Origin of the sequence: uncultured Lactobacillus sp. (assembly GCF_945290125.1) — a bacterium.
GTDB classification, from domain to species: Bacteria; Bacillota; Bacilli; order Lactobacillales; family Lactobacillaceae; genus Lactobacillus; species Lactobacillus rizhaonensis.
On the sequence record NZ_CALYQV010000001.1, the window covers coordinates 1 to 57,671 of the forward strand.

The window sequence follows — 57,671 nt, forward strand, 5'->3', positions numbered from 1 at the left end:
AAAAACAGTTTAAAAAGATGTACTTCTTCATAGAAGTACATCTTTTTTTGCCTAAGTTTGTTTTTTGCGAGCGTTTAATGTAAGATAATTTAGTATGTAACGATGCAATTTAACTTGACATTGGAGGTATTTAATTAATGTCTGTAAAATGGAATAAAACCGATAAAACTACCGGTGAACTTACTTTTGATATTCCCCAAGCTGATGTAAAGCGTGGGCTAGATCAGGCCTTTAAAAGGGTAAAGGGCAGCCTGCGTGTTCCCGGCTTTAGAAAGGGACATGTTTCTCGTGTGATCTTTGATCAATATTACGGTGAGGAATCTTTATATGAAAATGCATTAAACATTGTGCTGCCAAATGCTTATTCTGCAGCGATTAAAGAAGCTGGTATTGCTGCTGTAGGTCAACCCCAAATTTTGCCGGTTTCAATGGGAAAAGGCCAAGATTGGCAAATGAAAGCTACTGTGACTGTTGAGCCAGAAGTAAAATTGGGTGAATACAAGGGAGTTGAAGTTCCAAAACAAAACACTCGTGTATATGCTAAAGATGTTGATGCTAAATTAAAAGAAGAGCGTGAAAAGAACGCTGAATTAGTATTGAAGAAGAGCGCAGCTGCTAACGGAGATACTGTTACTATTGATTATAAGGGTACGATTGATGGTAAGGCATTTGAAGGCGGCTCAGCAGATGATTATTCACTTAGTTTAGGCTCAAATACTTTTATACCAGGTTTTGAAGATCAATTGGTTGGTCATAAAGCCGGTGAAGAAGTTGATGTTGTTGTCACATTTCCTGAAGATTATGGTGCAAAAGACTTGGCTGGTAAAGAAGCTCATTTTGCTACCAAGATTCATGAAGTTAAATCTAAGCAATTGCCTAAGCTAGATGACGAATTTGCTAAAGATGTGGATGATTCAGTTGATACTCTTGATGATTTAAAGGAAAAAATCAAGAAGGACTTAAAGTCTCAAAAAGAAGAGGCTGCAAGAGACGAAATTGAGCAAGCTGCTATTGAAGGCGCAGTTGCCAATGCTACTATTGATAAGATTCCAGATGCTATGATTCGAGAAGATATCGATACGCAAATGAATCAGTATTTAGGCAATATGCAGCGCCAAGGCATCAGCCCTGAAACATATTACAAGATAACTAATACGACAGAAGCACAATTGCGTTCACAATTTGCTAAGGATGCTGAAGAAAGGGTTAAAACTAACCTTGTCCTTGAAGCTATTGTCAAGAAAGAAGATATTAAAGCTTCACAAGAAGAAATTGACAAGGAAATTAAGGACTTGGCAGCCGAATACAACATGGATGAAAAAACTGTGCGCAATACTTTGACCGATGATATGCTTTCACATGATATCAATGTTCGTAAGGCTATTAAAATTGTGGCTGACAGCGCAAAGCAAGTTGCAAAATCCAAAACAAAAAAAGATGAAAAAAAGTCTGACGGAAAATAGGATTTTAATTTATCTAAGTAAAAAGGTGGTGTCAAACTGCCTTTTTATTTTTCTCCGAGCAAATAATTCATATACACAGCGCAATTTATGCTAATCTATGACTTGTAGATATTAGGGAGGATAAGAATGGCATCACAATTTACTGATCAAGAGGAAATTAGATGTTCCTTTTGTGACAAAACACAAGATCAAGTTAAAAAGATGATTGCGGGTAATGGGGTTTATATTTGTAATGAATGTGTTGATCTGTCTAAAAGAATAATTGATGATGAATTGAAATCTGATTCTTTAAAAAAAGCACAAGATTTACCTAAACCAATGGAAATCAAAAAGCAGCTTGACCAATATGTTATTGGCCAAGAACGTGCCAAAAAGATTCTTTCAGTAGCTGTTTATAACCATTACAAACGGATTACTCAAATGGATGTTGACTCTTCAACAGAATTACAAAAATCGAATATCGCTTTAATAGGGCCAACCGGTTCCGGCAAAACTTATTTGGCACAAACTTTGGCGCGGATTTTAGACGTGCCTTTTGCGATTGCTGATGCAACCACTTTAACTGAAGCCGGTTATGTCGGTGAAGATGTCGAGAATATTTTGCTTAACCTATTGCAAAATGCAGATTACGATATTGAACGTGCAGAAAGAGGAATCGTTTATATTGATGAAATTGATAAGATTTCCAAAAAATCTGAGAATGTTTCAATTACAAGAGATGTTTCAGGTGAAGGCGTTCAACAGTCATTACTGAAGATTTTGGAAGGAACTGTTGCTTCTGTTCCTCCTCATGGCGGGCGTAAGCATCCTCAACAAGAATTAATTCCGATAAATACTACTAATATTTTATTTATTGTTGGTGGAGCTTTTGATGGTATTGAGCAAATCGTAAAAAGTCGTCTGGGCAAAAAAATAATCGGTTTCAGTGCTGAAAAAGAACTAAACAAAGTTCAGGATGATTCCTGGATGAAACACCTGACAACTGGAGATCTAGTCAAATTTGGTTTGATTCCAGAATTTATTGGACGAATTCCGATTATCGCGACCCTTGATAAACTTGACAGAAACGATCTTGTAAGAATTTTAACCGAACCAAAGAATGCTTTAGTAAAACAATATAAAAAATTGCTGTCACTTGATCAAGTTAATTTGGACTTTACACCAAGTGCTTTGAACGCTATTGCAGATTTGGCAATTGAACGCAATATGGGCGCCCGTGGTTTAAGAACCATTATAGAAAATGCGATGATGGGTATTATGTATCAAACACCCAGTGAACCTGATATTGCGAGCGTTAAAGTTACAAAAGAAGTGATAAAAGACAATGCCGATCCGGTAGTAACTCGCCGTTCAAATGATGAACAAGATGACGGAGAAGAAATTAAGGCGGCCAATGATCATTAAAAATAGCTCGTATGCGATTAGTGCCGTACGTGAAGATCAGTATCCAGCAGATAATTTGCCTGAAATTGCGCTTTCCGGTCGTTCAAATGTAGGTAAATCCAGCTTAATAAATACACTACTGAGTCGTAAAAACTTGGCAAGAACTTCTGCACAGCCAGGAAAGACACAAACACTTAATTTTTATCTGATAAACCAAGAATTTTATTTAGTTGATGTACCCGGCTATGGCTATGCTAAAGTTTCGCAAAAAAAGCGACAGCAGTTTGGAACTATGATTCAGGATTACCTTGAAACGCGAGCAAACTTGCAAGGGTTAATTATCTTAATTGACTCACGACATGAACCTACCAAAAATGATGTGGTCATGTATAATTATGCACTTTATCTCAATTTACCCATTTTGATAATCTGTACCAAAATTGATAAAGTAAAGAAAAATCAGCAAAATCAAGTTATTAATACTTTAAAGCAAAAGATTAACTTAAATTATGACAATGTAAGTGTAATTACTTTTAGTTCTGTCCAAAAGTTGCATGTAAAAGAAGTATGGCAATGGATAGAAGAAAATTTGTGAATTTGTAAGAAAAAATGGTTCTCGTAGCAGAACCATTTTTATTTATTACTATCTTCTACTTTCTGATGGTTTTTAGCTATTTTCTTCTTTTTATCTTCAGGAATAGTAGCGAATTTATCAAATAATTTTTCTAATTCATCTTGTTTTTTAAAAGTTAAACCCCTAATAATGTTCCTTTCTGTTTTTATTATATTAAAAATAGAATTAACAAGCTAGAAAAATATGCGTTAATCAACTTGAAATAATTAAATTTATGTAAAATAATCCATAATGAATTAGTTCTTTATCTTTTACTTGATCTGTTTTGTTAAGCAAAAGCAAATTTCAATTTACAAATTGTATGTTAAAATATGATAGCGAATTTGGGGGAGTGATTTTTTGGCAACTCAGTTAATTGAAAACAAATTAAAACTTTTGCCGGCTAAACCAGGCTGTTACTTAATGAAAGACATTAACGGTAAGGTAATATATGTCGGTAAGTCGAAAAATCTTAAAAGCCGAGTACGTTCATATTTTAAGAGTACCCAAGTTGGCAGACGAGCAGAACTGGTTGAAAATATTCGCGATTATGACATTATCACTGTTTCAACCGATAAAGAGGCCTTTCTGCTTGAAGTAACATTAATTAAAAAATACCAACCGTATTATAATGTGCAGTTAAAGCAGGGTACTGGCTATCCCTATATTGAGATTACTAACGAGCGGGATCCCCAGACCAAATTAACTAGTATAATTAGAAAAGACGGAGGCTATTATTTCGGACCGTATCCAAATGTCTACGCTGCACAGGCAACTCTTAAGTTTATTCAAAAAGTTTTCCCTTTAAGGCGCTGTCATGGTAAACAGGGCAGGCCTTGCCTGTACTATCATATAGGACAATGTTTAGGTGCATGTTTTAAAACAGTACCAAAGTCTGTTTATGAAGCACAAATAAAAAAGATCAAAAGCTTTTTAAACGGAGATATTGGCTGGGTTAAAAAAGATCTTAATCAAAAAATGGCTGTTGCATCTAAAAATCTTGAATTTGAGCGTGCTGCCGAAATTCGTGATCAACTTAATTACATTGAAGAAACAGTTGAAAAGCAGAAAATTATTTCTCATGATAATACTCAACGTGATATTTTCAATTTCTACGTTGATAAATCATGGATAGCTATTCAAATTTTCTTTTTAAGGCAGGCAAAATTGCTTAGAAGTGAAACCAGAATGTATCCTTTGACCGATACTAATGATCCCGAAGATACATTTTCCTCATTTATTGTTCAATTTTACGGGCAAAGAAACAGAATAGTGCCTAAGGAAGTTTTAGTACCTGCTAAGATTGATAATGAAGCTCTAAGTGAAGTTTTGCATGTACCGGTTAGGACGCCTAAGAGAGGACAGAAACGGTCTTTATTAAATATGGCCAAGGACAATGCCAAACTTAAATTAGACGAAAAGTTTCGTCTTTTAGAGCTGGGCAATAGGAAAACTAAAGGAGCACAAAAAGAAATTTTCGATTCTTTAGGGTTGCCATATGGACATGTGATTGAAAGCTTTGACCATTCGCATATTCAGGGAGCCGATCCCGTTTCTGCTTTAGTTGTCTTTAAAGACGGTGAACCAGATAAAAATTCCTATCGTAAATATAAACTAAAGGGTGAAGTAGAACACCAAAATGGTGGTGATGAAGTGCGCAATACTCGTGAAGTGGTGCGCAGAAGATACAGCAGACTACTTAAAGAACACAAACCCATGCCAGATTTGATTTTGATGGATGGCGGTCAGATCCAAGTAGATGCCTGTGAGGATATTTTACGCAATGAATTAAACCTTAATATTCCTGTTGCCGGTATGGTAAAGGATAACAAGCACAGGACTAATCATTTACTTTATGGTGATCCTATTAACGGCATACCATTAAAATTAATTCCTTTAGATCCTAAATCTCAAGGTTTTTATTTAATGACCAGAATTCAAGATGAAGTACACAGATTTGCGATCACCTTTCACAGAAGAACACATGCTAAAAATGCTTTGTCCAGTAAATTAGATGCGATCAAAGGAATAGGTCCAAAAAGTAGAAATAAGCTTTTAAGACAATTTGGATCTCTAAAGAAGATTAAGGAAGCTTCAATTGACGAGTTGCGTTCTGCTGGTTTAACTCTGCCCCAGGCGCAAACAGTTAAGCTAACCTTATAACAAGTGATATTAAACATAATAGTGTGGTATAGTAATGTAGTTAAGAAAGACGGAAGGAGATTCTATATGCCTACATTTGTCGATCAAACTAAGATTGAAGTCCAAGCTGGTAAAGGCGGAGACGGCATGGTCGCTTTTCGCCATGAAAAATATGTCCCGAATGGTGGCCCTGCCGGCGGCGATGGTGGCCGGGGTGGAAGCATTATTTTTGTTGCCGATAGTGGCCTTAGAACCTTAATGGATTTTCGCTATCGCCGTAAGTTTAAAGCAGAAAATGGTGAAAATGGTCGTATTAAGTCCCAATACGGACGCGGAGCTAAGGACTTATATTTAAAAGTGCCAATTGGAACGACTGTTTATGATTTCAACACTAATGAAGAAATTGGTGATTTAACTAAGAATAAACAAGAATTAGTTGTTGCTCGCGGTGGCCGTGGCGGTCGTGGCAACATTCACTTTGCAACGAGTGTCAATACTGCGCCCGAAATTGCAGAAAATGGAGAGCCGGGAGAAGATCGTGTTTTACGCCTGGAATTGAAAGTTTTGGCTGATGTTGGACTGGTGGGCTTTCCCTCAGTTGGTAAGTCAACATTATTATCAGTCGTAACTAAGGCTAAGCCCAAGATTGCAGCATATGCTTTTACTACCTTAACACCGAATTTGGGCATGGTAATTTTACCTGACGGCCGTGATTTTTCAATGGCTGATTTACCCGGCTTAATTGCAGGAGCCAGTCAGGGAGTCGGGCTCGGTTTACAGTTTTTGCGTCATATTGAGAGAACAAAAGTGATTTTGCACTTAGTGAGCATGGATCCTAACAATGAGCGAGATGCAATCAAAGACTACCAGACTGTTAGGCAAGAACTACTTGAATATGATCAAAGTCTAAAAAATAGGCGCGAAATTATTGTAGCTACTCAGATGGATCTTCCGGGTTCTGGTGAAAAATTGCAGCAATTTAAACACGACTTAGCAGATAAGCAAATTAAAAAACCTATATATGCAGTTTCCAGTGTGACACATCAAGGCGTTGATCAGTTAATGCAGGATACAGCATCCCTAATTGAGCAGGTAGAAAAAGAGCAGCAGAAGCAAGAACCACAATCTCAGCAAGTTGTAAAAGAATATAAGTATCAAACGCAGCAAAAGAACACTTTTACAGTCACAAAACTGGAAGACCATGTTTTTGAAATTAAAGGTGAGAGTCTGGAAAGATTAGTAGCTCGAACCAATCTCGATTACCAGGATGGTGTCATGAGATTAGCTAGAAAGCTTAAAAATCTAGGAGTAGATGACGCTCTGCGTAAAAAAGGAGCCGTTGACGGCGATGATGTAATCATTGGCTCATTCAATTTTGAATTTGTCCAATAAAAAATAGAAAAGTTTTGAAAAATATGGCAAAAAATCGATACATTACAGGATATTCTGGACTTAGGGCTTTAGCGGTAATCGGTGTAATACTTTATCACCTTGACCCTAATACTTTTGCAGGTGGCTATCTTGGCGTACCGATTTTTTTCGTACTATCAGGATATTTAGTTACGTGTCAGATGCTTAAGTCATATGAAGAAAGTGGCTTTTACGATACTAAAAAATTTTACTTGAGCCGATTAAAAAAGATTTATCCACCATTGATTGCGGTATTATGGCTGTCTGCGGCATATATAATTCTTTTTCAGCGCAACTTATTGGTCAAGTTGAGTCAAATAGTTGTGACTAATTTACTCAATATTTATAATTTTTGGCAAATTTTAAACGGACAAAGTTATTTTGAACGTTTTGCAGCTAATGAATCACCTTTTGTTCATTTATGGACAATGTCCATTAACGGTCAGTTTTACATATTATGGCCGCTAGTTATTTTTTTATTAGTGAAGTACGGTAAAAAGAGAAAAAACATTTTTAAAATTATTTTGTTTTTCACTTTACTTTCTGCACTTGAAATGACGGTATTGTATAACACTGGTGCCGACATCAATCGCATATATTATGGCACCGACACTAGATTTTTTTCTTTGGGTTTAGGTGCAGCTTTGGCTGTTATTTGGCCCATGGATAAATTAAAAACTACTATAAAGCATAATGATACAATCATTCTGGACACGATCGGGATGATTTGTTTCGCTGGCATAGTAACTTTTCTTTTTAACCCGTTAATGGATGCTGAAAAGCCCTTTACCTATTTTGGGGGAATGCTGTTATATACGTTTCTTGTAACCATACTAGTCGGTATAGTTGCTCATCCAGCAAGTCGCTGGAACAAGTGGTTAACTAATCCAATTTTTAATTGGATTGGATCTCGAAGCTATGAAATTTATCTTTACCAATTTCCCGTAATGATATTCTTTGAAGATAAAGTTTTTGACATGGCTGATCATGTGCAACTTTACCATCTAATTGAGCTTGTTCTAATAATTTTTTTAAGCGAAGCTGCATATAGGCTGGTAGAAAAGCCTTGCGGAAAAATTTCATGGCAAAAAGTTAAAAAAAGCTGGCAACAAATTTGTGATAAAAACACCAAAAATTATCTTATTAAGGCAAAAGTGGTCCTGGCAGGTTTGATTTTTCTAACAGGAAGTACTGCAATTTTAATTTCACCGGTTATTAAAGCACAGAACTTTAATCAAAGTCCATTAGCATGCAGAATTAGAGCTAATCGCAAACAGCAAAAAAGAGATAATGATGAATTAATAGCAAAATACCAAAAAATCAATCCTAAAAAGCAAAAAAAAGCTAAACTATTAAAAGAAGCTGAACGAGCTGCCCAAAAGCATCCCGTTAATAAGTCTTTTATCAAATTTGGTATTTCACAAACAGAGTTACAGTTGGCAAGAAAAGTAGAATTAACTGCTATTGGTGATTCTGTTATGGCGGGTTCAAGCGCAGATTTGAACCGTCTGCTACCTAAAGCTGTGATTGATGCCGCAATTTCCCGCCAGCTAAATGTTTCGTTTGGCTTATTAAAACAATACCAAAATAAAAAAGTTTTAGGTAAAAATGTCTTAATCGGCTTAGGAACCAATGGGCCTTTCAAAATGTCCGACATAGATGATTTAATGAAACAACTGGGAAATAAAAGACAAGTATTTTGGATTAATACCTATGTACCGGCTAAACCGTGGCAAAATGAGGTTAACGATTTATTAGCCAAAGCTGCCAAAAAATATCATAATTTTGTAGTAATTGATTGGCACGCTTATGCAGAAAAACATCCTAACTGGTTTTATGAAGATAAAACTCACCCTACACCATTAGGATCGAAGCATTATAGTGTATTAATAGTAAAAAAAATAGTTGAAAATGCTAAGTATTAGATAGGAATAAGATGGAGTTACAATTTTTAGGAACTGGAGCAGGACAACCCTCGAAAAAACGTAATGTATCAAGTATTGCTTTAAAGATGCTCGATGAGATTAATGAGATTTGGTTATTCGATGTTGGAGAAGCAACGCAGCATCAGATACTGCGTACTAATATTAGGTTGCGTAAAGTAACCAAAATATTTATTTCCCACAATCATGGTGATCATATCTTTGGTTTACCAGGTTTACTGGCAACGAGATCTTTTCAAGGTGATGTGGGACCAATTACTATTTATGGTCCTGCTGGCTTAGAACAATTCGTGCGGACGGCTTTAAAAATTTCTCGTACCAAAATTAGTTATCCGATCAAATTTGTCGTTTTGGACGAAGGTGGATTAATCTATCAAGGAAAAGGTTTTAGAGTTTATACAGAAAAATTAGCCCACCGAATACCTAGTTTTGGCTTTCGTGTAGTTGAAGATGATAAACCGGGAGAACTTTTAATGGATAAATTAGCGCAATATAATGTACCTAATGGTCCATTACTTGGTAAACTAAAAAATGGGGAAGAAATAGCTCTAGAAAATGGTACTATATTAGATGGTAAGAATTTTTTGGGACCTGATAAAAAAGGCAGAATAGTTACTATTATCTATGATACGCGCTCGACTCCCGCAATAGCCCAGTTGGCACAAAATGCGGATGTTTTGGTACATGAATCAACCTTTGCGGGTAATGAAACTAATTTAGCTCATTCATACTATCATTCCACAGCCGTTGAAGCCGCAAAGATTGCACGCGATAATAATGTTAAATATTTATATTTAAATCATATTTCTGCCAGGTATTTGGGCGCTAAGGCTAAAAAATTGGAAAATCAGGCACAAAAAGTTTTTTCAAACACTAAATTAGCTAACGATTTTGATCGGATTGTAATTCCTATGAAAGGGGAAAAAAATGAGTGATTCTCTTAGAAATAAAGTAGTGGTAATTACTGGCGCTTCCAGTGGAATAGGTCACTCTATTGCGCTCGAAAGTGCTGGTAGAGGTGCAACGGTTATTCTGATTGCCAGAAATAAAGCTAAACTAAAAAAAGTGGCTTCTGAAGCCCATGAATTGTCGGGAGCTGCTTCTTATACAATAGCAACGGACATGAGTCAAAGTGACCAAATTGACGCTGCTTTTACTGAAATTATTAAATTAACTAAGCATATTGATTATTTAGTCAATTGTGCTGGTTTTGGCAAATTTGAAAACTTTGTGGAATCAGATCGGCGCGAAGTCACTGCGATGTTTCAAGTTAACGTTTTAGGATTAATGTATTTTAGTCGTTTAGTGGGCCGCCTAATGATGGAACAAAAATCAGGTCAAATCATCAATATTGGTTCAATTGCCGGCAAAATTCCTACTGTGAAATCTGCAGCCTACAGCGCCTCAAAAGCTGCGGTTATTCAGTTCTCTAATGTATTACGTTTGGAGCTAAAACCATTTGGTGTTAAAGTGATGACGGTTAATCCTGGCCCTGTTTACACCAATTTCTTCAATATTGCAGATACCAGCGGCCATTATGCCGACAACGTGCAAAAATTTATGCTGGATCCCGATGATGTTGCTTGGCAAGTAGTTCATTTCTTCGGCAGTAATAAACGGGAACTGAATTTACCTGTCAGTCTGGCTGTTTTGGCGAAATTATATAACTTATTTCCGAAGATTGGTGACAAGCTGTCCCTTAAGTTTGCTTCCAGAAAGTAGTGCGGATTATGAAAAGTAAAACTAGTCAGATTAAACTTATTTTTACATTAATTTTAACGTTATTGGCAGTGGTATTCGTTGTTCTGAATACTAACAATGTGGCTATTAATTTTGGTTTGTTCAAACTTAAATTACCTTTGATCATTATTTTAGTAATAATGATCATAATTGGAGTTTTGATTGGTTACTTCTGGGGCTCCTATGGTCATAATCAAGACAAGAATAACTAATATAGCTTGATTTATTTGGGATACAATAGTATCATTAACAAACGTGAAGTATTTTGGGCGCTTAAAAGCAGCCTAAAATCGTAATTCTACAAAAAAGGAGATCAGTTCAATGGCAGTTCCTAAAAGACATACTTCTAAGCAAAAGAAACGTTCACGTCGTGGTCATATTAAGTTAACTGTGCCAGCAATGCACTATGATGCAACTACTGGTGAATATCGTTTAAGCCACCGCGTTTCACCTAAAGGTTATTACAAGGGTCGTCAAGTTGTTAGTCAAGCTAACTCAAATGACAATCAATAATTAAGAGGCACCAAGAAGCGGTGTCTTTTTTTATGCAAAAAGATACTGATTTTTATTTGCATGGTTTGATTAGAAAGATTAAAAAGACGAAATGAAATTAGTAATTTTACACTCCAGCGATATCCATGGCTTTATTATGCCTACTGACTATCAAAACCAGAATGATTATTCAGCTCCTTTCGGACTTAGCCGACTAAAAAGCATAATAGAAGAACAAAAAAGAAAATATGGTCCTGAAAACGTGATAGTTACTGATGCAGGCGACAGTCTTCAGGGTTCACCTTTAGCAGCTTATGTTCACGAGAGCAAAAATAACTCTGCATTAAAAAAGTTTGCAGAGTGTTATAACCTAATTAACTATGACGTGCGCTGTTTGGGTAATCATGATTTTAATTTTGGCTTGAATTATTTAAAACAGTATCTCTCATATAGCAGAGCGCCATTTGTAAACAGTAATATTTTGGCTAGAAAAACTGGTCGACCAGCTTTTGGTCAAGATTATATCATTATAAATAAAAATGGTATAAAAGTAGGAATTATTGGAATTGCTACGCAGAGAATACCATTTTGGGAACCGGCAGAACATGTTGCAAACTTAGAATTTAGGTCTGCTTTTGCACAGGTTAAGCATTTAATACCTTTCTTAAGGCCAAAAGTCGCTGTTTTAGCTGTTCTTTATCATGGTGGCTTCGAGGCTGATATTGAATCAGGAAGTAAAACTGAACCAGCTACTGGAGAAAATGAAGGCTATCGCCTTTTACAAGAAATTCCGGAAATAGATGTAATGTTAACTGGGCATCAGCACCGCAAAATGAACGCAGTGATAAATAAAACTGCGATTGTCCAGCCGGGTTATCGTGGAGAAGCCATTGGCAAAATAGTGCTGGAGATTGACAAACAAAGTAAGAAGATTAAAGCTATGTCAGCTGAGTTAATTGATGCAAGTAACTATAAGCCTGCTGCCGAAATTAATTCAGTCAGCCTAACTTTAGACAAAAAGTCGCAAAAATGGTTTGATCAGCCAATTGCTCATTTAGATAATCCTGCACATATAGCTAATGCTAAGCAGGCAAGAATTGAGGGCTCCTCTTTTATTAATTTGTTGCAAAATATGCAGCTTTATTTTACCCACGCTGATATTTCAGCAACTGCATTAATGAGTGAAACTGCCAAGGGCTTTGGCAAAAATGTTTCAATGCGCGATATCTTGTTAAATTATCCTTTTGCTAATCAGTTATGTGTTGTTAAAGTAACCGGTAAAGAATTACGCCATATTATTGAATACTCACTTAAATTTTTAACTAAAGACCAAAAAGGCAATGTTAGCTTTGCACCTCAATATCGTGGTCAACTTTTTAATTTTGATTTGTTTTACCCGCTTGTTTATGAAGCTGATATCAAAAAGCCAGAAGGTGAACGTTTGACAAAGTTTGAATTACACGGACGAGCAATTTTAGCAAACAAAACATATCGTTTGGCTGTTAATAACTATCGTGCTATGGGTGGAGGATTTTATCCAGAATACAGTATTAGAAAGATTGAGCAAATTGGTGATAAAGATTATATAGAAATGCTTCAGGAATACTTAACCAAAGGTCGACCTAAGAGCGAAGTAACACATAACTATTATTTTAAATAAAGAAAAAAGTCATTAGCGGGTAAGCTAATGACTTTTTGTTTACTTAAGTTTTGAATATTTGCTCTTGTCTTTATGAGAATGTGCTGTAATTGTAGGAATAATTGCTGCAAATAGCAAGCCGAAGATCAAGCCTACAATAGCAGCCTCGCCAAAATTAAAAACATGTTGGGTTAACGGAGCTGCAATAAAGCCTACAATTAGCATGTAAACAACGCTCCAGCAAATAGTTACAATATATCGACCCATAGCGTTTCCTTCTTTCATACCCTTGAATTCTAACAAATATTATGCAGGTTTTCAATCCAAAAGATAGCTTTTTGGTATACTAAATTATATGGAGGGTGACCCGAAAAATGAAATACGCTGCATTACAGAATCTTAGCTCTTTTACACTTTTAGAAAGTCCAGTAAAAATTTTTGACTTGGTTACTACTGCCAAAAAGTTAGGCTATGAAGCTATCGGATTGACCGACGTGAATGTTACATACGGTCTGGTTAACTTTTTTGAGGTAGCCCAAAAAGTCGGTATTAAACCTCTCTTAGGGATGCAATTAAGATTAAACGGCTTAATTGACAGTGCTCACCAATATGATTTAATAGCACTGGCAAAATCTGATGAGGGTTACCGTAACATTTTGCGTTTATCAAGTAGAATTAACCTTTTAACAGATAATGGCAATAAGCAAAAAATTTTGACTTTAGCAGATTTGACTAAGGATTTGAATGAACTGATTTTGATAATACCTGCAAATTCTCACAGTGAGCTGTTGAACCTGCAGTTACAAAATGAAAATTTAGGTACAGATTTTTTGCGTCAATTAATCAGTTTAGTACCTAAGTCTAGTTCTCTTTATATTGGTGTTTATGGTAACGAAAAGCAAAAAAAATACATTCAATATGTTAAGACTTTGTCAAAACAATTTGAAATACCATTAGTTAGCGTTGAAGATACTTGCTATTTAAAACCGCGTGATCAATTTTTACGAAAAACTTTACAGGCCATTAAAAAAGGAGAAGTGTTACAAGATACTGCAGAATTAGCAAAACAGTCAGGCTCACATTATTTACCATCCGTTCAGGAATTAAGTGAGCGGTACCATGAATTAGGCTTGGATGACGCTTTAAGTAATACTGGAAAGATAGCCTCCTTATGTAATGCTAAAGTTATTTTTCAAACGCCTGTTTTACCTAAATATAAACAAAAAAAATATACAAGTTCAAAGGATTACCTAAGGTATTTAGCCGAAAATGGCTTAAAGAGTCGTTTTAAGCAGCGCCAAGTTCCTGCAAGTTATCAAAAGCAGCTCAATTATGAGTTGCAGGTGATCGATCAAATGGGTTTTAACGACTATTTTTTGATTGTTTGGGATGTTGTAAACTATTGTCATCGAAGTGATATTGTAATGGGTCCTGGACGAGGATCGGCATGTGGTTCTTTAGTTTCATATGCACTGTACATCACCGAGGTTGATCCGCTTGAATATCATTTGCTTTTTGAGCGTTTTCTTAATCCAGCTCGCCACGAAATGCCTGATATTGATTTAGATATTCCAGACAATCGCCGTGACGATGTCATTAAGTACATGTTTACTAAATATGGTATGGATCACGCGGCTCAAATTCTTACTTTTGGTACATTAGCGGCCAAACAAGTTTTGCGTGATACCGGACGGGTTTTTGGCTTGCAGGAAATACAATTGAGTGAATGGTCGAAAAGTGTGCCTTTTGTCAAAGGTAAAATTAGTCTTGCTCAAGCCTATAAGGAATCTAAAAAAATGCAAATATTGGTAAATGCTAGTGATACCAACAAATTGCTTTTTGAAACTGCCAGTGGCTTAGAAGGGTTACCACGACACTATTCAATTCATGCTGCTGGTTTAGTTGTCAGTGATAATTCTATTGCTGCCATTGCAGGCTTACAGGCGGGCCAACTAGGGATACCGTTAACGCAGCAAACTAAGAAATACGTTGAAGCTCTGGGCTTATTAAAGATCGATTTTTTAGGGTTGAGAAATTTGACTATCCTTGGTGATACAGCAAAAATGATTCGTGAACAAGGTAAAAAAATCGCTTTTAATCAGATTCCTTTGAATGATCCGGCAACTTTAAATATTTTTCAAAAAGGCGAAACAGAACTTGTTTTTCAATTTGAATCTGCTGGGATTCGTAATGTGCTTCGTGAACTGCACCCAGATAATTTTGAAGACCTGGTAGCAGTCAATGCACTTTATCGTCCAGGTCCAATGCAGAATATTAACACTTTTATTGCTCGTAAAAGGGGTAAACAAAAAGTCACTTATCCTGATCCCAGTTTAAAAACAATCTTGGCTCCAACATATGGAATTTTAGTCTACCAGGAGCAGGTTATGCAGACTGCTCAGGTTTTGGCAGGCTTCTCTTTAGGCGAAGCAGATATTTTACGCAGGGCAATGTCAAAAAAGGACCAAAAAGTTATTGAGCAGGAAAAATCTAAATTTATCTCTGGTGCTGTAAAAAAGGGTCATAGTATTCAAGTTGCCACTCGGGTATATGACTATATTGAGCAATTTGCTAATTATGGCTTTAACCGTTCACACGCTGTGGCATATACTATGATTGCTTTTTGGCTGGCTTATTTGCAGGTTCATTATCCCGCCGAGTTCTATGCGGCTATGCTTAATTCCAATATCGGAAATCAAAATAAAGCAAGTGAATATATAATGCGAGCACAAGAAGACGGCGTTAAAATTTTGCCATCTGATATTAATAAAAGCTCTTTATGGTATCAGGTAATTGATGGTCAGATTTTAGTTGGTCTCAGAGCAATTAAAGGTGTCAGAATTGATTTTCTTAAAGAAATAATTGCTAAACGCCAGATAAAACCTTTTACTTCTTTAGCAGGCTTTTTACGGCAAATTGATATTAAATTTATTAGTGCCAATAGTATTACAAATGTCATTGAAACCCTTATCAAAGCAGGCTGTTTTGACCGGATAAACAAAAATCGTAACGAATTATTGCAAAACTGCCCTGAAACTATTGAAAACGTTAAATTGACAGGAGATAATTTAGCTTTATCAGAAGGGTTGGGAGGCATACCTGTCAAAGATGTCCCTGAACCAAGCAAACAGGAAAAAGCAGTCATGGAGGTAGAGTCTTTGGGCTTTTCCACGTTAACATCACCGTTAATAACAGTAGAAAAATACGCGCAAAAGTTTAATGCAAAAGCACTAAGTGAATTTCAAATTCATGAAAGCGGCATAGCTGTAGGAAAATTAATGTCATTAAAGTTAGTCAGAACTAAAAAGGGTCAAACCATGGCTTTTGGCAATTTTGCCGATACGACTAGTAAGCAGGATATTGTAATTTTTCCTGGTGTTTATGATAAAATTCAATCGAATTTAAAGGAGGGTAATATTTATTTATTGGGCATTAGAGTTCAGAATAATCGTTTCGATTCGAGTAAAAAACAATATATTTTAACAAATTTAAAGGTTGTTAATTTACAAGACTAGAGTTTTTGGTTAAGCGTTAACAAATAAGTATTGTTAACGCTAACATCAAAAAAGACCGTCAAATCAAGAATTTTAATCCTTTTTTGTGAGATTTTTTCGTGAAAGAATGTTAAAATTTAGTGGATGTGAGAAATTACACAATAAATCTTGATGAGGTGAATTCATGAAGCGAATTGGAATTTTAACGAGCGGTGGCGACGCTCCTGGCATGAATGCGGCTGTTAGGGCAGTAACTAAAACCGCTATTCATCATGGACTTGGTGTTGTTGGTATTCGTTATGGTTTTGCCGGGCTTGTAGCTGGTGACTTTGTAACATTAACTGCTGAAAATATTGATCACATGATTAATGCAGGTGGTACTTTTCTCTACAGTGCCCGTTACCCGGAATTTGCACAAAAAGAAGTGCAAGAAAAGGGAGTAGAGCAATTAAAAAAGCATGACATAGATACTGTAATTGTAATTGGCGGTGATGGTTCATATCATGGTGCGCTGGCATTAACCCGTTTGGGAATTAATTCTATTGGTTTACCAGGTACCATTGATAATGATATTCCTTACACTGAGTATACAATTGGTCTTGATACCGCCTGCAATACTGCCATGCAGGCCATCGACAGAATTCGTGATACTGCCAGCAGTCATCACCGTGTTTTTGTTGTGAATGTGATGGGACGTGATTGTGGTGACATTGCTATGCGCGTTGGTTTAGCTAGTGGCGCAGATGCTATCGTCGTTCCTGAACGGCAATTTGATATTAAAGCAATTGCGGACAGATTAAAACGTGGTTTCAAAGACGGCAAAGACAATGGTATTATCATCTTGGCTGAAGGTGTCATGAATGCTGCTGATTTTAGAACTGAACTTTTAAAATACGGCGATTTCGATTGCAGAGCCAATATTATTGGTCATATGCAGCGTGGCGGATCACCTACAGTTTTGGATAGAATAAATGCTACAAAAATGGGCAATTATGCTGTTAAGTTACTTCTTGATGGTAAAGGCGGTTTAGCTGTCGGCATGGAGAATGGCCAACTGGAAACCCACGATATTCTGGATTTATTTGATGAAAAACATGCCAGCGAAGAGTCGTTAATTGATATTAATGAAGAAATGACTAAATAATTAGTCGATTTTGGGGAGATTTTTAAATAATGAAGAAAACTAAAATTGTTAGCACCTTAGGGCCAGCTTCAAATGATATTGAAACTATTACAGCTTTGGCTAAGTCAGGCGTAAATGTATTTCGTTTCAACTTTTCACATGGTGATCATGCTGAGCATCTGTCACGGATGAAAATGGTTCGTCAAGTCGAAAAAGAAACTGGCTTAGTACTTGGTATCGCATTGGATACTAAAGGTGCTGAGATTAGAACCACTGATCAAGAAGGTGGCAAGTTTACCATTAATACTGGAGACCAAATTCGTGTATCAATGGACGATTCCAAACCGGGTAACAAGGACATGATCCATGTTACTTACGAAGGTCTTTATGGTGATACCCACGTTGGTGGTCATGTTTTAATTGATGATGGTTTAGTTGATTTATTAATTGAAGCACAAAATACCGGTGTAATCGGTTCTAAGAAGGGTGTTAATGCACCTGGAGTTGAAATTCGCCTGCCAGGAATTACCGAAAAAGATGCTGATGACATCAAATTTGGTTTAGCTCATGGCATTAACTTTATTTTTGCTTCGTTTGCACGTAAGGCACAGGATATCCTTGATATCCGTAAGTTGTGTGAAGATGCAGGTTGTGATTATGTTAAGATTTATCCTAAGATTGAATCACAAGAAGGTATCGATAATGCTGATGAAATCTTGCAAGTTTCAGATGGTTTAATGGTTGCTCGTGGTGACATGGGGGTTGAAATTCCATTTATTGATGTGCCATTTGTTCAAAAAGATTTAATCAAGAGAGCAAATGCACTTGGTAAGCCAGTTATTACTGCTACCCAAATGCTTGACTCAATGCAAGAAAATCCTCGTCCAACTCGTGCCGAAGTTTCAGACGTAGCTAACGCTGTACTTGACGGTACTGATGCAACTATGCTTTCTGGTGAATCCGCCAACGGTTTGTACCCAGTTAAGGCTGTTTCTGCAATGGCTGAAATTGATGAAAGAACTGAACAAGAACTTCTTAAACGTAACACTTTGGCTCTGCAAAGATTTGAAGAATACAAGGGTTCAAACGTTACTGAAGCTATTGGTGAGTCTGTTGTGCGGACAGCTCAAGAATTAGGTGTTAAGACCATTATTACGGCAACTAATTCAGGCTATACTGCCAGAATGATTTCTAAATATCGTCCAAACGCTAATATATTGGCCTTAACTTTTGACGAAAAGATTCAACACTCACTTGGCATTTCTTGGGGTGTTCAACCTTTGCTTACTGACAAACCAGCTTCTACTGATGATATGTTTGAAGTAGCAGCTAATGTTGCCAAAGAACAAGGCTATGTTAAAGATGGTGATTTAGTAATCATTGTTGCTGGTGTTCCTGTTGGTGACTCTGGTACAACCAACTTAATGAAACTACAAATCATTGGTAGCAAATTGGCTCAAGGGCTGGGTGTTGGTAACGGCTCAGTTGTTGGTAAAACAGTTGTTGTTAATAGTGCTGAAGAAGCTATCAGCAAGGTTAAAGAGGGCGACATCATGGTTGCCAGAACTACTGATCCTGATTACATGCCAGCTATTAAGAAGGCTTCAGGTTTAGTTGTTGAAGCTTCTGGATTGACTTCACACGCTGCAGTTGTCGGTTTATCATTAGGAATTCCGGTTGTTGTCGGTGTTACTGGTGCTACTGAAAAGATTGGCAGTGGTATTACTATTACTGTTGATGCTCGTCGTGGTGCTATTTACCAAGGTGAAGTTTCAAATCTTTAATTAAAGTAAAACGTGAAAATAGCCAGTAACCAGTACTGGCTATTTTTGTTTGCTTTTAATCTAGGTAAATTAAATGAAAATCATTAGTTAATTTGGTTTGACTGATATCAATTTAATCCATTAAAATGATATACTTGTTATCAGATCCAATATCTAGACTTAGGAGATTAATCATGCTAGGCACTATTGCAACTGGAAAAATAATAGATCAAAATGAAAATTCTTTTTTTGTTCAAATCGAAGGTTTGACTTACGAATTGAAAAGAAAGGAAATTACTCAGGAAGAGAAGCCAAAATTGGGAGATCAAATCAAAGGATTTCTGTATGATAATAAACAGCATAATCGCGAAATGACTCAGTTTCTACCCTTTGCTCAAGAAGATCAATATGCTTGGAGCAAAGTGACTGAAGTCAAGTATAACTTAGGTGTTTTTGTAGATATTGGTTTGCCAGATAAAGATATAGTGATTTCCTTGGATGATCTCCCTTATGACAAAGAACGCTGGCCTGAAGTTGGTGATCAACTGCTAGTTCATCTTGAAACTGATGAAAAAGATCGTATTTGGGCAAAAATGGCGGATGAAAATATTTTTGAACAACTTTCAGCTCATTTTCCAGACGGTATGAATAATAAAGATGTTTTTGGGACTGTTTATTCAGCCCGTGAAGTAGGAGCATTTGTAATTACTAAAGAATATTATTTGGGTTTTGTTCATCCGTCACAAATGGCTCGGCCACTACGTTTAGGTGAACAGTTTAAGGGTAGAGTTATTGGTGTTAGTCAGTATGGCCGCCTAAATTTGAGCAGTCTGCCGCGATCATTTGAAGAAATAGATGATGATGCGCAGATGATTTTGATGAGTTTGCGCAGAAAAAAAGATAAAACATTACCTTTTTATGATAAATCTGATGCAGAGGATATAAAAAGCTATTTTGGCATCTCAAAATCTGCTTTTAAACGAGCATTAGGACACTTGTTGAAGGGAAAATACATAGTGGAAGATAAAACTACTGGAACAATTTCATTAGTTAACGACCCCGAAGAAGACAAAAATGAATAATTTAACAGAACAAGTTGAGGACTATTTAAGATATAGTCAAATTGAGCGAGGACTAGGTGCTAATACAATTACTGCTTACAAGCAGGATTTAAGCTCTTTCATTAATTTTTTGCAAAAGGAAAATTTAAGTTCTTGGCCGACTAAAGCAATTGATATTGATGCTTTTTTGGCCGAGCAACGCGATCAAAAGAAAGCAACAAGTTCTATTAGTCGTTTAATTTCAAGTCTGCGGAAATTTTACCAGTGGCTGGTAAGACAAAATATTCAAAAATTGAATCCTATGCTTGAAATAGACTCACCCAAAAAACGTCGACCTTTACCAGTTGCTTTAACCACAGTTGAAGTTACTGACTTACTTAAGCAACCTGATATAAAAAAGAAACTGGGTTTACGAGACCGTGCTTTACTTGAAACGTTGTACGCAACGGGCATAAGGGTGAGCGAATTAATAAACCTTAAATTTACCGACTTGCATGAAGAATTGAAATTAGTCAAAGTTTTTGGTAAAGGCTCAAAAGAACGATTGATTCCTATTAGTAAAGTTGCTTTGTCCTGGATTGATAGTTACAAAGAAAAAGTACGTGATCCGCTGATATTAAAAGTGGGAAAAAATACGGATTTTATTTTTCTTAACAGCCGCGGAAGTTCTCTAACTCGACAAGCTGTTTGGCAAATTATCAAGCACTACTGCAAGCTGGCAGGTATTCAGAAAAATGTTACCCCTCATACTTTAAGACATACATTCGCAACTCACTTACTTGAAAATGGGGCTGATTTGCGTGTGGTTCAAGAAATTTTAGGGCATTCGGATATTAGTACTACACAAATTTATACCAATTTGTCCCAAAAACATATCATACATGTTTACGAGAAAACTCATCCTCGAATTTAAGGTGATTAAATGTTAATTGAATGTAAAAATGATACGGAAAAAGTAGCAATGGGCTTATTATCCTATTTACCAGACTTTAAAAATCTCGCAAATCTTAAGGATGAAATTCAATTAAATAAAAATAGTGCTGAATTTTGTCTATACCTTTATCGGTCTAAGGACCCTAATTTTATTGGTGTAATTGGCACGCAAGCGAATAAACAATTTGTTGTTATTCGTTACATTTCATTTGCTCCTGATTTTCGCAAAGCTAAATATGAGGCTAAGGCAGTGCAAGAACTGGCTCAAAGTAATCCCCAAAAAAGAATTACGGCAGTTCCAGAATATATTGATCTGATTAAATATTTAAAAAAGGACTCAAAAATATGAGTGCTAATCTTACTTTGGAATTACCCAATTTTGAGGGCCCTTTAGATTTATTGCTGCACTTAATTAAAGTACAGAAAATTGATATTTATGATATTCCGATAGCCAAAATTACCAGCCAATATTTAGCTTATTTACATCAAATGCAAAGTCTTAATTTAAAAATTGCCGGTGAATACTTTGTCATGTCATCATTGTTATTACGCATAAAATCACAGTCTCTACTTCCGCGTAATGATTTCACAGAAAATGATGAGGAACAGGAAGATCCTAGAGATGAACTTGTACAGCAGCTTATTACTTATTCAATATTCAAAAAAATCTCAGTTTACTTTAAAAAGCGCAACGAAAAGGTTCCAATTACGGCTGCTAAAGAGGAAAGTGTGCCACTTAGTAAAAAAATTCAGCCGTTACCTCTGGGACAAATTACTTCCACTGAATTAGCCAATACATTTATTTTAGTGCTACAAAGAATGAAGATCAGACAGCCTGATATTGTTTCGGTTGAAGTGAAAGAGACATCTGTTAAAGAGATGGGTACTTTTTTGCAAAACGAATTGGCAAAGTGTAAAAAGGTCAGTTTTTTTGCATGTTGTCAAAAAATGAAAACTTTATCTGACATTATTGGCCTGTTTTTAGCATTGCTTGAACTTTGTAAAAAGCAAGAATTGCGGGTAACACAAAATAGAACATTCGGTGATCTGAACTTGGAAAGAATTGATAGCATTGATGACTAAAATTGCACAGTTAGAGGCTCTATTGTATGTGGCCGGTGATAATGGCATTGAAAGCACTAATTTGTGTGAACTATTGCAGATTGGCAAGCCTGCACTGCGTGAATTAACAAAAAGCTTACAGGAAAAATTACAGAAAAGTCCGGATTCAGGTCTGCAAATACAGCAGCTGAACGATTCTTATAAATTAACAACAAGGCCGGAAGTAAGCAAAACAATTGAAAACTTTTTTCAAAAAGATTTAACTAAAAGTCTTAGTCAGTCCGCTCTGGAAATATTATCAATCATCGCATACAAGCAGCCGATTACTCGTATTGAAATTGATGAAATTAGAGGGGTAAATTCATCTGGTGCATTACAAACATTAATTTGGCGAGGTCTTGTAAGGATAAATGGCAAAAAAGAAGCACCAGGTCACCCTAATCTATACGTTACCACTGACTATTTTTTGCAGTATTTTGGTTATCAAAGTTTAGCCGATTTACCTCTAATTGAAGATTTTGAAGATGATAGTGTAAATGCTGAAGGAGAAATCGATTTATTTGCGGCTAAGGCTCAAGCATATAAGAATATTGCTAAAACTCAAAAAGGAGAATCATAATGGTGTTAGAACGATTACAAAAAGTAATTGCTGAAGCTGGAATTGCTTCACGACGCAAGGCTGAAAAAATGATTACAGAAGGTCGGGTAACAGTTGATGGTAATGTAGTTACAAAATTAGGCACTAAGGTGGATACATTCAGTAATATTACTGTTGATGGTGAACCAATTGAGCGGGAAAGTTTGCACACATACCTTTTCTATAAACCGCGTGGTGTGGTATCAACTGCCAGCGATGATAAAGGCAGAAAAACCGTTGTTGACTACTTTAAAGAATTACCCTACCGTTTATATCCAATTGGCAGATTAGATTATGACACATCGGGTTTACTCTTAATGACTAATGACGGAGAACTTGCAAATTTATTAATGCATCCAAGGAATAATGTAGCCAAAGTATATGTTGCTAAAATTACGGGTGTACTTTCTCCTGCAGAAATTAGTCAGCTAACCCACGGAGTAAAAATTGATCGTCATAGATGTGCTCCAGCGAAAGTTAAAGTAATTAGAACTGACTGCAAAAAAAACAGCCAAATAGTACAGTTAACTATTCATGAGGGGCAATATCATCAAGTAAAAAGAATGTTTAAGGCCGTTCATCATCAGGTCAAAAAATTAGCACGTGAAAAATATGCCTTTTTAACCCTGGATTCTCTGATTTCCGGAAGCTTTCGCGAATTATCCCATGAGGAAGTTGACAGATTAAAAGACGTAGATTAAGATGGTATTTGAAAATTAAATAATAAGTTTGTTGTCTTCATGGCAGGGTGAAAATCCCGACCGGCGGTGAGAGTCCGCGACCCACGAAAGTGGTGGAATCTATTGTGATACCGATAGTTAAAGTCTAGATGAAAGAAGACAGACTAAACTAAAAGCCAAGATCTTTAGCTTACTTTTACTCGGTCTGTTGTTAGGAGCAGCAGACCGAGTTTTTTGGAGGTAAGAATTTTGCAAAGAAAAGGCAGAAATAATTTAGTCAATATAGTAGCTTATACTTTAATTGGAACAATTGCATATGTATTAATGCTTTTGGAAATACCATTGCCTGTCACTAGCTTCTTAAAATTTGATTTTTCTGATGTTGTAATTACAATTGGTACTTTTTTATTTGGTCCGTTACCCGGTATTTTCATCGCGTTTGTGAGAATGCTAATTAATTTAATATATAAAGGTTTTGCTCTACCAAGTTTAGTGGGTCAATCTGCGGCCTTTTTAGCATCAATTTCATTTGCTTTACCGTTTTATTATTTGACTAGAAATATCAATAAAGATGAAAAGAGTTTTACGAAAAAACATTTAAAACCAATTTTAGGTATAGTCCTTGGCATTATAGCAATGGCTTTTGTTTTGTCAGTTTTAAATGCTCTGGTCCTAACACCTTTTTATGCAGCAACTACAGTACCCAATTTGCCAACTATTCATGGTTATTCAGGTTTACTGGCATTTACTGAGAAAGTGTACTTGGGCAAATTGCTTCACATTCCTTCAATGAGTGCCTACATTTTTGGCATTATTGTGCCGTTTAATTTATTAAAAGGCACAATAAATGGTACGGTTGTTTACTTACTGTTTGAAACTGTTTTGAGAACAATCAAACCATTTGTCAGAAAAAACTTCAATTTAAAAAACTAAAATCAGAAATTATAAAATCGGTCTATTAAATGACCGATTTTTTTATCCACTTAAATGTTAAATATGCTAAAATTAAACAGGTTAGGTAAGGAGGCTTTTTAAGATGACTAATAATCCTAAGGGACCATATCAACATTATAAACGTCCACAAAAAACAAGAGTTGAAGCGTACAACTCTGTTTCTAAAGGTTGGATTGTACTCATTGTTTTACTTATAATGATACTAATTGGCCTTGTTCCAGTAGTACATCATTTAGCAGCGAATAATAGTTCAAGTAATAAAATAGTTGAAGTACGCAAAACTCATAAAAAAGCTGCTAAAAAAGCAAACATTAAAGCTTCTCCTGCAAAAAACAAACTTGTCGAAAATAAAACTAAGAGCAAGCCGAAAGCTAAGGTTAAGCAAAAAAGGAAACACGCAAAAACTAAACCCAAAATTAAACAATATATAGTTCAAAGTGGAGATTCTTTAAGTAGTATTGCTCGTCGTTTTAAAATTTCTGTTGGTCAGTTAGCTGAGTTAAATCAACTTGACCCTAACAGTCAGGTGGATATCGGACAAGTATTGCGTATCAAATAATTTAGAAAGGATAGGGACTGCAGTCCCTTTTTTATTGAATGCAAATAGCGATTGATGGACCAGCTTCAGCTGGAAAAAGCACAGTAGCGAAGATTATAGCTCAAAAATTGAACTTTACGTATATTGATACGGGAGCAATGTACCGCGCTTCTACCTGGTTAGCACGTGAACACAAACTTAGTTATAGTGATGAAAAGGGCATATTGGCTGCCATTGATAAAGAAAAAATTGAACTAAAAAGCGAAAAATGCCAACAAAAAGTTTTTGCCGGTGAAGAAGATATATCCCAAGATATACGCACGCCGGATATTTCTGCTCACGTTTCTCAAGTATCAGCTTTAGCAGGTATCAGAGCCAAAATGGTCAGTTTGCAAAGACAAATGGCCGGTCAGATGAATGTAGTGATGGATGGTCGTGATATTGGGACCACGGTTTTGCCAGAAGCTGACGTTAAAATCTTTTTAATTGCGTCTGTTCATTCTCGAGCTCAAAGAAGAATGCTTGATTTTAAAGAAAGAGGAATTAAAACTAACCAATCCCTTGAAGAAATTGAGCAAGACATATCGGAAAGGGATTATAAAGATTCGCATCGTAAAATTTCACCATTAAAGAAGGCACATGATGCTATTGAAATAGACACAACTTCTATGACTATAGACCAGGTAGTTAATGCAATCTTATCTGAAATTAAAAAAAGTCAAAAAAACTATAAAAAAAGGGTATAAAACAGTAGAAAAATATCAAACTTTCATTTAGAATTAGAGTATGATATTGGGAGGTAAATAATGTCAGAAAACAGTAATCAATTTTTAGATGCATTAAAGCAAATGCAAGGAGTTGAGGTCGGAGATATTGTAGATGTTGAAGTCTTAGACGTTGAAGAAGGTCAAATCGATGTTGGTGTTGAAAATGCCGGTATTGAAGGTGTAATTCCTCGTCGTGAATACACTTCAGATCGCAACGTTGACCTACGTGAAGCAGTTAAACCAGGCGATAAGCTCAAAGCTTTAGTTTTAAGAAAAGCCGGCGGAGATAAAGAGAATGGTGAATTCTTCTTCTCAGTTACCCGCTTGAAGGAAAGAGAAGCTTATGATGAACTGCAAAAAGATTTTGAAGCCGGAAAGACAATTGAAGGTACAGTTACTTCTTCAGTTCGTGGTGGTTTGTTAGTAGATGTAGGCACTAGAGGATTTTTACCTGCGTCATTAATTTCTAACCGTTATGTTTCCGATCTTAAGCCATTTATCGGCAAAACCATGAAACTTAAAATTACTGAAATTGATCCAAGTAAGAACCGCTTAATCCTTTCTCACAAAGATTTAATTGAAGAAGAGCGCGAAGAAGCTTTTGACAAGGTTGCATCACAGTTAGTTGTGGGTGATGTTGTTGAAGGCAAGGTTTCCCGTTTAACTAATTTTGGAGCTTTCGTTGATGTTGGTGGGGTTGATGGCTTAGTCCACATTTCCGAGATCTCATATAAACATGTTGATAAGCCAAGCGATGTTTTAAAGGCTGGTCAAGATGTCAAAGTTAAAGTAATTGGTATTGATGATGATAGACATCGCATCTCCCTTTCAATTAAGCAAACTGAACCTTCTCCTTTTGAACAAGCTACAGCTGACTTACACGAAGGCGATGTGTTTGAAGGCGAAGTTAAATCTTTAACTAACTTCGGTGCTTTTGTTGAAGTTGCTGATAATATTCAAGGTTTAGTTCACGTTTCTGAAATATCATATAAACACGTAGACAAGCCAAGTGATGTTTTAAAGGTTGGTCAAAAAGTTAAAGTCAAGGTCTTAAACATTGACCCTGGTGAGCGTCGCATTTCACTTTCTATGAAGGATGCTGAGCCAAAGAATTCTGAAAATGAAGGCAACCGTTCACACAGTTCATATAACCGCAATTCAGTAAATAAAAAATATATGAACAAAGATGACAGCGGCTTTGCTTTAGGTGACATCATAGGTGACCAATTAAAAGATCGTCGTTAATTTAAATAAAAAGCCGACTCTAAGTCGGTTTTTTTATTTGTAAAAGGAGGCTGAAAAATGGTTTTACCCGTAGTTGCAATTGTAGGACAGCCTAATGTTGGTAAATCAACGCTTTTCAACCGGATTATTAATCAACGGTTAGCAATAGTTGAAGATAAACCAGGCGTGACTCGAGACCGTAATTATGCGCAAGCTGAATGGTTAGGGCACAAATTTGATTTGATTGATACTGGTGGAATAACCTGGGAAAATAGTAATATCGAAGAAGAAATAAGAGCTCAAGCTGAAATAGCAATTGAAGAAGCTGATGTAATCATCTTTTTAACTAATGTCGCTAATCACGTTACAAATCTTGATGAGCGCATTGCCCAAATGCTTTATCAAACTAAGAAGCCAGTGATTTTAGCTGTGAACAAAGCTGATAATCCTGAGCAGCGGATGGACATTTATGATTTTTATAGCTTAGGTTTTGGCGATCCTATTCCTGTTTCAAGCGTGCATGGCACGGGTATTGGTGATTTGCTAGATCAAATAGTGCAAAGTCTGCCGAAAGACTTGGAGCAAAATGAGCAGGAGCAAATTTCTTTTAGTGTAATAGGTCGTCCTAATGTAGGAAAATCATCAATTGTCAACCGTCTTGTCGGTGAAAAGCGTGTAATTGTTAATAACGAAGAGGGAACGACCCGCGATGCAGTTGATACCCCTTTTGAAATAGATGGTACTAAATTTAGAATTGTCGATACTGCTGGTATAAGGCGACGGGGAAAAGTTTACGAAAAGACTGAAAAATACTCAGTAATGAGAGCAATGGGTGCAATTGAACATTCCGATGTTGTCTGCTTAGTACTTGATGCTAGCACAGGTATTAGAGAGCAGGACAAGCATGTTGCTGGGTATGCTCACGATGCTGGTAGAGGGATTATTATTGTTGTCAATAAATGGGATTTGCCTAAAAAGACAAGTAATAGTGGCAAGGATTTTGAACAAATTATTCGTACAGAATTTCAATATCTTGATTACGCTCCTATTTTATTTGTTTCAGCAAAAACGGGGCAAAATCTGGCGAAAATTCCCGAATTGGTTCGAAGAGTTTCTCATAATCAGCAACAAAGAATTAAATCCAGCGTGTTAAATGACCTCTTACTAGAAACCAGCAAGTTAGTTCCGACGCCTATGATTAAAGGTAAAAGATTACGCGTTTACTACATGACACAGGTATCCACTAATCCACCAACTTTTGTCGTATTTGTCAATGATCCGGAATTAATGCATTTTTCATATCAGCGCTTTTTAATTAACCAGTTAAGGGGAAATTTTGACTTCTCCGGCACCCCTATAAAAATTATTGCTCGAAAAAGAAAATAGTTTGTATCTACCAAAGACACAAAAATCACATTTTTAGAGGTAATTGCTTGTTGTATCAAGGGTTTTGTGCTATTTTGAAATCAAGGAAAAAAAGTGATTCCAATAATCATTTATTCCCTGTTCCTCTATTGAGGAATTAAATAAGGATCTTACTAAGAGATTCAAGTTACAGGAGGTGAATTCCCAATGGCAAATAAGGCAGAATTAGTCACTGAAGTTGCAGCAAAAGCTAAATTAACTAAAAAAGATGCAGCTACAGCAGTTGATGCAATTTTTAGTTCAATCCAAGAAGATCTTGCTAAAGGCAAAAAAGTACAATTAATTGGCTTTGGTACTTTTGAAGTACGTAAGCGCGCAGCTCGTAAAGGACGTAATCCACAAACAGGCGATGAAATCCAAATTCCAGCAAGTGTTGTACCTGCATTTAGACCTGGTAAAGCTCTTAAGGAAGCTGTTAAATAGCTCAATGACTTTATTTAAAAGGTGGTGGCTTAATTCGCCATCATCTTTTTTGTTTGATATTATTTATAGGTGTGATTGACCTGATCGGCAAAAAATAAAATAATGGAGGAATAAAAAATGAGCTATTCTGAAAAGCTGCTTGACGCAATTGAGCGGCAAGATTTTTCTCAAGAAAAGTTATTATTACAAAAAGCCTTGGACAAAGATGAACCAGAGATTTTAGCCTCACTGGCTGAGAATTTGGTGGGATTAGGATTTACCGATCTAGCAAAAGAAATTTATCGCAGTTTAATTGCCCGTTTTCCCAAAGATGACTTATTTAAAATTTATTTAGCTGAGATATTATTAAATGACGGTCAAGATGATGATGGCTTAACTTTGCTTTATAATGTTACTCCTGGCTCCTCTGCCTATCTCGACAGTTTGCTTGTTCAAGCTGACTATTATCAGACTAATGGTCTACTGGAAACGGCCTATCAAAAACTGCTAGAAGCTGAAAAAATTGCACCTGATGAAGATGTCGTGAAGTTTGGGTTGGCAGAATTAGATTATCTAAGTGGCCATTATAAACAAGCACTTTCGAGATACCAAAATTTGTTGAAGCGTCATAAAACATTTAGTGAAGTCAATTTAAATGACCGTCTGTTTCAAACTTTAGCCAAATTAGGACGTTATGAAGAGGCAGGAGAAGTAATTGCTAAAAATGGCAATGATATTCTTGATATTGACAGTAAGTATCAGGCTGCCTTAGTAATGTTAACACTACATAGAGACGATCAGGCAATCAAGTATTTGAACGAAGTAATCGATCAAAGTCCTGATTATGTTAATGCCTATAGGTTGTTAACTACGGCATATGAGCATAAAAATGATAATGAACAAGAATTACGCTCAGCGCAATTAGGAATTGCGTATAACGAACTTGACCCCGTTCTTTATCAAAAAGGAGCACAAGCAGCTGTAAGGTTGAATGACTTAGATACAGCTAGAAATTTATTACAAAAAGGAATAAAAAAACTTCCTGAAAACTTTGATTTGCGTTTGCAGCTATCTAATCTTTACGTTAGAGAAAACGACAATGAAGCAAATATTGCTCTTTTTGCCCAGGTTGACGATGAAGATTTGGAACCACAGGTTCACTGGAATTTAGCACTTTCTTACCAAAATTTGGATCAAAGTGCAAAAGCAAAAAGTGAATTTTTATTAGCCTATCCTGAATTTAAAAATAATAGTGCTTTTTTAAAACAAATGTTGCTATTTTTTAATACCGAGCCCAATTCCCAAGACATCGTAAGAGAATTATTAGAGGCATATCTAAAACTCGAACCCGAAGATACTGAGATGCAGGAAATGTCTGATGAATTACTGTCATAATTGCTCAATTAATATAAGTATCTGGATTTTTTTAAAAGTTTTGTAATCATCCACCTTAAATTTAATAATTTAAAAAGGCAAATAAACTAGTTGCGAAAAACTTGAGTTATTTGCCTTTTTTAAATCTTTATGCAGCTATTTTCTAATCAGCAGGTGGTGGCTTTTTTGTTTATAAGTAAAGCCTTCGCCTAAAACCTCATGAACTTCAATAACACTGACAAATGCCTTGGGATCTTCAGCAGCTATTAATTCTTTTACCAGGGGAATTTCTCTGGGAGAAACTACTAAGTAAATTACTGGTCTTTTAGTTTTTTTATAACCACCACGAGCCTCAAGATAGGTGAAGCCGCGATCCAGCTTTAAGTCAATCATTTTTGCAATTTCTTGATAATGATCAGAAATAATAAGCAGACCACGTGCAGAATATGCACCCTGTTGAACTGCGTCCATAACACGTGACAGAATAAACGCGGCTACTAGCGTATACATGATATGTTTGAGGTCAAGGTACGTTAATGAAGATAATAAAATAATGGTATCGCAAAACAGTAGAACTTTGCCAGAAGATATGCCATATTTCATTTGCATAATTCTGGCGATAATATCTGTACCACCTGAAGTGCCATTAAAACGAAAAACTAACCCTAACCCAATGCCAGAAAGGGTACCTGCCAGAATTGCTGACAAGAAGAGGTCGTGTTCTAAGTTTAATTGAGATATAATAGGAATTAAGCGCCAGAACCATAGGAAAAAGGACAGCCATAATGTTCCCCATATAGTATAGGCCAATAGTCTTTTGCCCATAAAACGGTATCCTAAGATAATTAGCGGTATATTAAGTAGCAAGGACGACAGGCCCATGTTAATGCCCCAGAAGTGTCGTAATAGCAAAGTAATACCGCTAATACCACCGTCTGTGAGTTTATTTGGTACTGAAATCATGTCAAGGCTGAGAGCATAAATAGCACAGCCGATCATAATCATTAACAGTTCCATGATGCTTTTTTTGTTAATTTTTTGCATAATAAAAACTTTCTTTTCTAAACCATTACCTTTAGCCTACCATAAATTAAAAACAAAAAAACTAATAAATGAGTTGATTTAATAATGATGAAAATAAATAATTTACCAGCTATTTTTACAGCAGCTTTTCCGGTACTTCAACAGCTAGAACAAGCAAATTATGAAGCATATTTTGTTGGTGGTTCTGTTCGTGACCTGCTTTTAAAAAGGCCGATACACGACATTGATATTGCCACGAGTGCTTATCCAGAAGAAGTTAAACAGCTTTTTCCTAAAACAATTGATACTGGAATTAAGCATGGTACAGTTACCGTTTTGAATGGCGGTTCAAGCTATGAAATAACTACCTTTAGAACAGAATCAGGTTACCAGGATTTTCGCAGGCCCGATCATGTTACTTTTGTGCAAAATTTAGCTGAAGATTTACAAAGGCGTGATTTTACCATTAATGCTTTAGCGATGAATAGAAAAGGTGAAATAATTGACCTTTTCAACGGCATAGGAGATTTACAAAAGCACCTCATTAAAGCAGTTGGGGATCCAATGAAGAGGTTTCATGAAGATGCCTTACGAATGATGAGGGCAGTTCGCTTTATGAGTCAGCTTTGTTTTGATCTTGAACCTCAAACTGAAAAAGCCGTAAAGGATATGCATCAACTATTGCCCAAAATTTCAGTCGAAAGAATTCGTGATGAATTTGTTAAAATGGGTACTGGAATCAACTCACGCGCAGCTTTTAAAGTTTTTTTACGGACGAAGTTAAGTGAGGGTGTGCCGGATTTTGCTGGTAAAAGTGAATTGCTGGCAATCTATCCCAAATTGAAATTTAACCCAAGTATGGAAACCAGTTTGTGGGCTATCATAATCATTTTATTGAAAATTACGGATAATCAGATAACTCAGTTTATGCGTGATTGGAAAAATTCAAATGCCATGACGGAAAAAGTTAAAAAAATTGTAAATTTGTTTGACTTAATTTCTGCAAAATCTCCTTCTGACCTTGAATTATTCAATGCTGGTAAGGAGACTCTCCTTAACACTATTGATGTAGCTCATATTTTAGGACAACCAATTAACTCCGAAGCTTTAGTAGATCGTTATACAGCATTACCGATTAAATCAATGTCTGAACTTGCCATTGACGGGCAATTTTTAATAGCTAATGGCGTAAAGCCAGGACCAAACTTAGGACAAATACTTAATCAAATAAAGCAAAAAGTCATTACCGGTGAATTAGTCAACTCTGAAGATGATATTCAAGAATATTTAGAGCAAATTAAGTAATTCAGACGTACAGTAGCACAGAAAAAAACATTAGGGTTGAGCCTAAAATAACGAACAAATGCCAGATTACATGAATAAAGGGAATACCTTTCATTGTATAAAAAAGGGCACCAACTGTATAAGCTACACCCCCGCCAACTAAAAGCCAGAATCCAGTGGGACTTAGTCGAACATACAAGTAGTTGCCAGCCAAAATTACAAGCCAGCCCATTGCGACATATAAAATGGTATCAAGTATTACATGCTTACCCCTATTAAAAATATAGTAAATGATGCCAAATATAGCGATGATCCAAACCAAACTAAACAGTAAAATACCCCATTTGCCACCAATGGCGACTAGTGAAAAAGGGGTATATGAACCCGCAATTAGCAGAAAAATTGATGAGTGATCAAAAATTTGAAAAACATTGCGGACGCGGGTAAAAATTAAACTATGAAAAAGTGTTGAAAATAAATAAAGAAGAAGCAAACAGGAACCATAAATAGTAAAAGTTACGATTCTTAAAAGGCTATGAGTTGAAACTGCTTTAATGATTAATAGAACCAGACCTGCTATTGCTAAACAGAAGCCGATACCATGGGTGACAGCACTTAAAATGTTATCTATTAAATAGTAAGTTTTAGATCTTTGAGCAGGTTCCTGCCACAATTTTTGCAATTTCATCATGAAACAGTTTGTTCGCTTTCTTTTATTTACAAGTTTTTTTGCTATAATAATTTATAATTAATACTGTTCACATTCTATCATAAAATGAGAACATCTAAGCAGAATTGAGGGCGAGTACGTTGTCAGAAATTAAAATTTTGACTGATTCTTCCGCGCAATTAACGCCAGAAGAAATAAAAAAATATCATATTACCGTTGTGCCTTTGTCGGTCACAATTGACGGCAATACCTATATTGATGGGGTAGAAATAACCAGACAGCAATTTGTCCAAAAAATGAGTGAGTCTAAAAAGTTGCCAACCACCAGTCAACCACCAATCGGAACAATAGTTGACACCATTAATGAGCTGACTAAAGATGGCAGTGAAGTGATCGGCATTTTTCTAGCCAAAGTATTAAGCGGAACAATTGATGCTGCTCGTCAGGCTGTGAAAATAACGGGAAAATCTGATCTGGTTCATATTGTTGACTCTGAATTGACGGATCGTTCTGAAGGTTTTCAGGTTTTGGCTGCTGCACGCGATATTGCTGCAGGCAAGACCGTTCCTGAAATTTTAGCTCATATTGAAAGAATTAAAAAAACTCAGCGTTTGCATTTACTTATTGTCAATTTAGAAAATGTGGTTAAAGGTGGACGTTTGGGTCCCTTAGCCGGCAAAATTGTTAATATGCTTAATATCAGAATTGAATTGCAAATGCCTAATGGTCATTTGAAGATTGCTAAAAAAGGTCGAGGCAAGAAGTTCTCTTTAGCTTTTGATAAGCGAGTTTTAGATGAGATCGAAGCTAATAAAGAAAAAATTAAAGAAGTGGGCATATCGTATGTCTCTAATGGTAGTACGCCGCAGAAGCTTCTTGATCTAGCCCAGAAAATAAAAGATATCAATTCAAAAATAGATGTTTTGGTGAGAGAAACCAGTCCTATTATTGCTACACACGCAGGGATGGGTGCTTATGCAATTTTGTATTATACGGAGTAGAAATTGGCATATAGAGAAAGCTTTTATCGTTATTTGATGACTCAGCGTAATGCTGATTCAAATGATGAAGTTGCGCAATTTGCAAATAACGCACAAAATGATCAGACTTTTCCTAAACAAGAACAGAATTATGAAAAATTATCTGATTATCTTGAGCTCAATGCTGGCTATTTACCAAGTATGAGCATTTTTGATAAAGCATATCAAATGTATCGCGAAAAGATGACGTATTAATTTAAGGCTTCCTTTGAAATTTGAAGCCATTTTAGTTTGGGAAAGGCAGAGAATGGTTAATATTCAATGGTATCCGGGACATATGAATAAAGCTCGGAATCAACTTGAAGAAAAAATGAGTTTGATTGATGTCATCGTTGAAGTTCTGGATGCAAGAATTCCTCAGTCATCACGTAATCCAATGATCGAAAAATTGGTGGGAGATAAACCACATTTAATTATTTTGAATAAGGCAGATTTAGCTGATCCAGTAATGACTAAAAGATGGCAAAAGAAATTCACCACCAAAGGAAAATATGTTATGGCTTTGGATTCTCTTCATAATACTAATATGCAGATATTAGTGAAGATGATTAAAAAAGTCGCTGCTAATAAAATTAATAAGTTGACGCAAAAAGGAGCAGTTAGCCCAGTGATTAGAGTGGCTATTGCAGGCATACCTAATTGTGGTAAGTCAACCATTATTAATCGGCTTGTGGGCCGAAATGTGACTCAAGTTGGTAATAAACCGGGAGTGACCAAGGGACAAAATTGGTTAAAAACTACTGAAAATATTCAAGTTTTAGATACCCCAGGTATTTTATGGCCTAAGTTTGAAGATCAAACAGTTGGATTAAAGCTTGCAGCTCTTGGTGCCATTAAGGATACCGTTTTTAGTGCCGATGATGTAGCTTTATTTGTTTTATCAAAATTGCGCAAACACTATTTAAACGGTCTAAGTAAGTTTGCCCGCACACCAAAAACTGAAATTGAACGAATTAATGATACGGATTTGTTATTGGCATTAACTGAAGAATACGGCATGCGTGATGATTATGATCGCTTTTCCATGTACCTACTACAAAGGCTGCGCAAGGGAAAAGTAGGAAGGATTACATTAGATCGCATATGACGATTGGAGAAATTAAAAAATTACTTGCTAAAGGTACAGTTAGTCCTGAAGATTTGAATATCTTGAAAAATGATACGCGTGTTGGTGTGCAGAAACTTCTACTTAGTTACAATAATCGTCAGCAAAAATTAAGCAAGAGAAAAGCGGCTTTTTTAAAAAGATTTACCTATGAAAAAACTTTTTGGGCAAAAAAGCAAATAGTTGCAGGCGTAGATGAAGTGGGCAGAGGTCCATTAGCGGGTCCGGTGGTGACAGCGGCTGTAGTGATTGATAACAGTTTTGATTTAGTTGATGTCAATGACTCTAAAAAATTAAGCGCCAGTCGGCGTTTAGAATTATATCCATTAATTTTAGAAAAAGCAGTTGATGTGGCGGTTGGAGTTAAAGGTCCTGAAATTATAGATGAAGTAAACATATACGAGGCAGACCGGTTGGCAATGGCCGAAGCCGTAAAGGACTTATATGTAAAACCTGATGCTTTGCTGGTTGACGCCATGCAGGTACCGGTCAATTTACCCCAAGTTCGATTAATTAAGGGAGATTCTAAATCAAACTCTATTGCTGCGGCTTCGATTATTGCAAAAGTTTTCAGGGATAAATTGATGGCAGATTATGCCCGAATTTATCCTGAATATCATTTTGATGAAAATGCTGGGTACGGCACTCAGACTCATATTGAGGCTCTTAAAAAATACGGGCCATGTCCAATTCACCGCAAGACTTTTGCGCCTGTAAATTCTTTTTATCAATAAAAAATATTCCTCCTTTTTACGTATTTGTATTTAGGAGGTTTTTTATGAGAATTACCAACTTTCTTTTGCGCCTGAAATTACAAAAAAACATTGGATATGTTAAGATGTTACGAGTTGCGAGTCAGTTAAATGAAGAAGACATCACTATTCAAATTATCAGAAATTTGGACTTGACAAACAGCTTGATTAAAACCTGCATTAATGCTTATAATGACATGCGTGCAGACAAAATGATTAAAAGAGTAGAAAAGCAATGTCAAATTATCAGTTTTTTTGATTCTGAATACCCTGAGAACTTACGTCAAATATACCAGCCACCGTTAATTTTATTTTTAGAGGGTAATTTGCAATTGCTGCAGAAAAACATTGTGACAATAGTCGGTTCTCGGCAGGCTACCAGTTACAGCAGTATTGTTTTGAATAAGATTGTACCTAATTTAATAAAGAATAACTATGTTATTGCCAGTGGCTTAGCCAAAGGCGTAGATGTAATGGCTCACAAAACAACATTAAAATATCATGGTCAAACAATAGCGGTGGTAGGTAATGGTTTAAATCATTTTTATCCTATGGCAAATTGTCATGTGCAGGAACAGATTGCTCAAAAAGGTTTAATAGTAAGTGAGTATCTGCCAGATACTCCGCCAAAGCCTTTCAGATTTCCTCAGCAAAACAGAATTTTGGCTGGTATAGCTGAAAGTGTAATTGTCACAGAAGCAAAGCAAAAATCTGGTTCTTTAATTACAGCTAATTTAGCTTTACAAGAAAATCGTAATATCTATGCTGTTCCGGGGCCAATTACCAGTGAGCTTTCTCAAGGACCTAATAAACTCATTCAAGCAGGGGCTTATCCCATTACTGATTTTGATTTCTGACTTGAAAGATTTGACAACTAGTAGTTAAATATTCTATTCTCAATTAAGTATTTAAAAAAGAATTTAATGAGGAGGCTTTTGATGCCTACTAAATCAAAGCCAAAGAAACGTAAAAAAACATTAGTAATAGTTGAGTCTCCAGCAAAGGCTAAAACTATTGAAAAATATTTGGGGCGTAATTACCGTGTTATCGCTTCAAAAGGACACATTCGTGACTTACCGAAATCACAGATGGGAATTGACTTCGACAATAATTACAAGCCAAAGTATATTTCAATTAGGGGTAAGGGCGATACCATTAAGGAACTTAAGTCTGAAGCAAAAAAAGCTAAAGATGTATATTTAGCGTCTGACCCCGACCGTGAAGGTGAGGCCATCGCCTGGCATGTAGCCCATGTTCTTAATTTAGACCAAAAAGACAAAAATCGAGTTACTTTTAATGAAGTCACTAAAGATGCAGTCAAAAACAGTTTTAAAAATCCCAGAACCATCGATATGAATACTGTTAATGCCCAACAGGCTCGCAGAATTCTGGATAGAATTGTGGGATACTCTCTTTCTCCTATTTTATGGGAAAAAGTTAAAAAAGGCTTGAGTGCTGGACGTGTTCAGTCAGTTGCTTTAAAGCTAGTGATTGATCGGGAAAAAGAGATCAAGAACTTTAAGCCCCAGGAATACTGGACAATTGACGCTGAATTCAAAAAAGCGGCCAAGACTTTTAAGGGTCAATTCTGGGGGATAAACGGCAAGAAAACTGATTTGCCGAATAATGTTGCTGTACAAAAAGTTTTAACTAAAGTCGATAAAAAGAAAATTTTTCAAGTTGAGAATGTGGTTAAACGTGAACGCCGGCGCCAACCAGCTGCTCCGTTTACTACCTCCACTTTGCAGCAGGAAGCCAATAAGCGCTTGAATTATCGCACCAGAAGAACAATGAGTATTGCCCAACAATTGTATGAGGGAATCAGTCTGGGTAAGCAAGGCACTGTTGGTCTGATTACCTATATGAGAACTGACTCCAAGCGTACTTCTCCGGTAGCACAGGCTGAAGCTTCAAAATTTTTAAACGAGAAATACGGTAAAGAATACGCAGCAAAAGGGGCTCGCCATTTTAAAAATCAAGAAGATGCTCAAGATGCCCATGAAGCAATTCGTCCAACTAGCGTCTATCGAACACCAGAGTCGCTTAAATCTGCTTTAACAACGGAACAATATCGTTTGTATAAGTTAATCTGGTCCCGCTTTTTAGCCAGTGAAATGACTCCTGCTGTATATGATACGGTAAGAGCAGATATCACTCAAAATGGGATAATTTTCAGAACTACTGGTTCTAAAATGAAATTTGCTGGGTTTACTAAGGTTTATGATAACCAGCAGGAAACCAATATTGAACTGCCGGAATTAAATAATGGCGATGAAGTCAAATTGACTAAATCAGATAATAAGCAACATTTCACCATGCCACCTGCTAGATATACCGAAGCAAGCTTAGTTCATTCGCTAGAAGAAAATGGTGTCGGTCGGCCTTCAACTTATGCGCCTACTATTGATACAATTCAGCGTCGTTATTACGTTAAATTGGATGGTAAATCGATTGTACCAACCGAATTGGGAGAGATCGTGGACAATTTAATTGAGCAGTTTTTCCCTGATATCGTCAATATCGATTTTACGGCCCAACTCGAAAATGACCTCGACGGAATCGAAGAGGGCAAGAAAAATTGGGTTAAAGTTATTGATGAATATTACCATCCCTTTAAAAAAGAATTAGACAAGGCCGATGCCGGTATTAAAAAGGTTCAAATTAAAGATGAGCCTGCAGGATTTAATTGTGACATTTGTGGTGCACCAATGGTTATTAAAATGGGGCGTTATGGTAAGTTTTATGCTTGTTCCCGTTTCCCTGATTGTCGTAACACGAAAGCAATAGTGAAAAAGGTGGGCGTTACCTGTCCTAAATGTGGTAAGGGCGACGTAATTGAGAAAAAGTCTAAGCGTAATCGTAAGTTTTATGGTTGTTCGCGCTACCCGGATTGTGATTTTGTTTCTTGGGATAAACCGATTAACCGTAACTGTCCCAACTGTGGTCATTTTCTCATTGAAAAGAGAAATAAAAAGGGGCCTGTTGTTCTCTGCCCGAACGGCGATTATAAAGAAGATGCAAATTAATGAGAAAAATCCGCTAGAAAGTTAAATTTATGTTAATATCATCAGATCATTTGTGGTTTGATGATATTCTTGTATATAAGAAAATAATTTTAGTAAAGGAATATGATGATATGCCTGAAAAAGTAACTGTAATTGGTGGTGGCTTAGCTGGTAGTGAAGCAGCTTGGCAATTAGCCAAACGTGGAATCAAAGTTGATTTTTATGAAATGCGTCCGGAAAAAATGACTCCTGCTCACAAAACAGACCAACTGGCCGAGCTGGTATGTACCAACTCAATGCGTTCGAATCAATTGTCTAATGCGGTTGGATTATTAAAAGAAGAAATGCGGCAACTTGATTCACTGATTATGGCGGCTGCTGATCATTCTCAAGTTCCTGCAGGAGGAGCGCTTGCAGTTGATCGGTCTGAATTTAGCGGCTATGTCACAAGCAGGTTGCATTCTTTACCTAACATTAATTTTCACACAAAAGAGATTACACAAATCCCGTCTGACCCAATCGCCATTGTCGCTACAGGTCCTTTAACTAGTGACAAGCTTGCCGCAAAAATACAAAGGTTTTCTGGTGCAGAAAGTCTGCATTTCTTTGATGCAGCAGCTCCGATAATTGCTGCTGATTCAATCGATATGAACATCGTTTATAAGAAATCACGTTATGATAAGGGGGAGGCTGCATACTTAAACTGCCCCATGACAAAGGAAGAGTATGAGAATTTTGCGCGAGAATTAGTTAATGCCGAAACGGCTGAAGTTCACGATTTTGAAAACAGTGATGTTTTTGAAGGTTGCATGCCGATTGAGGTAATGGCAAAAAGAGGACCTAAGACAATGCTTTTTGGCCCACTTAAGCCAGTAGGGTTAGAAGATCCGACTACTGGCAAAATTCCTTATGCTGTAGTTCAGCTTAGGCAGGATAATGCAATAGCATCAATGTACAATATAGTTGGTTTTCAAACACATCTTAAATACGGCGAACAGAAACGGGTTTTTTCAATGATTCCCGGTCTTGCTCATGCTCGTTTTATTAGATATGGTAAAATGCATCGCAATACTTTCATGGCTTCACCAGCAGTTTTAACGCCAGCGTATGAGGCAAAAATGCAGCCTGGCTTGTTTTTCGCCGGTCAAGTTACCGGGGTTGAAGGTTACGTTGAAAGTGCTGGCAGCGGTCTTGTTTGCGGAATTAATGCTGCCAGAAGGGCTAATGGGCAAGAACCGGTGACTTTTCCCAAATTAACTGCTTTAGGTTCGATGGCTAATTATGTCACTAGCGCGGATATTAAGCATTTTCAGCCAATGAATGCCAGCTTTGCACTGATTCCTAAACTAGAAGGACCTAAGGTCCGTAATAAGAAAGAATGTCATTTACAAATAAGCCAGAGAAGTTTAGAGAGCTTAAAGGAATTTCAACAGAAAGTATTGAATTAAATGAATGAACAACAAGATGATTTACTGGCTCTTTTTACCGCATATTTACGTAATGAGCGTCAGTACAGCCCTAAAACAATTAGCTCCTATCAAACCGACTTAAAATCTGCAAAAAGGTTTTGGCAGGATTCGGGAGGATTTAACGGCTGGGAAAAAATAGGTAGAAGAGACATTGAAATATATCTGCAGCACTTAGCCGATCAAAATTTAGCGCGTTCGACACAGTCGCGGAAGATGTCTAGCCTTAGGTCTTTCTACCGCTTTTTAACCAAACGCAAAATTGTTAAAATAGATCCGACACAGACCATAATTCTACGTGCCAAAGAGCGCAAATTACCTCAGTTCTTTTATGCTCCTGAACTTAAGCAGGTTTTTGACTCATTATCTGGAACTGACCCGTTAACTTTGCGTAACTTGGCATTACTTGAATTGTTTTATACTACGGGGATGAGGGTCAGTGAAGTAAGCAATTTAAAAAGAAAACAAATAGATTTAGATTTAAAGATAATTTTAGTTCATGGTAAGGGTAATAAAGATCGGTATGTTGCTTTTGACGATCAGACTAAAGCTGCTTTGGTCAAGTACTTGGAAGATGGTCGCAAGCAACTTTTAAATGATCGGGAAGATTTAGACTATGTATTTCTAAACAAAACAGGAAAGCGGCTAACAGAACGTGGTATCGAGTATATCATGCAAAAAGTTTTCAATGGAGCTGGAATTAATGGTAAAGTACATCCGCACGAGTTGCGCCATTCATTTGCAACGGCAATGTTGAATAACGGCGCCGACTTGCGTAGTGTACAAGAACTCTTAGGCCATGATAATTTGTCAACAACTCAAATATATACGCATGTAACTATGAGTCATTTGCAGGCAAACTATGAAAAATACTTTGCTCGCAACGATAAGAAAGATGAGGCAAAATAATGACAACAATATGTTCAGTAAAATTTAATGGTAAAACCGCAATTGCTGGTGATGGCCAGGTTACTTTAGGAGAAAAAGTAATAGCCAAAGCTACTGCTAAAAAAATAAGACGTATTTATCATGATCAAGTGGTAATTGGTTTTGCTGGTGGTGTAGCTGATGCTGTCAGTTTGCAGGATATGCTTGAAGGTAAACTGGAAGCTTTTGGTGGAGATTTACGCAGGGCAGCCGTTGAAATGGCCCAAGCTTGGCGTAAAGATGCAACTTTGCAAAAGCTGGAAGCAATGCTGATTGCGTTTAATGAAAAAGATCTTTTGCTAATCTCGGGAAACGGTGAAGTGCTTGAACCCGATGAAAATGTAGTGGCGATTGGTTCTGGCGGAAATTTTGCCCAAGCAGCCGCAATTGCAATGACCAGACATTCCTCTAATATGACTGCCAGTGAAATTGCTCATGAAGCAGTTGAAATAGCCTCTGAAATTGATATCTTCACTGATGATCAGATTATCACAGATGAATTGTAATAACGGAGCGAAAAAAATATGGAAACCAAAACACCTAAACAAATAGTTAACTTACTTAATGAATATATAATAGGGCAGGATGAGGCCAAGAAAGCAGTTGCTGTTGCTTTGTATAATCGTTATCGCCGAATGCAACTACCAAAGAAAATGCAAGAGGACATTACCCCCAAGAATTTGTTAATGGCTGGCCCTACTGGTGTTGGTAAAACAGAAATTGCCAGAAGATTGGCCGCAATTGTCAACGCCCCGTTTGTTAAGGTAGAAGCTACAAAATTTACTGAAGTTGGTTATGTGGGCCGTGATGTGGAATCGATGGTCCGCGATTTGGTCAATGAAGCGGTTCGTATGAAAGAAAAGGATCAATTTGACCATGTTCGTCCTCAGGCAGCTAAAGAAGCCAATAAAATTTTAGTACGCTTGCTTGTACCCGGAATTAAGCGTGATAAGCGAAAGAATCAAATGCAGGAATGGCAAGACATGATGTCAATGATTATGGCGGCTGGTCAAAGCAATGATCAGACTGCGCCAGCAGATCAAGAAGAGATAACAGATGATATTCGCAATGAGAGATTGACTGTTTCAGAACAGTTAAATAAAGGTCTGCTTGAAAATCGTGAGGTTACAATCGAAGTTGACCAGGCTCCAAAGGTTAATCCGATGGGTGACATGATGGGGCAAATGGGAATAGACATGAGTTCAATGCTTAATGATTTAGTACCTAAGAAGAAAATCAAGCGAACACTTCCTGTCAAAGATGCCCGGGAAGTTTTAATTCAGCAAGAATCCCGCAAAATGATTGATTATGATTCTCTTTATCAAAAGGCAATTGAACGTACCGCCAATAATGGGATCATTTTTATTGATGAAATTGATAAGATTACAGCTGGTAACCAAAAAACTTCTGGAGAAGTATCGCGTGAAGGTGTGCAAAGAGACATTTTGCCAATTGTTGAAGGCTCAACAGTTCAGACGAAATATGGCCCGGTAACTACAGACCATATTCTCTTCATTGCAGCTGGCGCTTTTTCAGAGTCCAAGCCGAGTGATCTTATCCCCGAATTACAAGGACGTTTTCCAATTAGAGTGGAACTTAATGCCTTGTCAAAAGATGACTTCGTCAAAATCCTTAAGGACCCTGAAGACTCATTATTAGAGCAATATGTAGCACTGATGAAAGCCGATGGAATTAAGTTAGTCTTTACACAAGAAGCAGTTGAGCGGATTGCGCAAATTGCTTACGATGTCAACCAAGGAACAGATAATATTGGTGCCAGACGGTTGTCAACAATTCTTGAGAAATTACTGGAAGATGTCTTATACGAAGGCCCGGACATGACGATGGGAGAAATTACAGTAACTGAAGCATATGTTAATGAAAAACTTAGTGATATAATAACAAATAAAGATCTAACTAAGTTCATTCTTTAACAAAGGTGATGATTAAACATGAATTACACTATCAAAAATAGCATTCTTAAAGTTGAAATTGCTAGTAAGGGTGCTGAAGTGCAAAGTGTAAAAAGTTTACATAGTGGATATGAATATATTTGGCAAGCAGATCCTCAAGTTTGGAATAGACATGCACCTGTTCTTTTTCCCATAGTTGGAAGACTAAAAAATGACGAATACACTTACCAAGGAAAAACCTATCATTTAACTCAACATGGTTTTGCCCGTGATTTAGAGTTTAAAGTGGTAAGTCATACAGATGAAAGTATTACATTTTTGCTGACTGATTCTGAAGCGACCCGGAAAGTTTATCCCTTTAAGTTTGAATTGCGGGTAAATTATAATTTACTCAATAATCTATTGGAAGAAAACTTTACCGTTGTTAACAAAACGGATGTCGAAATGATATTTGGTATTGGTGGTCATCCTGGATTTAATATCCCTACAAGTAATACTTTAACCAAGGAAGACTTTTACTTTAGTACCAAACCTTCTCGTGCACGTGTTCATATCCCTTTGAAAGGTGCATATTTGGACTGGCCTAATCGGTCATTGGCTTCTACTAACAGCTTAATTACTCTTAGCGATCATCTGTTTAAAAATGACGCGCTAATTTTTCAAATGCGGGGACACGATAATAGAGTATCTTTAAAAACTGATGCTAATAATTTTCATGTAAATGTGTGGTTGCGAGATGCACCATTTGTGGGCGTGTGGTCACAATCTCCAACAACTGCCGATTATGTCTGTATTGAACCATGGTGGGGGATAGCAGACCGTGCTGATGCCAACCAAAAGCTGGAAGAAAAATATGGTATGAACCATCTTGCAGCTGGAGGAACCTTTACAGCTGGTTTTAGCATGGCTTTCCATGATCAAGATGAATAATTTTTTAGTTTAAGATAGCAAAAGAGGAAGTACGAGACTTCCTTTTTTCATGCCTTAAAAATAAAAAACAAATATTGCGAACAAATGTTCATAAGTTTATAATGAAATAGCTAGCTGCTGAAGCTAGCCGTATTTATTTTAATGGTATTTATAGTTGGTGGTGTCTTTTCTTATACCAAAACCACAAGCCAAAGGGAATTATGTTTTCTTGGTGCTGTAATAAGCGCTTAATATTGCTTCTGTGACGAATAAACAAGATAATCATGATGCAGCCGACAATAATTTCCAAAAAAACATCATGAAAAAAGAAAGTTGTAATAAATATCAAAACTACAGCAATCAGGCTTGAAAGACTTACATAAGACGTGATAAAAACTAATGGTAGAAAAATAAGAGCGCAAATGCCGAAAAACTTGAGATTATAACCTAAAAAGAGCCCGGCACTGGTTGCTACAGCTTTTCCGCCCTTAAATTTGAGAAAAATAGAGAATGTGTGTCCCAAGATCGCCAGGCCACCACATATTAGCAGAACATATTTGGGCATATTAAGATGAAATATCCTGGGTAAGTTGGTAGCGAGAGTTCCTTTTAAAACATCAACGATGAGAACCACACTGCCGGCAAATGGTCCGAAGACGCGAAAAGAGTTGGTGGTGCCAATGTTACCGGAGCCATAGTCTCTAATATCTTCAGCAAAAAAGATCTTACCGACAATCACACCTGTAGGAAATGACCCTATTAAATATGCTAGAATAAATATCAGAATTAAATTTAAATTTATCATTTTTATCCCACTCTCTTAAAGTCTAATGCTATTTTAGCAGAGATTATTGCGTTTGCGGGCTAAATAATAAATGATTTTTAACTGGAGGAGTCTATTTGGTTAAAACAAATAAAAAAATAAATTCTTATGATGACTCATCAATTCAGATTCTTCATGGTCTGGAAGCCGTGCGTAAACGTCCGGGCATGTACATTGGCTCAACCGATGTGCATGGCTTAAACCAGCTAGTTTATGAAATTGTAGATAACTCGGTTGATGAAGCAATGGCCGGATTCGGTAACGAAATTGATGTGACGATTCATAAAGATAACAGTGTAACGGTCCGTGACTTTGGCCGGGGTATGCCTACTGGAATGCATAAGTCGGGTAAACCAACTATCGAAGTCATCTTAACCGTTTTACACGCTGGGGGTAAGTTTACCGAGCAAAACTATAAAACCTCAGGTGGGCTTCATGGTGTTGGATCCTCTGTGGTTAATGCTCTTTCCAGTTATATGGCTGTCAAAGTTGTGCGAGAAGGCACTGCCTATGAAGAAGAGTTCAAAGATGGTGGTCATCCAGTTGGGACTTTAAAATGTTTGGGTAAAACTAAAGAGCCGACAGGAACTACCATTACTTTTAAACCTGATGAAAAAATCTTTTCAACAATCAGATATAAATATGAAACTATTCAAGAGCGCATCAGGGAGTCTGCTTTTCTGTTAAAGGGCGTACGCTTTGTTTTAACTGACGAACGTGAACCCGAACATCATGATGACTTTAAATATGATGATGGCATTAAAGCTTTTGTCTCATATCTCAATGAGGGCAAAGATTCTTTAAGCGATGTTTTTTATTTTTCCGGAAAACAAGATGAAATTGAAGTTGAGTTTAGCGGTCAATACAGTGACAGCTACTCAGAAAATCTGGTTTCTTTTGTTAATAATGTGCGCACTTCAGACGGTGGCACTCACGAAGTAGGTGCCCGTAGTGGCTTTACGCGTGCTTTTAACGACTATGCTAAAAAGCAGGGCTTGTTAGGGAAAAAAGATAAAAACATTGACGGGTCGGATTATCGCGAGGGCTTAAGCGCTGTGTTATCAGTCAAGATCCCTGAAGAGCTGTTGGAGTTTGAAGGGCAGACTAAAGGTAAACTGGGCACTCCGCAAGCAAGATCTGTTGTTGATGCAATCGTTTATGAAAAAATGTCATACTACCTGATGGAAAAAGGCGAGTTGGCGCAAGAGCTGGTAAAAAAGGCGCAAAGAGCAAGGGATGCTCGTGAAGCTGCCAAAAAAGCGCGCAATGAAAGTCGAAATGGTAAAAAGCGGCGCAAAAAAGAAGTTCTTTCAGGTAAGTTAACTCCGGCACAATCGCGTAACCCCAAAAAGAACGAATTGTTTTTGGTTGAGGGTGATTCAGCTGGTGGTTCCGCAAAACAGGGTAGAGACCGTAAGTTCCAGGCAATCTTGCCTTTACGTGGCAAAGTTTTGAACACCCAAAAAGCCAAGCTTCAGGATATTTTTAAGAATGAAGAGATTAACACTATGATCTATACTATCGGTGCTGGAGTCGGAACCGAATTTAACGTTGAAGACTCCAATTACGATAAGGTAATTATCATGACGGATGCCGATGATGATGGTGCCCATATTCAGATTTTGTTGTTAACCTTTTTCTACCGTTATATGAGGCCAATGATTGAACACGGTAAAGTTTATATTGCCCTGCCTCCTCTTTATCGTCTGCAAAAAGGTCGTGGTAAAAAGGCCCAAGTACAATATTCCTGGACCGATGAAGAGCTTGCGGCCGCTGAAAAGAAAATGGGTCGGGGTTATACTTTGCAGCGATTTAAGGGACTGGGAGAAATGAATGCCGAACAGTTGTGGCAAACAACCATGGATCCGGAAACCAGACTGCTTATTCGTGTCAAAATCGATGATGCTGCTTTGGCAGAACGTCGAGTTACCACGTTAATGGGAGATAAGGCTGGAGCCAGACGAAAATGGATTGAAGAGAATGTTAAGTTTAGATTAGGCGATAACAGTTCAATTTTAGAAGAAGAAAATGAATAAAGAGGTTTTTGATTAATGGCAACAAAAGAACGAATTCGTGAAATGCCGCTTGAGCAGGTCATGGGTGAACGTTTTGGAAGATATTCCAAATACATTATTCAGGAGCGGGCCTTACCGGATATTCGTGACGGGTTAAAACCTGTGCAAAGAAGAATCCTTTATGCCATGTTCCTGGATAACAATACTTATGACAAACCATTTAAAAAAGCAGCTAAAGCTGTGGGTAATATTATGGGTAATTTTCATCCTCATGGTGACAGTTCAATTTATGGTGCTTTAGTTCACCTTTCGCAAGATTGGAAAATGCGTGAACCTTTAATTGAAATGCATGGTAATAATGGCTCAATGGACGGTGATGGCCCCGCAGCTATGCGTTATACTGAGTCTCGTTTGAGTAAGATATCCAACATGTTGTTGCAAGATATTGATAAAAACACAGTTAATATGGTTCTGAACTTTGACGATACTGAATATGAGCCGACTGTTTTACCCGTACGTTTTCCTAATTTACTAGTTAATGGTTCTACAGGTATTTCAGCGGGCTATGCTACAGAAATTCCGCCACATAATTTAACCGAAGTAATTGATGCGACTATCTATTTGCTAAAAAATCCTAATGCCACTCTTAGCGATCTGATGCAATTTGTCAAAGGTCCTGATTTTCCAACTGGAGCAATCGTTCTGGGCAAAAAAGGCTTACGTGAAGCTTATGAGACAGGTCGTGGCCGGATACAGGTAAGAGCTAAAACTTTTATCCAGGAAATAAGAGGGCACCGGGAAGAAATTGTAATTACGGAAATTCCTTTTGCTGTTAATAAAGCCCTGTTAGTTAAGAAAATGGATGAAATTCGTCTCAACAGAGAAATTGATGGTATAGCTGAGGTGCGGGATGAAACAGACCGTCACGGTTTGTCCATTGTAGTTGAATTGAAAAAGGGTGCCGATGCACAAAATATTTTAAACTACCTGTTTAAAAATACTGAATTACAGGTTTCCTATAATTTCAATATGGTTGCTATTGATCATATGACACCAATGCAGGTTGGTTTAAAGCATATTTTGTCCTCATACTTAGAACATGAAAAAGTAGTAGTTACCAAAAGAACAAAATATGATTTAAATAAAGCTGAAGAACGTCTGGAAATTATTCAGGGCTTGATTCATGCTATGGACATTTTAGATCAAGTTATCAAAGTCATTCGCGCATCAAAAAATAAGGTAGAAGCTAAGAAAAATTTGTCCAGTGAATTTAATTTTTCAGCTCGACAAGCAGAAGCAATTGTTTCTTTGCAATTATATAGACTTACCAATACCGATATAGATGCCTTAGTTAAAGAGCAAACTGAACTAAATGAGAAGATAGCCCGTTTTAAAGAGCTTTTATCTAATAACAAAACTTTAGAAAAAGAAATAGTTAAAGAACTATCAATTGTTAAAAAAGAATTTGGTAATCCAAGAAGGACCGAGATTTCTTCTGAAAATGCTAAGATTCAAATTGATGAAAAAGCTCTAGTAGCTGATGAACAGGTACGTGTATTAATAAGTCGTGATGGCTACCTCAAAAGATCTTCTATTCGTTCATGGCAGTCAAGTGATGATGAGGATAATGGCCTGCCAAGCGGGGATGATGTGGTATTTGAAAAAACAGTATCTACTTTAACCAATCTATACCTTTTTACCAGTCGAGGAAATGTTATTTATCGTCCGGTAAATGAACTAGTTGAGGCAAAGTGGAAGGAAACAGGTCAGCATTTGTCTCAAGAAATTGGTTTAAATGATGATGAAAACATTATTCGTGTGTTTGACTTCGACAGCTTAAACCAAAATGTCAACTTTTTACTTGCCACCAACGATGGCTATATCAAACAACTACAATTAAGTAATTTGCAACCAACAAGGACTTATCATTCACGAGCAATTACAGCGATGAAAATGAAAAAGCCAGACAGTAGGGTTGTCCGCGTTGATTTAGTTAAGAATAACAGTAATGACGAAATAATTTTATTTACTCACAACGCATATGCTATTCGCTATAATTTGGCAGAAATTCCTGAATCTGGAGCCAAGTCGTTTGGAGTAAAGTCTGTCAATCTTAAGTCTTCGGACTATGTCATTTCATATATATTAATAAATCCTAATTATCTTAACTTGGTTCATGTTGGAATAATTACGCAAAGAGGTGCGTTTAAACAATTTAAAGCTGATTTGGTAAATAAAGTATCACGCGCCAAACGAGGGGTACTTGTATTAAGAGAACTTAAAACTAAGCCGCACCGCATTGTTGCGGTTACGTCTTATGGGCAAGACCATACTCTGATTGTAACCACTACGAGTAAAAGGCACATAAAGGTCTTAACTAGTGATTATCCGTTAGGCGACAGATACTCAAATGGTTCATTTGTCATTGATACTACTAGTGATGGAGAACCAGTTAATATAAGACTAAGTAGACCATCAAGCAATAATAAATTTTAGTTTATTTAATGATATCAATAAATTGTGAAAGTGCTTTATTGAATTACAATAATACTTTGACACAAAGGGGTTTTTGATTGATAATAGCATATATATAGAGCCATATTATTGTTAAGATAGAAGGAATAATTTTATGCCTAAAACAGATACAATACTCTCAACCAAGTCCTTACATTATTTTTTGCAATTAATTGATACTATGAATTATACCCAGGCAGCTCAGATCCTGGGCATTACTCAACCGGCTTTAACTCAACAAATTAAGAAAATCGAGCATGCAATTGGAACACCGCTATTCGGGCAAATGGGCAAAAAGCTTTACCTAACGGAAGCGGGTAAGCAATTGCAAACTGGAGCGATCCAATTGCTTGGAACCATTAATTCTGTGGTTAGTGATATTCAAGAATTTACTCAGGCTGATAAGGGTAATATTGCAATTGGTGTTTTAGAAAGTGTTGACTCTGATCTTCTCAGACGGTTTTTGATTGAGTTTAACCAAAAGTTTCCGCATATTACCATTAGTGTCTCTTATTTTAACCGTAAAGATTTTTGGTATAATCTTGATAACAATTTAATTGATTTAGGGTTACTTTATGTTCCTGAAACTGCTAAGAAAAGTCAATCCAATATACAAAATCAATATGAACAAATGAAAGTCACACAAGAGAGATTGACAATCTTGACACATAATTCTGATTTTGAGGCAAAAAAGGCATACCCAGTTTCCAAATTTTTAGGGAAAAATTGGGTACTTTATCCAGATGGTTTTTACTTAACTCAATTGTTAAAAGATAAATTAGGCTCTAAGTTAAATGCTAAAAACGGGTTAAATGTTCCCTTAACCTTTACTTCAACCAAGCAAGTAGTTGATACTGCTGAGGAAACTGATTATGATACAGTTGTAAGTAAATCATATTATCAGCTCCACCAAGGCGAAATTGATTTAAAACCAGTATTTTTAAAAGGTGTCGCAAAATTTACAACATCAATTATTTATCGCAAGGGTAAGAAAGAGGTTCCACGGATTGAAAACTTTTTGGCCGAATTTAAAAAATTTTTGAAAGTATAATTCATCTTGCAGTCAATAAGACATAATCTCAATTATTTAAACTAAAATTTAAATTTTTTCTGGGAAGAAAAGGATTTATTAGGTAAACTAGAAGATAAGTATAAAATTTAAAAGAAACAGGGGAAAGTTAAATGGAAAAAGAATTAGTTTTTGGTCATCAAAATCCAGATACAGATGCCATAGGAACAGCGATTGCATATTCATATTTGCAAAATAAATTAGGTTATGATACAGAAGCAGTTGCGTTAGGTGAACCTAACGATGAAACAGCTTTTGCCTTAAAGAAATTTGGTTTTGAAGAAGCGCCAAGAGTTATTAAAACAGCTGCTAATGAAGTGAATAAGGTAATGCTTGTTGATCATAACGAACCGCAGCAAAGCGTTTCCGATATTGATAAAGTAACTGTAACTCATGTTGTTGACCATCATAGAATTATGAATTTTAATACAAGTACGCCTCTGTTTTATCTTGCAGAACCTGTAGGTTGTACTAGTACAATTATGTATGGACTGTACAAGCATTTTAAGGTGGAAATTCCCGAAAATATTGCAGGAATTATGCTCTCTGCAATAATATCAGACACATTATTGTTAAAATCGCCAACTACTACTGAGAGAGATAAAAAGGCTGTTCAGGAACTTGCAGAAATTGCTAATGTGGATTACCAGAAATATGGTTTGGAAGAACTAAAGGCTGGAACCAATATAGCAAGTAAATCAGAAGAAGAATTAATTGATCTAGATGCTAAATCCTTTGATTTAAATGGTAAGAATGTTCGGGTTGCTCAAATCAATGTAGTTGACTTACCAGAGGCTTTGGAACGAAAAGAAACTTTCTTAAAGACAATGAAAGACTCTGCAAAGTCTGAAGGTTATGATTTATTTATGCTGCTTATAACTAATGTACTTGACTCAGATTCAACTGCATTAGTTATAGGTTCAGATGAAGCTTTGACTTCATTTGAAAAGGCATTTGGTGAGGTGAAGGATTCTGAAATAAGCTTACCTGGAGTTGTTTCAAGAAAGAAGCAAGTTGTGCCACCATTAACTGAAGCTTTTAAGTAATTTAAAAACACGAAATAGATCTTCTCTATTTCGTGTTTTTTTAATCTTTATTAATTTCCTTAGCCAAAATGATGAATGATTTGCATACTCTTTCAGCTTTATCAGGTGACATTTTTCTAAGTTCATTAAGAACCTTCTTAATAAATACTGGAGTATTATCTTGATGATTTTCAACTTTAACTTCTTTAAAGCGGTAGGCATTCATGATAATATCCGGTGTAGTTGTATTTAAGGCTCTGGCAATGGAGTCAAGCTTTTGAATACTAATATTTTGATTTTTGGTACGCTCAAGACGGGAAATAAAATTAACCGACAAATCGCTTAATTCAGCGAGATCCTCCTGGGTTAATTTCTGTTCACGTCGCCTGCGACATATTTCTTTTCCTAAATTTATACTCATGGAATAAATTCAACCCTTTCAAAAAAATAATTCCATATTCTATAATAACAGATTAATTATAGAATTAAACATTAAAATAAAAAAATAATGAATAAAACACTTGCTTTTAGCAAAATTAAACTCAAACTAAATGTTTTAAACTATACTCCACATAGTATTGTAAGCTATTTTTTTGGAAAATAAAATAAAAAAGCACCAATTAATAACCCTAAAGTGAAAAAGGAAAGAGTGGAAAATATTATATCATAGGGTGCATTCGCTTGCCAGGGTTGGAAATAGAAAGGCACGGGTTTAAAAAAAGAGGGCAATTAATTGGTTTATATATTTATCAAGCTTAAAAAGCGCTTTTATTTATATTTTTCCATATTTAAGCTATTTATTTTGAATATAAAAATTAATAGCGTATAGTTTAACTTTATTTTGGGGTAGTATTTTATAACTGTTCGGGTAATTCTTATATTGTAAATTAAAATTAAAACTGAAATTTCTATCTAAATAATAAAAAATATCACTGTCTGTCTTTATCAGAAATTTTCTAGTAAATTTTGAATATAAAGTAATTTTTGCTTTGATTCAAGTGGGTGATTTGTTTTTGAGATATTTCAGCATAGTACATCACCAAGATATAACTTCGTATAATATATATTATGTAAAGTAATATAAAAAATCAAGATAGAGGGTTAATAGACAAATATCTTGGTTAAAAGTTTTAAACTAAATATTTTTAATGCTCACACAAGTATTTAGAGCCTTTTAAAATTCAAAAACCGCATAACTGATCATTTGATAGCAATTAATTACCTCAGTATTAGTCAAAATTTTCTTACATAGACAGACAGATTTTCAAATTTGAACTCCAAAAATTTAATATTGAAACAACTAGTCTAACTTATAAAAGTCTAAGTATTGAGTATGAATCGTTAGTGTAAAAGTGTATGTTTAGCGCTTTTTGATTTGTATAAATTAAAAAAGTGTGTGAATTACTAGGAATAGCACTTTTACCTCACTGTTGTTTTTATTGTTTTCATTAAAATTATTGTTTTAACGAAAGCAATAAGGAAAAATATAAGAAAAAAATTTAAACTTATTAGGCTCTAAAGCTTGCAAATTTAGCGATTAATAATCAAGTTTTAAACTAGAGATATTAAGTTTTTATTATAAATATGTTGTTAATGGTTATAATTTAAAAATGAAGCTATTTCCCCTCTTTAAAGTACGCTACAACTAACAGCCTAGCTCTAATTACTTGAATTTCTCTACTAATGCCCCAAGTTTGATATGAATACTATATTTTATCAATAAATTATTAGATCTAAACAAGTAAATAATATTTATCAATCATCCTCTTAATTTTCAGCAAATTAAGCTACAGTTCAATAATTCATGCGCTAAATTCATTTGAGAGACTGCCTATTTGTTTTCCCTCTCTTATTTAGGATAAACTAAGAATAAAAAAGACAAACATACATTCTGGTTTTGCTATATAATAAAATACATAATTATTTCAATCAGGAGAATTTTGCTACGTGGAAACAAAAAAATACTTAGATCTAATCGATGATGAATTGAAGAAAATGCCGGATTTTGTTAAGGATTACAACTTTGGCACCAATCATTCTCTGGCAACATCTTATCAATATTTAACAGAAATCAGACGCTTTTTTGATTGGCTGCGTCAAGAAGGCATTTCGCCAGCAGAAAGTAATCAAAAAGTTGAAACAGAAACTTTGGCTAAACTTCAGCGCAATGATATTATGCTGTACATTAATTATTTAGGCCATGTCAAAAATAAGCAAGGTAATCTTAACTCCCCCACTACCATCAATCGCTCCATAAATGCGTTAAGGTCTTTGTTTAAGTTTTTAACCATTACTGCTGATAATATTAATGGTCAGCCATATTTTGAACGAAACGTAATGCTTAAAATTGATTCCCTCAATAATACTAAAACGCTAAATTACCGTGCACACGTCCTTGAATCACACATGTATACCGGTAAATTAAAGTATCAGTTTCTAGACTTTATTGATACTAAATATGAACTTCAATGCAATAAACATGCTCTACCTGGTTTTAAAATTAATAAAGAACGTGATATGGCAATTATTGCTTTAATTTTGGGAACAGGGATCAGGGTTTCAGAATGCGCAGGAATTGATGTTTCTGACATTAATTTTAGAAAAGCTACGTTAGACGTAACACGTAAAGGTGGTCAAAGAGACAGCGTTCCAATTGCCGAATGGACAATAATTTATATCAAAGAATATAAAAAGATTCGCAAGGAACGTTATTCAGCCTCAAAAAAAGATTCAGCATTCTTTCTTACACGGTGGCACAATAAAACAAGAAGGATTACTGCCAGTGCAATTGAAAAGATGGTCAATAAATATTCAGCTGCCTTTGGACATCCACTAACCCCTCATAAATTGCGCCATACTGTAGCTTCTGAATTATATGGTGTGACTAAAGACCAGGTTTTGGTTGCCCAACAGCTGGGACAAAAAGGAACTTCAGCAACTGATTTATATACTCACGTTGATCAAAAAAAGCAAAGAGCCGCATTGAATGAGATTACTGAAGCTGATAAAAATAATAGTAAAAAACAAGCATAATAGTGCTTGCTTTTTACTATTATTCGAATCTGGTCTGCCAATTAGAACTTTTATTAGCCTCAAAGCACATTTTTATTTCTGCTAGAGAGTTTCTGGGTACTGACAAAGGTGGCAGATTTATCAAAGTCAAAAAATGAACATCTTTCAGTTTCAGTATTTTTGACAAACTTTCCCTCCTAAATCTCTGCAGAGAAAAATAACGTTACATACGTTAATTGCTCGCTCAACGCGCTTATTATCGTAAACGTTAGTTGAATGGTTATTTACAGCAATGATTTGCTGAACAGCAATTTTATGTCCAGATTCTTCTTCCGCCTCTTTTATACAATTTTCTTTTACTGTAATATTTGGTTCACACCACCCGCCTGGCATTGACCATAAATTGTCGGTAGATTCTTTTACCAACAAAATTTTTTGATCATTAAAAATTGCTGCTCTGGTAGAAACCTTAGGTGTCTGATAGCCATCTTCACTACTAAATAGCCCCTTGATCACATCAATTGGTTCACCAGTTTTAGCAGCCATCATCTTTGTTGCAATTTCTCTTATCTGTTGGTATCTTTCTCTGTCGAAACGATCGTGTCCATATTCGATGCCATCTTGAGCAATGCTTTGTAGTTCTACTGCCCACCTTGACAGTTGGTCTAATTTTTTCATAAAAAGCCTCAATTCCTTAGCAAAAGAGCAACCTTTGAGAGGTTGCTCTTATTTTGTTAAATCGATTTTATCAATATCTATCATCCAGCCAATAGCAAAAGACTTTTCTCCTAAATGTGTCGCAATAACAGGACTAAACTTCGTTACTGAAATATTTTGCTTGGGAAACTTCTCCTTTAAAAACTTCTCTGCTTCTTCAACTTGACTTTTATCATTAGAATCAATGATAAAAAGTTTGATTTTGTCTTTATAAGGCAACTTATCAATCTTTTCCACTGTTAAACTCTTAATTTTGATAAAAGCCCGTTTCATAGACCGAATCTTATCAAATGCCACAATATCACCATCTTTAAAAGTAAGCAGTGGCTTGATGTTCAGCATGGATCCGATAAACGCAGTAGCATTGCTTAAACGACCTCCACGACTCAGATTTTTTAAATCGTTGACTACAAAAATCTCATCTATGGTAGATTTGATTTTATCTAATTTTGCCAGAATGGTATCAAGGTCAAGACCATTCTTTATCATTCTTGCTGCAGCCAAAACCAAATTTCCCTGCAAGCGAACTGTCATCCTTGTATCTATAGCATGTAGATTATATTTGGGATTGTTTTCAGATATATTACAAAGCGTTTGATAAAATCCTGAAATTCCGCTTGATAGTGTAATTGCGATAATAGCCTCATAACCTTCTTCATGTAAGCGATCAAAAAGACGAATCAAATCACCGCTACTAGGTTGAGAAGTCTTAGGAAAATCAGCTCCTTCTCTTTGCATCTTAAAAAGCTGGTCAGAAGTAATATCAATATTTTCTAAGTACTCTTTTTGACCTATGATTATGGGAATAGATATAACAATAATATTGTTTTTTTCCGCCTCTTGTTTTGTTATGGCGCTGGTACTATCAGTAACTAAAGCAATCTTCATCTAACTTACCTTTCGCTTTTGTCTGTACAACATACAAGAATTATAGCATAAAAAAATAAGTGTTTCGACCACCAACTAGAAGAACAAATTATTTCTCACTTTTTTGCACTAATTCATTAACAGTATGGTTAAAAGATGCTATCTCTTGCTTACTAAGCCCTTGCAATAAGGATTCTTCAATCTCTTTTAATTCACGTCTTAATTGAACGACTTTTTGAAGTCCCGTTTCATTTAACAAAACAGTTTTGCTTGAATCTCTCTCAGATCTTTTAACTGTAATAAAACTTACTGTTTTTTTCTGTTGTAATTGTCTGCTTAATGTCGATAGCGAAATTTTTAAGTTATCAGCTAAATCTCCCATTTTTAAAGCTGTATTGTCATTTTGATCGAAATATAGCAAAATTCTTGTTTGTGAAAGATTTAAGCCACATTTTTTGCTTATTTCGTTTTTAATATTCTCCGCTATTGTGCTAAAAGATAAAACATTCATTTAACTACCTTTTCTGATAAAAACAAAAATAATTTGTAAGTTAATATTTATACTGTTCACAATTTTTCCAAAAGATAAATTACTTTGTGAAACAATAGGGTTACCAGTATAGTGATATTACTTACCATTAATTTTAACTTATAAATATTTATATCAATAACTTTAAATCTATATTACCAGTATATCAGTTTTTTGCAATAGCTTCTTTAAAAAGTAAATTTATAATTAATATATAACTAGTAGTACTCTTTTTTAAGATTTAATCATAAAATATACCTAAAGCTAATACAAATTGCTTAATACTTGATATAATAGTAAGCGTGTTTTGAGGTGATAATTATGGCTTTTGACGGTTTATTCATACATAGTCTTTTAAATAGTGTTAAGCCAAAAATAATCAATGGTCGGCTTTCAAAAATTTACCAACCATTTGAACAAGATTTAGTATTAACTTTTAGAAAAGAACGCAAAAATATTCAGTTGTTATTATCGGCAAATGCGCAATACCCTAGGTTTTACATAACTAACCAAACTATTGCTAATCCTGATAAGGCTCCCACTTTTGTCATGGTACTGCGCAAATATTTGGAAGGCTCAGTATTGCAATCAATTGAACAACTGGGTGTTGACCGCATTATATATTTTAATTTTAGTAATCGTAATGAGCTGGGAGATCAAGTTCAGTTAGTTTTATCATTAGAATTAATGGGACGACATAGTAATGTCATACTTTATGATCAAAAAAGTGGCCATATAATTGAT

Annotated in this window: 53 protein-coding genes, 1 pseudogene and 1 riboswitch (1 of these 55 running past the window's edge); of the genes and pseudogenes, 45 read left to right on the plus strand and 9 right to left on the minus strand. The window is 36.0% G+C overall.

Annotated features, from left to right (window positions below):
• The first annotated feature begins 137 nt into the window (after positions 1 to 137).
• From tig to yihA, 3 genes are all read left to right on the plus strand, one after another.
• Positions 138 to 1,463 carry a trigger factor gene (gene tig, locus Q0K80_RS00005; RefSeq protein WP_294601535.1) on the plus strand — a complete coding sequence of 442 codons (1,326 nt, stop codon included), beginning with the start codon at positions 138 to 140 and terminating at the stop codon, positions 1,461 to 1,463.
• A 126-nt stretch (positions 1,464 to 1,589) separates the two neighbouring features.
• Entirely contained in the window at positions 1,590 to 2,867 is a 1,278-nt protein-coding gene (gene clpX / locus Q0K80_RS00010) for an ATP-dependent Clp protease ATP-binding subunit ClpX (RefSeq protein WP_294601537.1), read from the plus strand.
• Positions 2,857 to 3,441 carry a ribosome biogenesis GTP-binding protein YihA/YsxC gene (gene yihA / locus Q0K80_RS00015; protein WP_294601539.1) on the plus strand — a complete coding sequence of 195 codons (585 nt, stop codon included), beginning with the start codon at positions 2,857 to 2,859 and terminating at the stop codon, positions 3,439 to 3,441. The genes clpX and yihA overlap by 11 nt, the downstream gene beginning before the upstream one ends.
• A gap of 38 nt (positions 3,442 to 3,479) precedes the next feature.
• Here the strand turns inward: yihA and Q0K80_RS00020 are convergent, their stop codons facing one another.
• Entirely contained in the window at positions 3,480 to 3,608 is a 129-nt protein-coding gene (locus Q0K80_RS00020; RefSeq protein WP_294601719.1) for an SPJ_0845 family protein, read from the minus strand.
• Positions 3,609 to 3,819: 211 nt separating this feature from the next.
• Between Q0K80_RS00020 and uvrC the strand changes: the two genes are divergently transcribed.
• The 8 genes from uvrC to Q0K80_RS00060 all read left to right on the plus strand — a co-directional run bounded on the left by uvrC (position 3,820) and on the right by Q0K80_RS00060 (position 12,846).
• Positions 3,820 to 5,622: an excinuclease ABC subunit UvrC gene (uvrC, locus tag Q0K80_RS00025; protein ID WP_294601541.1), complete on the plus strand. Its 1,803-nt coding sequence runs from the start codon at positions 3,820 to 3,822 to the stop codon at positions 5,620 to 5,622.
• A 66-nt stretch (positions 5,623 to 5,688) separates the two neighbouring features.
• Positions 5,689 to 6,993 carry a GTPase ObgE gene (obgE, locus tag Q0K80_RS00030; protein WP_294601543.1) on the plus strand — a complete coding sequence of 435 codons (1,305 nt, stop codon included), beginning with the start codon at positions 5,689 to 5,691 and terminating at the stop codon, positions 6,991 to 6,993.
• Positions 6,994 to 7,016: 23 nt separating this feature from the next.
• Entirely contained in the window at positions 7,017 to 8,936 is a 1,920-nt protein-coding gene (locus tag Q0K80_RS00035; RefSeq protein WP_294601545.1) for an acyltransferase family protein, read from the plus strand.
• 11 nt (positions 8,937 to 8,947) lie between these two features.
• Positions 8,948 to 9,889 carry a ribonuclease Z gene (gene rnz / locus Q0K80_RS00040; RefSeq protein WP_294601547.1) on the plus strand — a complete coding sequence of 314 codons (942 nt, stop codon included), beginning with the start codon at positions 8,948 to 8,950 and terminating at the stop codon, positions 9,887 to 9,889.
• Positions 9,882 to 10,676, plus strand: coding sequence for an SDR family oxidoreductase (locus Q0K80_RS00045; protein WP_294601550.1), 795 nt, complete (start codon positions 9,882 to 9,884; stop codon positions 10,674 to 10,676). The genes rnz and Q0K80_RS00045 overlap by 8 nt, the downstream gene beginning before the upstream one ends.
• Before the next feature lie 8 nt (positions 10,677 to 10,684).
• A complete protein-coding gene (locus Q0K80_RS00050) occupies positions 10,685 to 10,906 on the plus strand; it encodes a lipopolysaccharide assembly protein LapA domain-containing protein (protein WP_122026020.1) in 222 nt (73 codons plus the stop codon).
• Between the two features lie 109 nt (positions 10,907 to 11,015).
• Positions 11,016 to 11,207: a 50S ribosomal protein L32 gene (rpmF, locus tag Q0K80_RS00055; protein WP_122026021.1), complete on the plus strand. Its 192-nt coding sequence runs from the start codon at positions 11,016 to 11,018 to the stop codon at positions 11,205 to 11,207.
• A gap of 91 nt (positions 11,208 to 11,298) precedes the next feature.
• Positions 11,299 to 12,846, plus strand: coding sequence for a bifunctional UDP-sugar hydrolase/5'-nucleotidase (locus Q0K80_RS00060; protein ID WP_294601556.1), 1,548 nt, complete (start codon positions 11,299 to 11,301; stop codon positions 12,844 to 12,846).
• A 39-nt stretch (positions 12,847 to 12,885) separates the two neighbouring features.
• Here the strand turns inward: Q0K80_RS00060 and Q0K80_RS00065 are convergent, their stop codons facing one another.
• On the minus strand, positions 12,886 to 13,092 hold the full coding sequence (locus Q0K80_RS00065; protein WP_046324788.1) for a YjzD family protein: 207 nt from the start codon (positions 13,090 to 13,092) through the stop codon (positions 12,886 to 12,888).
• A gap of 107 nt (positions 13,093 to 13,199) precedes the next feature.
• Between Q0K80_RS00065 and Q0K80_RS00070 the strand changes: the two genes are divergently transcribed.
• The 16 genes from Q0K80_RS00070 (at position 13,200) to Q0K80_RS00145 (ending at position 30,283) form a co-directional block, all read left to right on the plus strand.
• A complete protein-coding gene (locus tag Q0K80_RS00070; protein ID WP_294601562.1) occupies positions 13,200 to 16,340 on the plus strand; it encodes a DNA polymerase III subunit alpha in 3,141 nt (1,046 codons plus the stop codon).
• A 163-nt stretch (positions 16,341 to 16,503) separates the two neighbouring features.
• Positions 16,504 to 17,463: a 6-phosphofructokinase gene (pfkA, locus tag Q0K80_RS00075; RefSeq protein ID WP_294601564.1), complete on the plus strand. Its 960-nt coding sequence runs from the start codon at positions 16,504 to 16,506 to the stop codon at positions 17,461 to 17,463.
• Positions 17,464 to 17,492: 29 nt separating this feature from the next.
• Positions 17,493 to 19,226 (plus strand): pyruvate kinase, encoded by a 1,734-nt coding sequence (pyk, locus tag Q0K80_RS00080; RefSeq protein WP_294601566.1) that lies wholly within the window; start codon positions 17,493 to 17,495, stop codon positions 19,224 to 19,226.
• A gap of 173 nt (positions 19,227 to 19,399) precedes the next feature.
• Positions 19,400 to 20,287, plus strand: coding sequence for a S1-like domain-containing RNA-binding protein (locus Q0K80_RS00085; protein ID WP_294601568.1), 888 nt, complete (start codon positions 19,400 to 19,402; stop codon positions 20,285 to 20,287).
• The gene (gene xerD / locus Q0K80_RS00090) at positions 20,280 to 21,179 is read left to right on the plus strand and encodes a site-specific tyrosine recombinase XerD (protein ID WP_294601570.1); all 900 of its coding nucleotides are present in this window, start codon (positions 20,280 to 20,282) and stop codon (positions 21,177 to 21,179) included. Before Q0K80_RS00085 ends, xerD begins: the two co-directional genes overlap by 8 nt.
• Positions 21,180 to 21,188: 9 nt before the next feature.
• Positions 21,189 to 21,548 (plus strand): hypothetical protein, encoded by a 360-nt coding sequence (locus Q0K80_RS00095; protein ID WP_046324794.1) that lies wholly within the window; start codon positions 21,189 to 21,191, stop codon positions 21,546 to 21,548.
• Complete coding sequence (locus tag Q0K80_RS00100) at positions 21,545 to 22,282, plus strand: segregation/condensation protein A (RefSeq protein ID WP_294601573.1); 738 nt, start codon at positions 21,545 to 21,547, stop codon at positions 22,280 to 22,282. The genes Q0K80_RS00095 and Q0K80_RS00100 overlap by 4 nt, the downstream gene beginning before the upstream one ends.
• Positions 22,272 to 22,880, plus strand: coding sequence for an SMC-Scp complex subunit ScpB (gene scpB / locus Q0K80_RS00105; protein WP_294601575.1), 609 nt, complete (start codon positions 22,272 to 22,274; stop codon positions 22,878 to 22,880). The genes Q0K80_RS00100 and scpB overlap by 11 nt, the downstream gene beginning before the upstream one ends.
• A 2-nt stretch (positions 22,881 to 22,882) precedes the next feature.
• Positions 22,883 to 23,599: a pseudouridine synthase gene (locus Q0K80_RS00110; protein ID WP_294601720.1), complete on the plus strand. Its 717-nt coding sequence runs from the start codon at positions 22,883 to 22,885 to the stop codon at positions 23,597 to 23,599.
• Between the two features lie 29 nt (positions 23,600 to 23,628).
• A riboswitch (FMN riboswitch) is annotated at positions 23,629 to 23,743 on the plus strand.
• A gap of 81 nt (positions 23,744 to 23,824) precedes the next feature.
• Complete coding sequence (locus tag Q0K80_RS00115; protein WP_294601721.1) at positions 23,825 to 24,511, plus strand: ECF transporter S component; 687 nt, start codon at positions 23,825 to 23,827, stop codon at positions 24,509 to 24,511.
• A gap of 103 nt (positions 24,512 to 24,614) precedes the next feature.
• On the plus strand, positions 24,615 to 25,091 hold the full coding sequence (locus tag Q0K80_RS00120; RefSeq protein ID WP_294601577.1) for a LysM domain-containing protein: 477 nt from the start codon (positions 24,615 to 24,617) through the stop codon (positions 25,089 to 25,091).
• Between the two features lie 38 nt (positions 25,092 to 25,129).
• Positions 25,130 to 25,816 carry a (d)CMP kinase gene (gene cmk, locus Q0K80_RS00125; protein WP_294601580.1) on the plus strand — a complete coding sequence of 229 codons (687 nt, stop codon included), beginning with the start codon at positions 25,130 to 25,132 and terminating at the stop codon, positions 25,814 to 25,816.
• A 60-nt stretch (positions 25,817 to 25,876) separates the two neighbouring features.
• Entirely contained in the window at positions 25,877 to 27,082 is a 1,206-nt protein-coding gene (rpsA, locus tag Q0K80_RS00130; RefSeq protein ID WP_294601582.1) for a 30S ribosomal protein S1, read from the plus strand.
• A gap of 57 nt (positions 27,083 to 27,139) precedes the next feature.
• On the plus strand, positions 27,140 to 28,447 hold the full coding sequence (gene der / locus Q0K80_RS00135; RefSeq protein ID WP_294601584.1) for a ribosome biogenesis GTPase Der: 1,308 nt from the start codon (positions 27,140 to 27,142) through the stop codon (positions 28,445 to 28,447).
• A gap of 186 nt (positions 28,448 to 28,633) precedes the next feature.
• A complete protein-coding gene (locus Q0K80_RS00140) occupies positions 28,634 to 28,909 on the plus strand; it encodes an HU family DNA-binding protein (protein ID WP_046324801.1) in 276 nt (91 codons plus the stop codon).
• A gap of 117 nt (positions 28,910 to 29,026) precedes the next feature.
• Positions 29,027 to 30,283: a tetratricopeptide repeat protein gene (locus tag Q0K80_RS00145; protein WP_294601587.1), complete on the plus strand. Its 1,257-nt coding sequence runs from the start codon at positions 29,027 to 29,029 to the stop codon at positions 30,281 to 30,283.
• A gap of 135 nt (positions 30,284 to 30,418) precedes the next feature.
• On the opposite strand, the gene Q0K80_RS00150 is transcribed toward Q0K80_RS00145, so the two are convergent.
• Positions 30,419 to 31,306 carry a YitT family protein gene (locus tag Q0K80_RS00150; RefSeq protein ID WP_294601589.1) on the minus strand — a complete coding sequence of 296 codons (888 nt, stop codon included), beginning with the start codon at positions 31,304 to 31,306 and terminating at the stop codon, positions 30,419 to 30,421.
• Positions 31,307 to 31,390: 84 nt separating this feature from the next.
• Between Q0K80_RS00150 and Q0K80_RS00155 the strand changes: the two genes are divergently transcribed.
• Positions 31,391 to 32,590, plus strand: coding sequence for a CCA tRNA nucleotidyltransferase (locus Q0K80_RS00155; RefSeq protein WP_294601591.1), 1,200 nt, complete (start codon positions 31,391 to 31,393; stop codon positions 32,588 to 32,590).
• A 1-nt stretch (position 32,591) separates the two neighbouring features.
• On the opposite strand, the gene Q0K80_RS00160 is transcribed toward Q0K80_RS00155, so the two are convergent.
• The gene (locus Q0K80_RS00160; protein ID WP_294601722.1) at positions 32,592 to 33,257 is read right to left on the minus strand and encodes a hemolysin III family protein; all 666 of its coding nucleotides are present in this window, start codon (positions 33,255 to 33,257) and stop codon (positions 32,592 to 32,594) included.
• Between the two features lie 122 nt (positions 33,258 to 33,379).
• On the opposite strand from Q0K80_RS00160, the gene Q0K80_RS00165 reads away from it, so the two are divergent.
• The 11 genes from Q0K80_RS00165 (at position 33,380) to Q0K80_RS00215 (ending at position 44,377) form a co-directional block, all read left to right on the plus strand.
• Complete coding sequence (locus Q0K80_RS00165) at positions 33,380 to 34,240, plus strand: DegV family protein (RefSeq protein WP_294601593.1); 861 nt, start codon at positions 33,380 to 33,382, stop codon at positions 34,238 to 34,240.
• Positions 34,241 to 34,243: 3 nt separating this feature from the next.
• On the plus strand, positions 34,244 to 34,474 hold the full coding sequence (locus Q0K80_RS00170) for a YozE family protein (protein ID WP_046324806.1): 231 nt from the start codon (positions 34,244 to 34,246) through the stop codon (positions 34,472 to 34,474).
• Between the two features lie 52 nt (positions 34,475 to 34,526).
• On the plus strand, positions 34,527 to 35,366 hold the full coding sequence (gene ylqF / locus Q0K80_RS00175) for a ribosome biogenesis GTPase YlqF (RefSeq protein ID WP_294601597.1): 840 nt from the start codon (positions 34,527 to 34,529) through the stop codon (positions 35,364 to 35,366).
• The gene (locus tag Q0K80_RS00180; RefSeq protein WP_294601599.1) at positions 35,363 to 36,118 is read left to right on the plus strand and encodes a ribonuclease HII; all 756 of its coding nucleotides are present in this window, start codon (positions 35,363 to 35,365) and stop codon (positions 36,116 to 36,118) included. The genes ylqF and Q0K80_RS00180 overlap by 4 nt, the downstream gene beginning before the upstream one ends.
• A gap of 44 nt (positions 36,119 to 36,162) precedes the next feature.
• Positions 36,163 to 36,993 carry a DNA-processing protein DprA gene (gene dprA / locus Q0K80_RS00185; RefSeq protein ID WP_294601601.1) on the plus strand — a complete coding sequence of 277 codons (831 nt, stop codon included), beginning with the start codon at positions 36,163 to 36,165 and terminating at the stop codon, positions 36,991 to 36,993.
• Positions 36,994 to 37,074: 81 nt separating this feature from the next.
• Positions 37,075 to 39,162 carry a type I DNA topoisomerase gene (gene topA / locus Q0K80_RS00190; RefSeq protein WP_294601603.1) on the plus strand — a complete coding sequence of 696 codons (2,088 nt, stop codon included), beginning with the start codon at positions 37,075 to 37,077 and terminating at the stop codon, positions 39,160 to 39,162.
• Positions 39,163 to 39,272: 110 nt separating this feature from the next.
• The gene (gene trmFO / locus Q0K80_RS00195) at positions 39,273 to 40,589 is read left to right on the plus strand and encodes a methylenetetrahydrofolate--tRNA-(uracil(54)-C(5))-methyltransferase (FADH(2)-oxidizing) TrmFO (RefSeq protein WP_294601723.1); all 1,317 of its coding nucleotides are present in this window, start codon (positions 39,273 to 39,275) and stop codon (positions 40,587 to 40,589) included.
• A complete protein-coding gene (gene xerC / locus Q0K80_RS00200; protein WP_294601605.1) occupies positions 40,590 to 41,516 on the plus strand; it encodes a tyrosine recombinase XerC in 927 nt (308 codons plus the stop codon).
• Complete coding sequence (gene hslV / locus Q0K80_RS00205; RefSeq protein ID WP_294601607.1) at positions 41,516 to 42,040, plus strand: HslVU peptidase proteolytic subunit; 525 nt, start codon at positions 41,516 to 41,518, stop codon at positions 42,038 to 42,040. Before xerC ends, hslV begins: the two co-directional genes overlap by 1 nt.
• An 18-nt stretch (positions 42,041 to 42,058) precedes the next feature.
• Positions 42,059 to 43,468 carry an ATP-dependent protease ATPase subunit HslU gene (gene hslU, locus Q0K80_RS00210; protein ID WP_294601609.1) on the plus strand — a complete coding sequence of 470 codons (1,410 nt, stop codon included), beginning with the start codon at positions 42,059 to 42,061 and terminating at the stop codon, positions 43,466 to 43,468.
• A gap of 18 nt (positions 43,469 to 43,486) precedes the next feature.
• Positions 43,487 to 44,377 (plus strand): aldose 1-epimerase family protein, encoded by an 891-nt coding sequence (locus Q0K80_RS00215; RefSeq protein WP_294601611.1) that lies wholly within the window; start codon positions 43,487 to 43,489, stop codon positions 44,375 to 44,377.
• Positions 44,378 to 44,525: 148 nt separating this feature from the next.
• Here Q0K80_RS00215 and plsY read toward each other — a convergent pair whose 3' ends face one another.
• On the minus strand, positions 44,526 to 45,161 hold the full coding sequence (plsY, locus tag Q0K80_RS00220; protein ID WP_294601613.1) for a glycerol-3-phosphate 1-O-acyltransferase PlsY: 636 nt from the start codon (positions 45,159 to 45,161) through the stop codon (positions 44,526 to 44,528).
• A gap of 95 nt (positions 45,162 to 45,256) precedes the next feature.
• Between plsY and parE the strand changes: the two genes are divergently transcribed.
• From parE to Q0K80_RS00240, 4 genes are all read left to right on the plus strand, one after another.
• Positions 45,257 to 47,215 carry a DNA topoisomerase IV subunit B gene (gene parE / locus Q0K80_RS00225; RefSeq protein WP_294601615.1) on the plus strand — a complete coding sequence of 653 codons (1,959 nt, stop codon included), beginning with the start codon at positions 45,257 to 45,259 and terminating at the stop codon, positions 47,213 to 47,215.
• A gap of 15 nt (positions 47,216 to 47,230) precedes the next feature.
• The gene (parC, locus tag Q0K80_RS00230) at positions 47,231 to 49,690 is read left to right on the plus strand and encodes a DNA topoisomerase IV subunit A (protein WP_294601617.1); all 2,460 of its coding nucleotides are present in this window, start codon (positions 47,231 to 47,233) and stop codon (positions 49,688 to 49,690) included.
• 133 nt (positions 49,691 to 49,823) lie between these two features.
• Positions 49,824 to 50,759: a LysR family transcriptional regulator gene (locus Q0K80_RS00235; protein WP_294601619.1), complete on the plus strand. Its 936-nt coding sequence runs from the start codon at positions 49,824 to 49,826 to the stop codon at positions 50,757 to 50,759.
• A 131-nt stretch (positions 50,760 to 50,890) separates the two neighbouring features.
• Positions 50,891 to 51,823, plus strand: a complete 933-nt coding sequence (locus Q0K80_RS00240; protein WP_294601622.1) for a manganese-dependent inorganic pyrophosphatase — start codon at positions 50,891 to 50,893, stop codon at positions 51,821 to 51,823.
• A gap of 40 nt (positions 51,824 to 51,863) precedes the next feature.
• On the opposite strand, the gene Q0K80_RS00245 is transcribed toward Q0K80_RS00240, so the two are convergent.
• A complete protein-coding gene (locus Q0K80_RS00245) occupies positions 51,864 to 52,223 on the minus strand; it encodes a helix-turn-helix transcriptional regulator (protein WP_034979176.1) in 360 nt (119 codons plus the stop codon).
• A 1,526-nt stretch (positions 52,224 to 53,749) separates the two neighbouring features.
• Here Q0K80_RS00245 and xerS point away from each other — a divergent pair.
• Positions 53,750 to 54,835: a tyrosine recombinase XerS gene (gene xerS / locus Q0K80_RS00250; protein ID WP_294601631.1), complete on the plus strand. Its 1,086-nt coding sequence runs from the start codon at positions 53,750 to 53,752 to the stop codon at positions 54,833 to 54,835.
• Between the two features lie 19 nt (positions 54,836 to 54,854).
• On the opposite strand, the pseudogene Q0K80_RS00255 reads toward xerS, so the two are convergent.
• From Q0K80_RS00255 to Q0K80_RS00265, 3 genes and pseudogenes are all read right to left on the minus strand, one after another.
• Positions 54,855 to 55,492, minus strand: a pseudogene (locus Q0K80_RS00255) (NUDIX hydrolase N-terminal domain-containing protein).
• A 48-nt stretch (positions 55,493 to 55,540) separates the two neighbouring features.
• Positions 55,541 to 56,419 carry a DegV family protein gene (locus Q0K80_RS00260; RefSeq protein ID WP_294601633.1) on the minus strand — a complete coding sequence of 293 codons (879 nt, stop codon included), beginning with the start codon at positions 56,417 to 56,419 and terminating at the stop codon, positions 55,541 to 55,543.
• 88 nt (positions 56,420 to 56,507) lie between these two features.
• A complete protein-coding gene (locus tag Q0K80_RS00265) occupies positions 56,508 to 56,909 on the minus strand; it encodes a MarR family winged helix-turn-helix transcriptional regulator (protein ID WP_294601635.1) in 402 nt (133 codons plus the stop codon).
• Positions 56,910 to 57,248: 339 nt separating this feature from the next.
• On the opposite strand from Q0K80_RS00265, the gene Q0K80_RS00270 reads away from it, so the two are divergent.
• Positions 57,249 to 57,671 carry the 5' portion of an NFACT RNA binding domain-containing protein gene (locus Q0K80_RS00270; RefSeq protein WP_294601637.1) on the plus strand. It continues 1,266 nt past the right edge of the window, so the window shows 423 of its 1,689 coding nt (coding positions 1-423); its start codon is at positions 57,249 to 57,251; the stop codon falls past the right edge of the window.

Coding starts and splice junctions, on each gene's coding strand:
- rpmF (WP_122026021.1), top strand. CDS start 11,016: ATGGCAGTTCCTAAAAGACATACTTCTAAGCAAAAGAAACGTTCACGT.
- Q0K80_RS00160 (WP_294601722.1), bottom strand. CDS start 33,257: ATGAAATTGCAAAAATTGTGGCAGGAACCTGCTCAAAGATCTAAAACT.
- ylqF (WP_294601597.1), top strand. CDS start 34,527: ATGGTTAATATTCAATGGTATCCGGGACATATGAATAAAGCTCGGAAT.
- Q0K80_RS00260 (WP_294601633.1), bottom strand. CDS start 56,419: ATGAAGATTGCTTTAGTTACTGATAGTACCAGCGCCATAACAAAACAA.
- Q0K80_RS00215 (WP_294601611.1), top strand. CDS start 43,487: ATGAATTACACTATCAAAAATAGCATTCTTAAAGTTGAAATTGCTAGT.
- Q0K80_RS00145 (WP_294601587.1), top strand. CDS start 29,027: ATGAGCTATTCTGAAAAGCTGCTTGACGCAATTGAGCGGCAAGATTTT.
- Q0K80_RS00070 (WP_294601562.1), top strand. CDS start 13,200: ATGAAATACGCTGCATTACAGAATCTTAGCTCTTTTACACTTTTAGAA.
- Q0K80_RS00045 (WP_294601550.1), top strand. CDS start 9,882: ATGAGTGATTCTCTTAGAAATAAAGTAGTGGTAATTACTGGCGCTTCC.
- Q0K80_RS00235 (WP_294601619.1), top strand. CDS start 49,824: ATGCCTAAAACAGATACAATACTCTCAACCAAGTCCTTACATTATTTT.
- pyk (WP_294601566.1), top strand. CDS start 17,493: ATGAAGAAAACTAAAATTGTTAGCACCTTAGGGCCAGCTTCAAATGAT.
- Q0K80_RS00100 (WP_294601573.1), top strand. CDS start 21,545: ATGAGTGCTAATCTTACTTTGGAATTACCCAATTTTGAGGGCCCTTTA.
- xerC (WP_294601605.1), top strand. CDS start 40,590: ATGAATGAACAACAAGATGATTTACTGGCTCTTTTTACCGCATATTTA.
- xerD (WP_294601570.1), top strand. CDS start 20,280: ATGAATAATTTAACAGAACAAGTTGAGGACTATTTAAGATATAGTCAA.
- Q0K80_RS00240 (WP_294601622.1), top strand. CDS start 50,891: ATGGAAAAAGAATTAGTTTTTGGTCATCAAAATCCAGATACAGATGCC.
- Q0K80_RS00095 (WP_046324794.1), top strand. CDS start 21,189: ATGTTAATTGAATGTAAAAATGATACGGAAAAAGTAGCAATGGGCTTA.
- pfkA (WP_294601564.1), top strand. CDS start 16,504: ATGAAGCGAATTGGAATTTTAACGAGCGGTGGCGACGCTCCTGGCATG.
- Q0K80_RS00265 (WP_294601635.1), bottom strand. CDS start 56,909: ATGAATGTTTTATCTTTTAGCACAATAGCGGAGAATATTAAAAACGAA.
- Q0K80_RS00140 (WP_046324801.1), top strand. CDS start 28,634: ATGGCAAATAAGGCAGAATTAGTCACTGAAGTTGCAGCAAAAGCTAAA.
- clpX (WP_294601537.1), top strand. CDS start 1,590: ATGGCATCACAATTTACTGATCAAGAGGAAATTAGATGTTCCTTTTGT.
- Q0K80_RS00180 (WP_294601599.1), top strand. CDS start 35,363: ATGACGATTGGAGAAATTAAAAAATTACTTGCTAAAGGTACAGTTAGT.
- obgE (WP_294601543.1), top strand. CDS start 5,689: ATGCCTACATTTGTCGATCAAACTAAGATTGAAGTCCAAGCTGGTAAA.
- Q0K80_RS00150 (WP_294601589.1), bottom strand. CDS start 31,306: ATGCAAAAAATTAACAAAAAAAGCATCATGGAACTGTTAATGATTATG.
- Q0K80_RS00085 (WP_294601568.1), top strand. CDS start 19,400: ATGCTAGGCACTATTGCAACTGGAAAAATAATAGATCAAAATGAAAAT.
- parC (WP_294601617.1), top strand. CDS start 47,231: ATGGCAACAAAAGAACGAATTCGTGAAATGCCGCTTGAGCAGGTCATG.
- dprA (WP_294601601.1), top strand. CDS start 36,163: ATGAGAATTACCAACTTTCTTTTGCGCCTGAAATTACAAAAAAACATT.
- Q0K80_RS00050 (WP_122026020.1), top strand. CDS start 10,685: ATGAAAAGTAAAACTAGTCAGATTAAACTTATTTTTACATTAATTTTA.
- cmk (WP_294601580.1), top strand. CDS start 25,130: ATGCAAATAGCGATTGATGGACCAGCTTCAGCTGGAAAAAGCACAGTA.
- rnz (WP_294601547.1), top strand. CDS start 8,948: ATGGAGTTACAATTTTTAGGAACTGGAGCAGGACAACCCTCGAAAAAA.
- trmFO (WP_294601723.1), top strand. CDS start 39,273: ATGCCTGAAAAAGTAACTGTAATTGGTGGTGGCTTAGCTGGTAGTGAA.
- Q0K80_RS00245 (WP_034979176.1), bottom strand. CDS start 52,223: ATGAGTATAAATTTAGGAAAAGAAATATGTCGCAGGCGACGTGAACAG.
- yihA (WP_294601539.1), top strand. CDS start 2,857: ATGATCATTAAAAATAGCTCGTATGCGATTAGTGCCGTACGTGAAGAT.
- topA (WP_294601603.1), top strand. CDS start 37,075: ATGCCTACTAAATCAAAGCCAAAGAAACGTAAAAAAACATTAGTAATA.
- rpsA (WP_294601582.1), top strand. CDS start 25,877: ATGTCAGAAAACAGTAATCAATTTTTAGATGCATTAAAGCAAATGCAA.
- Q0K80_RS00065 (WP_046324788.1), bottom strand. CDS start 13,092: ATGGGTCGATATATTGTAACTATTTGCTGGAGCGTTGTTTACATGCTA.
- hslU (WP_294601609.1), top strand. CDS start 42,059: ATGGAAACCAAAACACCTAAACAAATAGTTAACTTACTTAATGAATAT.
- Q0K80_RS00120 (WP_294601577.1), top strand. CDS start 24,615: ATGACTAATAATCCTAAGGGACCATATCAACATTATAAACGTCCACAA.
- der (WP_294601584.1), top strand. CDS start 27,140: ATGGTTTTACCCGTAGTTGCAATTGTAGGACAGCCTAATGTTGGTAAA.
- tig (WP_294601535.1), top strand. CDS start 138: ATGTCTGTAAAATGGAATAAAACCGATAAAACTACCGGTGAACTTACT.
- Q0K80_RS00060 (WP_294601556.1), top strand. CDS start 11,299: ATGAAATTAGTAATTTTACACTCCAGCGATATCCATGGCTTTATTATG.
- Q0K80_RS00035 (WP_294601545.1), top strand. CDS start 7,017: ATGGCAAAAAATCGATACATTACAGGATATTCTGGACTTAGGGCTTTA.
- plsY (WP_294601613.1), bottom strand. CDS start 45,161: ATGATAAATTTAAATTTAATTCTGATATTTATTCTAGCATATTTAATA.
- hslV (WP_294601607.1), top strand. CDS start 41,516: ATGACAACAATATGTTCAGTAAAATTTAATGGTAAAACCGCAATTGCT.
- Q0K80_RS00155 (WP_294601591.1), top strand. CDS start 31,391: ATGATGAAAATAAATAATTTACCAGCTATTTTTACAGCAGCTTTTCCG.